General features: G+C 56.7%; 44 protein-coding genes and 1 pseudogene. 19 read left to right on the top strand and 26 right to left on the bottom strand.

Features of this window, described 5'->3' with window-relative positions; translation table 11 throughout:
• Position 1 precedes the first annotated feature (1 nt).
• From ABOC97_RS13010 to hpaG, 10 genes are all read right to left on the bottom strand, one after another.
• Positions 2 to 517: a 4-hydroxyphenylacetate 3-monooxygenase reductase subunit gene (locus ABOC97_RS13010; protein WP_349598238.1), complete on the bottom strand. Its 516-nt coding sequence runs from the start codon at positions 515 to 517 to the stop codon at positions 2 to 4.
• A 19-nt stretch (positions 518 to 536) separates the two neighbouring features.
• Positions 537 to 2099: a 4-hydroxyphenylacetate 3-monooxygenase, oxygenase component gene (gene hpaB, locus ABOC97_RS13005; RefSeq protein WP_349598235.1), complete on the bottom strand. Its 1563-nt coding sequence runs from the start codon at positions 2097 to 2099 to the stop codon at positions 537 to 539.
• A 309-nt stretch (positions 2100 to 2408) separates the two neighbouring features.
• Complete coding sequence (gene hpaA / locus ABOC97_RS13000) at positions 2409 to 3299, bottom strand: 4-hydroxyphenylacetate catabolism regulatory protein HpaA (protein WP_349598233.1); 891 nt, start codon at positions 3297 to 3299, stop codon at positions 2409 to 2411.
• A gap of 9 nt (positions 3300 to 3308) precedes the next feature.
• Positions 3309 to 4685 (bottom strand): 4-hydroxyphenylacetate permease, encoded by a 1377-nt coding sequence (hpaX, locus tag ABOC97_RS12995; protein WP_349598230.1) that lies wholly within the window; start codon positions 4683 to 4685, stop codon positions 3309 to 3311.
• A 111-nt stretch (positions 4686 to 4796) separates the two neighbouring features.
• Positions 4797 to 5585 (bottom strand): 4-hydroxy-2-oxoheptanedioate aldolase, encoded by a 789-nt coding sequence (gene hpaI, locus ABOC97_RS12990; RefSeq protein WP_349598434.1) that lies wholly within the window; start codon positions 5583 to 5585, stop codon positions 4797 to 4799.
• Between the two features lie 14 nt (positions 5586 to 5599).
• Entirely contained in the window at positions 5600 to 6403 is an 804-nt protein-coding gene (hpaH, locus tag ABOC97_RS12985) for a 2-oxo-hept-4-ene-1,7-dioate hydratase (RefSeq protein ID WP_349598227.1), read from the bottom strand.
• 581 nt (positions 6404 to 6984) lie between these two features.
• Positions 6985 to 7365: a 5-carboxymethyl-2-hydroxymuconate Delta-isomerase gene (locus ABOC97_RS12980; protein ID WP_349598224.1), complete on the bottom strand. Its 381-nt coding sequence runs from the start codon at positions 7363 to 7365 to the stop codon at positions 6985 to 6987.
• A 9-nt stretch (positions 7366 to 7374) separates the two neighbouring features.
• Positions 7375 to 8226 (bottom strand): 3,4-dihydroxyphenylacetate 2,3-dioxygenase, encoded by an 852-nt coding sequence (gene hpaD, locus ABOC97_RS12975; RefSeq protein WP_172728191.1) that lies wholly within the window; start codon positions 8224 to 8226, stop codon positions 7375 to 7377.
• A gap of 1 nt (position 8227) precedes the next feature.
• Positions 8228 to 9694, bottom strand: coding sequence for a 5-carboxymethyl-2-hydroxymuconate semialdehyde dehydrogenase (gene hpaE, locus ABOC97_RS12970; protein WP_313158798.1), 1467 nt, complete (start codon positions 9692 to 9694; stop codon positions 8228 to 8230).
• Positions 9694 to 10968: a 4-hydroxyphenylacetate degradation bifunctional isomerase/decarboxylase gene (gene hpaG, locus ABOC97_RS12965; protein WP_349598219.1), complete on the bottom strand. Its 1275-nt coding sequence runs from the start codon at positions 10966 to 10968 to the stop codon at positions 9694 to 9696. Before hpaG ends, hpaE begins: the two co-directional genes overlap by 1 nt.
• A 261-nt stretch (positions 10969 to 11229) precedes the next feature.
• Between hpaG and hpaR the strand changes: the two genes are divergently transcribed.
• Together hpaR and ABOC97_RS12955 are read left to right on the top strand one after the other, a co-directional pair.
• On the top strand, positions 11230 to 11643 hold the full coding sequence (hpaR, locus tag ABOC97_RS12960; protein WP_349598216.1) for a homoprotocatechuate degradation operon regulator HpaR: 414 nt from the start codon (positions 11230 to 11232) through the stop codon (positions 11641 to 11643).
• A 279-nt stretch (positions 11644 to 11922) separates the two neighbouring features.
• Positions 11923 to 13254 (top strand): MFS transporter, encoded by a 1332-nt coding sequence (locus tag ABOC97_RS12955; RefSeq protein WP_349598213.1) that lies wholly within the window; start codon positions 11923 to 11925, stop codon positions 13252 to 13254.
• Here ABOC97_RS12955 and ABOC97_RS12950 read toward each other — a convergent pair.
• Positions 13226 to 13918, bottom strand: a complete 693-nt coding sequence (locus ABOC97_RS12950; protein ID WP_349598211.1) for an IclR family transcriptional regulator domain-containing protein — start codon at positions 13916 to 13918, stop codon at positions 13226 to 13228. The two genes, ABOC97_RS12955 and ABOC97_RS12950, sit on opposite strands and share 29 nt — an antisense overlap.
• A gap of 62 nt (positions 13919 to 13980) precedes the next feature.
• Between ABOC97_RS12950 and ABOC97_RS12945 the strand changes: the two genes are divergently transcribed.
• Entirely contained in the window at positions 13981 to 16239 is a 2259-nt protein-coding gene (locus ABOC97_RS12945; protein ID WP_349598208.1) for an FAD-dependent oxidoreductase, read from the top strand.
• Positions 16240 to 16315: 76 nt separating this feature from the next.
• On the opposite strand, the gene ABOC97_RS12940 is transcribed toward ABOC97_RS12945, so the two are convergent.
• Complete coding sequence (locus ABOC97_RS12940; protein ID WP_349598206.1) at positions 16316 to 17050, bottom strand: SDR family oxidoreductase; 735 nt, start codon at positions 17048 to 17050, stop codon at positions 16316 to 16318.
• A 96-nt stretch (positions 17051 to 17146) separates the two neighbouring features.
• On the opposite strand from ABOC97_RS12940, the gene ABOC97_RS12935 reads away from it, so the two are divergent.
• The 15 genes and pseudogenes from ABOC97_RS12935 to ABOC97_RS12865 all read left to right on the top strand — a co-directional run bounded on the left by ABOC97_RS12935 (position 17147) and on the right by ABOC97_RS12865 (position 33394).
• On the top strand, positions 17147 to 17968 hold the full coding sequence (locus ABOC97_RS12935) for a LysR family transcriptional regulator (protein WP_349598204.1): 822 nt from the start codon (positions 17147 to 17149) through the stop codon (positions 17966 to 17968).
• Positions 17969 to 18931: 963 nt separating this feature from the next.
• Positions 18932 to 19195, top strand: coding sequence for a hypothetical protein (locus ABOC97_RS12930; RefSeq protein ID WP_349598201.1), 264 nt, complete (start codon positions 18932 to 18934; stop codon positions 19193 to 19195).
• Positions 19188 to 20594: pseudogene (locus tag ABOC97_RS12925) on the top strand (undecaprenyl-phosphate glucose phosphotransferase). Before ABOC97_RS12930 ends, ABOC97_RS12925 begins: the two are co-directional and overlap by 8 nt.
• Complete coding sequence (locus ABOC97_RS12920; RefSeq protein WP_349598198.1) at positions 20578 to 21870, top strand: outer membrane beta-barrel protein; 1293 nt, start codon at positions 20578 to 20580, stop codon at positions 21868 to 21870. The pseudogene ABOC97_RS12925 and the gene ABOC97_RS12920 overlap by 17 nt, the downstream one beginning before the upstream one ends.
• Position 21871: 1 nt before the next feature.
• Entirely contained in the window at positions 21872 to 22423 is a 552-nt protein-coding gene (locus tag ABOC97_RS12915; RefSeq protein WP_349598195.1) for a polysaccharide biosynthesis/export family protein, read from the top strand.
• Position 22424: 1 nt separating this feature from the next.
• Positions 22425 to 24548, top strand: coding sequence for a GumC family protein (locus ABOC97_RS12910; RefSeq protein WP_349598192.1), 2124 nt, complete (start codon positions 22425 to 22427; stop codon positions 24546 to 24548).
• Positions 24545 to 25759, top strand: a complete 1215-nt coding sequence (locus tag ABOC97_RS12905; RefSeq protein ID WP_349598189.1) for a lipopolysaccharide biosynthesis protein — start codon at positions 24545 to 24547, stop codon at positions 25757 to 25759. Before ABOC97_RS12910 ends, ABOC97_RS12905 begins: the two co-directional genes overlap by 4 nt.
• Complete coding sequence (locus ABOC97_RS12900) at positions 25756 to 27141, top strand: capsular biosynthesis protein (protein WP_349598186.1); 1386 nt, start codon at positions 25756 to 25758, stop codon at positions 27139 to 27141. Before ABOC97_RS12905 ends, ABOC97_RS12900 begins: the two co-directional genes overlap by 4 nt.
• Positions 27134 to 28138: a glycosyltransferase family 2 protein gene (locus tag ABOC97_RS12895; RefSeq protein ID WP_349598183.1), complete on the top strand. Its 1005-nt coding sequence runs from the start codon at positions 27134 to 27136 to the stop codon at positions 28136 to 28138. Before ABOC97_RS12900 ends, ABOC97_RS12895 begins: the two co-directional genes overlap by 8 nt.
• Positions 28135 to 29355: a glycosyltransferase family 4 protein gene (locus ABOC97_RS12890; protein ID WP_349598180.1), complete on the top strand. Its 1221-nt coding sequence runs from the start codon at positions 28135 to 28137 to the stop codon at positions 29353 to 29355. Before ABOC97_RS12895 ends, ABOC97_RS12890 begins: the two co-directional genes overlap by 4 nt.
• Positions 29348 to 30466, top strand: coding sequence for a glycosyltransferase family 4 protein (locus tag ABOC97_RS12885; RefSeq protein WP_349598178.1), 1119 nt, complete (start codon positions 29348 to 29350; stop codon positions 30464 to 30466). Before ABOC97_RS12890 ends, ABOC97_RS12885 begins: the two co-directional genes overlap by 8 nt.
• Positions 30467 to 30468: 2 nt before the next feature.
• Positions 30469 to 30879 carry a hypothetical protein gene (locus tag ABOC97_RS12880; RefSeq protein WP_349598176.1) on the top strand — a complete coding sequence of 137 codons (411 nt, stop codon included), beginning with the start codon at positions 30469 to 30471 and terminating at the stop codon, positions 30877 to 30879.
• A gap of 18 nt (positions 30880 to 30897) precedes the next feature.
• A complete protein-coding gene (locus ABOC97_RS12875) occupies positions 30898 to 32334 on the top strand; it encodes a DUF4832 domain-containing protein (protein WP_349598173.1) in 1437 nt (478 codons plus the stop codon).
• A gap of 12 nt (positions 32335 to 32346) precedes the next feature.
• The gene (locus ABOC97_RS12870) at positions 32347 to 32862 is read left to right on the top strand and encodes a serine acetyltransferase (protein WP_349598170.1); all 516 of its coding nucleotides are present in this window, start codon (positions 32347 to 32349) and stop codon (positions 32860 to 32862) included.
• Positions 32863 to 33148: 286 nt separating this feature from the next.
• Entirely contained in the window at positions 33149 to 33394 is a 246-nt protein-coding gene (locus ABOC97_RS12865) for a hypothetical protein (protein WP_349598168.1), read from the top strand.
• A gap of 325 nt (positions 33395 to 33719) precedes the next feature.
• On the opposite strand, the gene urtE is transcribed toward ABOC97_RS12865, so the two are convergent.
• From urtE to ABOC97_RS12820, 9 genes are all read right to left on the bottom strand, one after another.
• Positions 33720 to 34418 carry an urea ABC transporter ATP-binding subunit UrtE gene (urtE, locus tag ABOC97_RS12860; RefSeq protein WP_349598165.1) on the bottom strand — a complete coding sequence of 233 codons (699 nt, stop codon included), beginning with the start codon at positions 34416 to 34418 and terminating at the stop codon, positions 33720 to 33722.
• A 1-nt stretch (position 34419) separates the two neighbouring features.
• Positions 34420 to 35211, bottom strand: coding sequence for an urea ABC transporter ATP-binding protein UrtD (gene urtD, locus ABOC97_RS12855; RefSeq protein WP_349598162.1), 792 nt, complete (start codon positions 35209 to 35211; stop codon positions 34420 to 34422).
• A complete protein-coding gene (gene urtC / locus ABOC97_RS12850) occupies positions 35204 to 36280 on the bottom strand; it encodes an urea ABC transporter permease subunit UrtC (RefSeq protein ID WP_349598159.1) in 1077 nt (358 codons plus the stop codon). The genes urtD and urtC overlap by 8 nt, the downstream gene beginning before the upstream one ends.
• Positions 36280 to 37806: an urea ABC transporter permease subunit UrtB gene (gene urtB, locus ABOC97_RS12845; RefSeq protein WP_349598156.1), complete on the bottom strand. Its 1527-nt coding sequence runs from the start codon at positions 37804 to 37806 to the stop codon at positions 36280 to 36282. The genes urtC and urtB overlap by 1 nt, the downstream gene beginning before the upstream one ends.
• A 1058-nt stretch (positions 37807 to 38864) precedes the next feature.
• A complete protein-coding gene (urtA, locus tag ABOC97_RS12840; RefSeq protein WP_061284542.1) occupies positions 38865 to 40136 on the bottom strand; it encodes an urea ABC transporter substrate-binding protein in 1272 nt (423 codons plus the stop codon).
• Between the two features lie 56 nt (positions 40137 to 40192).
• A complete protein-coding gene (locus ABOC97_RS12835) occupies positions 40193 to 40891 on the bottom strand; it encodes a GntR family transcriptional regulator (protein ID WP_349598152.1) in 699 nt (232 codons plus the stop codon).
• A gap of 10 nt (positions 40892 to 40901) precedes the next feature.
• Positions 40902 to 44519: an urea carboxylase gene (gene uca, locus ABOC97_RS12830; RefSeq protein ID WP_349598149.1), complete on the bottom strand. Its 3618-nt coding sequence runs from the start codon at positions 44517 to 44519 to the stop codon at positions 40902 to 40904.
• The gene (atzF, locus tag ABOC97_RS12825; RefSeq protein ID WP_349598146.1) at positions 44512 to 46311 is read right to left on the bottom strand and encodes an allophanate hydrolase; all 1800 of its coding nucleotides are present in this window, start codon (positions 46309 to 46311) and stop codon (positions 44512 to 44514) included. Before atzF ends, uca begins: the two co-directional genes overlap by 8 nt.
• Before the next feature lie 280 nt (positions 46312 to 46591).
• Positions 46592 to 47482 carry a siderophore-interacting protein gene (locus tag ABOC97_RS12820; RefSeq protein WP_349598143.1) on the bottom strand — a complete coding sequence of 297 codons (891 nt, stop codon included), beginning with the start codon at positions 47480 to 47482 and terminating at the stop codon, positions 46592 to 46594.
• Positions 47483 to 47830: 348 nt separating this feature from the next.
• Between ABOC97_RS12820 and iutA the strand changes: the two genes are divergently transcribed.
• Entirely contained in the window at positions 47831 to 50032 is a 2202-nt protein-coding gene (gene iutA, locus ABOC97_RS12815; RefSeq protein ID WP_349598140.1) for a ferric aerobactin receptor IutA, read from the top strand.
• Positions 50033 to 50894: 862 nt separating this feature from the next.
• On the opposite strand, the gene fdnI is transcribed toward iutA, so the two are convergent.
• The 5 genes from fdnI to ABOC97_RS12790 form a co-directional block, all read right to left on the bottom strand.
• Positions 50895 to 51548 (bottom strand): formate dehydrogenase-N subunit gamma, encoded by a 654-nt coding sequence (gene fdnI / locus ABOC97_RS12810; protein ID WP_349598137.1) that lies wholly within the window; start codon positions 51546 to 51548, stop codon positions 50895 to 50897.
• Positions 51541 to 52431: a formate dehydrogenase subunit beta gene (fdxH, locus tag ABOC97_RS12805; protein ID WP_349598134.1), complete on the bottom strand. Its 891-nt coding sequence runs from the start codon at positions 52429 to 52431 to the stop codon at positions 51541 to 51543. Before fdxH ends, fdnI begins: the two co-directional genes overlap by 8 nt.
• Before the next feature lie 12 nt (positions 52432 to 52443).
• Positions 52444 to 55494: a formate dehydrogenase-N subunit alpha gene (gene fdnG / locus ABOC97_RS12800; RefSeq protein WP_349598131.1), complete on the bottom strand. Its 3051-nt coding sequence runs from the start codon at positions 55492 to 55494 to the stop codon at positions 52444 to 52446.
• A 339-nt stretch (positions 55495 to 55833) separates the two neighbouring features.
• Entirely contained in the window at positions 55834 to 56394 is a 561-nt protein-coding gene (locus ABOC97_RS12795; RefSeq protein ID WP_349598128.1) for an NUDIX hydrolase, read from the bottom strand.
• Positions 56395 to 56618: 224 nt separating this feature from the next.
• A complete protein-coding gene (locus ABOC97_RS12790) occupies positions 56619 to 57182 on the bottom strand; it encodes a DJ-1/PfpI family protein (protein ID WP_349598126.1) in 564 nt (187 codons plus the stop codon).
• Positions 57183 to 57671: the final 489 nt, after the last annotated feature.

The following is a 57671-nucleotide window of genomic DNA, read 5'->3' as shown; positions in this document are numbered from 1 at the left end:
CTTAGGCCAGCGCTTCGGCCTCGATCATAACCGGGTGAAAGCGGCGCTTGAAATAGATAAGCCCGTGTCCTTCTTCTTCACCCAGCGCAATATTCTGGATCTCCACCAGATAGACCAGATGGCTGCCGATGGTCTGTACCTGGCGAATTTCGCCTTCGAGGCTTGCCAGCGCGCCGTTCAGCACCGGCTGAGCTAGCGCCCCGCGCTGCCAGCCGCTAAGGCTAAAGCGCTCGTCCATGGCCATACCGGTCATCCCGGCGAAGTGACGTGCCATAATTTCCTGATCGTGGTTGAGCACGTTAATGCACAGCTTGCCGTTGCCCTGGAAGACCGGGTTCATGGCGCTATTGGCATTGATACACACCATCACCGACGGCGGTGAATCGGTAACCGAGCACACGGCGGTGGCGGTAATGCCGCAGCGGCCGGCTTCGCCCTCGGTGGTGACGACGTTAACCGCAGCCGACAGGCTGGCCATCGCATCGCGAAAACGCAGGCGTTGTTCATCTAATTGCATTGTGACCTCCCGCTGCGAATCACTTCAGCAGCTTATCCAACAGGTTAATATCAGCATTGTTGTGCAGGTGCGGCACCGTCCAACCGTGCTGGTCGTATTCCGACAGGCAGCGGTCGACCATCGCCATCATTTTGTCCATGTTGCCGGAGGTCTGCGCCTGGCGCAGGCACTGCAGGCGAATCTCATCCTGGCTACCGGAATAGTTAATCTCATACAGCTCGTGACGGCCGCCAAACTCGCTGCCAATCGCATCCCACATCAGTTTTAAGATCTTGATGCGCTCAACATGATCCATGCCGTTGGAGCCGCGAACGTACTTCGCCAGATACTGGTCGATCTGCGGATTGTTGAGATCGCGCGCGCTTGAAGGCAGGTAGATCAGGCCGCTGGTGACGTTACGTTCGATAATATTTTTGATCTTGGCGTAGGCCATTGGCGCCATCACGCGATAGGTTTGCAGCGCGGCGTGATCCGGCAAATAAGCCCCGTTAACCCACGGCGTCGCTTCCGAACACATCGAATCGCTGAGCGCCCAGAACATGTTGCGCCACGCCACCACTTCACCGAGATCCGCCTGCACGCCGCGGAATTCCAGGGTGCCGGTACACTCCAGCGATCTCTTCAGCAGGGCGGTAATAAAGTCGAGCTTCACCGCCAAACGCACGCACGCCTGCAGTGGGTACATACGGGCGAAACCGCCTTCCATTGTCCAGCGACGGCAGCGATCGAAATCGCGGTAGATCAGTACGTTTTCCCACGGGATCAGTACTTTATCCATCACCAGGATCGCATCGTTCTCGTCAAAGCGGCTGGAGAGCGGATAGTCATATGGCGATCCGGTAGCCCCGGCGACCAGCTCATAGGAGGCGCGGGAAATCAGCTTCACACCTTCCGCGTCCATTGGTGCAACGAACATCAGCGCGAAGTCCGGGTTTTCCCCCATCACCTGGGCCGAGCCGAAGCCAATCATGTTGTAGTGAGTCAGCGCCGAGTTGGTGGCAACGACTTTGGCACCGCTGACGATAATCCCGGCGTCGGTCTCTTTTTCCAGCTTGATGTAGACGTCTTTCACTTCGTCGGCCGGTTTATGACGGTCGATAGGCGGGTTGACGATGGCGTGGTTAAAGTACAGGCCGGTTTCCTGAATGCGTGAATACCAGTGGCGGGCGTTTTGCTCAAACTGGCCGTAGAACGCTGGGTTGGCGCCCAGTGCGCTACCGAAAGCCGCTTTATAGTCCGGAGTACGGCCCATCCAGCCGTAGGAGAGGCGTGACCATTCGGCGATGGCGTCGCGCTGCTGGCGCAGATCATCGGCACTTTTCGCCACGCGGAAGAATTTGTGGGTGTAGCCGCCGCTGCCGGTATCGGTATTCCAGCACAGCTTATCCTGCATATCCGGTTTGTGCAGCGCATCGTACAGCTGAGCCACGGATGCCGCCGCATTGCGGAATGCCGGATGGGTGGTGACGTCTTTAACGCGCTCACCGTAGATGTAGATCTCACGGCCATCCTGCAGGCTTTTCAGGTACTCTTCGCCGGTTAACGGGCGCTTGGTGTCTGCGCGGAAATCTTCAGGTTTCATAGGGTACACTCCAGTATCTTTCGGATTTGTTAAATTTATGTTTTGTTTTTGTTCTGTAATTGAAGCGTTTGAGCGGGTGTTCGTGAAGGGACGTTTGCGACAACGGCGGGTACTTTTCAGGCGAGGTTAGGTTCTGTGATCTGGGCGAGGTTTGATGGAGGATGCCCCCTCACCCCGGCCCTCTCCCCAAAGGGGCGAGGGGGAAAAACGTGCACACATTGCCCTATCTCCCCACAGAGGAAAAGACTAAAAGCGCGCACAGTTCGGTCCCCTCTCCCCGATGGGGAGAGGGTTAGGGTAAGGGGAAAACTACGACACCGGAATCTGACTGGCGCGAAACGCGCTCGGTGAGCATCCTACGAGGCGGTTAAAAAAGCGGGCGAAATAGGCCGGGTCCTTAAACCCCAGCTGCCAGGCAATCTCACTCACTGCGCTATCGGAAAACAGCAGCAGCCTTTTGGCCTCCCGCAGCTGTCGGTCAAAGATCAGTCGCTTTGGTGGCCGGTTGGCAAAACGGCGGCAAATATCCGTCAGCCGCGACTCGGTCAGATGCAGCTCGCCCGCGTAGTCCGGCACCGTCCAGTGGCGATGATAGTTATTGTCGATCATCTGGTTAAACCGCTGGAACAGCTTCAGCTCGCCGCGCACGCCGCTCCCCGCGTGGTCATCCAGCGGAGCATTACGCAGCAGTAGCGTAAACACCGCTTGCGCCAGCAGCACCAGCGTATGCTCGCGACCCGCCAGCTGCGACGTTGACTCGCGCTGAATCAGCCGCCAGTAGTGCGCCAGCGCCGCCAGCTCATCCGGTTTATCCGCCAGCGACAGGCACATACCCGGCAGGCCAAACGCCTCCCGGGTGCCGGGGTACAGCACCTCCAGCAGCGGCCAGATCAGATCCTCGCGCACCGTCAACACATGGCCGTCGCTGTCCGACTCGGTGATAAAGGCGTGCGGCACCGAGGGCGGCGTTAACACGAACAGCGGTGCCTGTACCGAATAGCGATGATCGTCGAGCTGGAGTTCAATCTGCCCGGTATCAAGAAAATGCATCTGGAAAAACTGGTCGTGACGATGCGCCTGCATATCGCGGCCAAAGAACTCAGCCATGCGGGCAAAAGACTGATAATGCACGTCTTTGCTGCCCAAGCTCTCTTCATACTCGGTGCTGATGTCGATATTGGTAATCGTCTGCTGGCACATCGTAGCCCCCTACGGTGTCGCCCGCGGGCGGGACGACTTCATCGGGATAAGCCAGACAATCACCGCCCCCACCACCAGTAACGCGGCAACAAACCACAGACCGCTGTTAAAGCTGCCGGTGACATCTTTCAGCCAGCCGATCATAAACGGACTGAGTGCCGATCCGATATTGCCGGTGGCGTTGATCACCGCAATGCCGATCGCCCGGGCACGCAGGCTGATCGACTGATCCGGAGTGGTCCAGAAAATAGCCATCGCACTGAAAGAACCGGTGGAAGCCATCACGATCCCCAGCAGTTGGATCAGGCTATGGCTGGTCGCCGAGGCCAATAGCCAGCCCGCAGCCGCAAACAGGAACGGCAGCGCCGTGTGGTGTTTACGCTCCTGATGTTTATCAGAGTGGCGGCTCCAGTAGATCATCCCGAGAATGGTGCAAATCTGCGGTATCGCCGCCAGCAGGCCAATGGTGATATTGCTGCTGCCTTCGTTGAAGCTTTTGAGGATCTGCGGCGTCCAGATGCTGATGGCGCTCAGCGTGTTGGTCAGGCAAAAATAGGCCAGGGTGTACATCATCACTATCGGCGTGAAAACCTCTCGCCACAGGCTACGCTGCTGCATCGCGTGGTGGCTGATGGCCCCTTCCGGTTGTACCAGCGTCAGATGGTCGTTATCCATCATCTCCTGCAGGCATTTTTTATCCTCGGCGGTCAGCCATTTGGCTTTCGCCGGGGAGTCATCCAGCCAGTACCAAACCATCACCCCGAGCAGCACCGCCGGGAATCCTTCCAGCAGGAACAGCCACTGCCAGCCGCGCAGGCTCAGCATGCCGTCCATTGACAAAATGTAGCCCGAGACAATCGAGCCCAGCGCGGTCGTCACCGGCATGGCAATCATAAACAGCGCATTGGCGCGGGCGCGGAAAAAGGCCGGGAACCAGTAGGTTAAATAAAGCAGGATACCGGGCAGGAACCCGGCTTCGGTGATGCCCACCAGCATGCGCAGCACGTACAGGCTTTTTGGCCCGACGGCAAACATGGTGGCGGTAGACGCAATGCCCCACAGCACCATGATGGTCGCTATCCAGCGGCGCGCGCCGACAATGCTGAGCATCATGTTGCTGGGAATGCCGAAGAGCACGTAGGTGGCGTAAAACAGCGTGGTGGCGAGGCCGAACATGGTGGCGTTGAGGCCCAGATCGGCCCCCATCGTCAGCCCGGCAAAGCCGATATTAATACGGTCTAAAAACGAGAAGATAAACAGCACAAATAAAAACAGCACCAGGCGGCGAAACAGCTTATTGATAACCGACTGCTGGCCTGCGGTCAGCTGCTTATGCTGGTCAGCAGGGTTACGCTGTTCCGGGATGGCAGATGATGTGTCGCTCATAATTCTTCCTCTAATGGGATTTTTGTAGGGTACGACAACTTTTTTGCCGGACGGCGGCGATGCCTTATCCGGCCTGAGGTTTGCTCTGGAGAAAAACGGATGAAACCGGCCTTAATAAACGCCCGGTTCGGCGGCGGATGCACCGGCGCCAAAGCGGGCCGCCAGCGCTTCCGCACCGCGCGCCAGCAAGGTGGTATCAACGCCGACGGCGACGAACAGCGCGCCCAGCTCGAGATAGCGTTTTGCCAGCTGTTCGTTGGCCATCAGGATCCCCGGCGCTTTCCCCGCCGCCCGAATCTGCACGATGGCGTTCTCAATCGCCGCCTGCACTTCCGGGTGCTGCGGATTGCCAGCAAAGCCCATGTCGGCGCTCAAATCTGCAGGGCCGATAAACACGCCATCAACGCCCTCCACATCAAGGATTTGCGCCAGGTTACGCATCGCTTCCCGGGTTTCAATCTGCACCAGCACGCACATGGCGGCGTTAGCTTCGTGAAGATAATCGGGGATCCGACTCCAGCGCGAGGCCCGCGCCAATGCGCTACCTACGCCGCGAATGCCCTGCGGCGGATAGCGGGTGGCGGCTACGGCGGCACGCGCTTCATCGGCGTTTTGCACCATCGGCACCAGCAGATTTTGTGTCCCCACGTCGAGCAGCTGTTTAATCTGCACCGCGTCATTCCACGACGGGCGCACCACCGGCTGGCTGGGATACGGCGCTATCGCCTGCAGCTGCGTCAACACGGTCTGGACGTTGTTCGGCGCGTGTTCGCCATCAATCAACAACCAGTCGAAGCCTGCTCCCGCTAACAGTTCGGCGCTATAGCTGCTGGACAGCCCCAACCACAGGCCAATCTGCGGACGCCCGGCGTTGAGCGCCTCTTTAAAACTGTTCTTAATCATTGCGTTATCTCTTATACAAACCGGCAGCTGATAGAGCCCATCTTGCCGTAGTCAACGTGGAAGGTGTCGCCCTTGCGCGCCGGAACCGGGCGGGTGAACGATCCGCCGAGAATAATCTGCCCCGCCTCTAGCTGGACGTCGTACGGCGCCAGCTTATTCGCCAACCACGCCACGCCGTTGGCCGGATGGTTGAGTACGCCTGCCGCCACGCCGGTTTCTTCAATCACGCCGTTACGGTAGAGCAGCGCGGAGATCCAGCGTAAATCCAGTTCACCGGGTTTAATCGGCCGACCGCCAAGAATGACCCCAGCGTTGGCGGCGTTGTCGGAAATCGTGTCGAATACCTTGCGCGGCCGCTGGGTTTCCGGGTCGATGTTATGGCTACGGGCGTCAATCAACTCCAGCGCCGGGATCACATAGTCGGTGGCGTTATAGACATCAAACAGCGTGCAGTTCGGGCCACGCAGCGGTTTAGCCAGCACGAACGCCAGCTCCACCTCAATGCGCGGGACGATAAAACGGTCGGTGGGGATATCGCCGCCGTCGTGGAAAAACATATCGTCGAGCAGCGCGCCGTAGTCCGGTTCGCTGATTTGCGAGCTGGCCTGCATCGCTTTCGAGGTCAGGCCGATTTTGTGGCCCTTGAGCGTGCGGCCTTCGGCCATCTTCATCGCCACCCATTCACGCTGAATGGCATAGGCGTCTTCGATGGTGATGGTCGGGTAATCCAGCGATACCGCGCGGATCTGCTCGCGCTGTTTTTCAGCCTGATCCAAGCGCTGGGCAATCAGGGTATGAGTTGGTTTGTCGAGCATAGTGATTCCTATTACCGTGTTTTCCCCCGCTCCCTAGCGTGGCGAGGGGATTGACCGCGTATGTGTTTTCCCCTTCTCCCCGTGGGAGAGGGCCGGGGTTAGGGCATCAGGCCGCTGAGATTCCCCCTCACCCTAACCCTCTCCCCAAAGGGGCGAGGGGATTGACCGAGCATATGTTTTCTCCCTCTCCCCAAAGGGGCGAGGGGATTGACCGAGCATATGTTTTCTCCCTCTCCCCAAAGGGGCGAGGGGATTGACCGCGTATGTGTTTTCCCCCTCTCCCCGTGGGAGAGGGCCGGGGTGAGGGCATCAGGCCGCTGAGATTCCCCCTCACCCTAACCCTCTCCCCAAAGGGGCGAGGGAACTGACCGTGCATGTGTTTTCCCCCTCTCCCTAGCGTGGCGAGGGGATTGACCGAGCATATGTTTTCCCCCTCTCCCCGTGGGAGAGGGCCGGGGTGAGGGCATCAAGCCGCTGAGATTCCCCCTCACCCTAACCCTCTCCCCAAAGGGGCGAGGGGACTAACCGTGCATGTATTTTTCCCCCCACCCTAAGGATCGAGGGGGCCGCCCGTGACGGGATTATTTAAATAACGCGTGAACGTTGTTTTGCTTGTAGTTCAGCGTTGGATGCAGCTCATCCAGCTCAAACGACAGTGCCAGGTAGCGGCTGTCCATCAGCGCGGCAAAGTGGTTTTTAATCAGCGCAAACAGCATCTCCCCCACCTGCTCACGGCTTTCGAGGCTGCGCCCGCTGCCGATTTTTAGCGTCATATGCACAAACGCGTAATCGTGCTGACCATCGGCCATCTGCCAGGTATCCAGCCAGTGGGCGCGGCTGCGGATACCGCCAAGTGGGAAAATCCCCGTAGCGGCCAGCGTGGCGTTCACCTTGGCAAACAGCCCCGGCAAATCGGCCTGCTCGCGAATGTTGTCGGTGCATTCAGCAATAAAGTGCGGCATGGTTCATCCTCAGGCTGGCAGCGGGAAAATAGCGTTCACCTGCCCGGTACCGGAGCTGGCAAACAGATCGGTGACAAACTCCACCTTGCCGTCGTATTTATCCCAGCCCAGCATCCCCAGCAGCATCACGGTGTCGTGCATATTGCCTTCGCCGTAGCAGTAGTCGGCATACTCCGGCAGCATGGTGCAAAACTCCTTGAACTTGCCTTCGCGCCACAGCTTGACCACGCGCTCATCCATCTGATGATCGAATTCGCGGGTGTAGCTGTTCATCCCCTCTTCCGCACGCTGGTCGTCGATAAAGCGGTGCGACAACGAACCGCTGGCAAACACCGCCACCGTACCGTCGTACTGTTCAATGGCTTTGACGATGGCTTCACCCAGCCGACGGCTGTCGGCAAAATCGTGCACCGTACAGAAGGCGGAAATTGACACCACTTTGAAATGCTTATCGCTGTTCATGTAACGCATCGGCACCAGCGTGCCATACTCCAGCTTCAGGCTCGGGATATTGTGCGCTTTAGCACGCACGCCCAGCTTCACCGCTTCATCGGCGATCAGCTGCCCAAGCTCAGGGTTGCCGTCGTAGTCGTAGGTCATGTCACGAATAAAGTGCGGCAGCTCGTTGCTGGTATAAATCCCCTTAAAGCTCTCCGCACAGTTAATGTGATAGGCGCTGTTCACCAACCAATGGGTGTCGAACACGATAATGGTATCGACGCCCATTTCCCGGCAGCGCTTGCCGATTTCGATATGCCCGTCAATCGCCGCCTGGCGGCAGCCGAAGTTTTTCCCAGGGATTTCTGAGAGATACATTGACGGTACGTGAGTAATTTTTGCCGCTAACGCTAACTTGCCCATATCACACTCCCCATTTCGGGATTGGATGGTCGCCCATAGAAATACAGACGTTTTTCATTTCCGCGAACACTTCAAAGCTGTATTCGCCGCCTTCACGCCCGGTACCGGAGGCCTTCACGCCGCCAAACGGCTGACGCAGATCGCGCACGTTCTGGGTGTTGACGAACACCATTCCAGCCTCGATACCGCGCGCCAGGCGCAGCACTTTGCTGATGTCCTGGGTCCAGATATAGGATGCCAGGCCATATTCGATGTCGTTGGCCAGACGCAGCCCTTCGGCTTCGTCTTTAAACGGCAGCAGGCAGGCCACCGGGCCGAAGATCTCTTCTTGTGCCACGCGCATGCGGTTATCGACATCCGCCAGCACCGTGGGGCGCAGGAAGTTGCCGTTGCGCAGATGCGCCGGTAAATCGGTCGGTTTCTCCGCGCCGCCCGCCAGCAGGGTCGCGCCCTCTTCAATCCCCAGACGGATATAGCCGGAGACCTTTTCCCAGTGCTGCTGGCTAATCAGCGCCCCGACCTGAGTATTCGGGTCGGTCGGGTCACCGACGCGCAGGCGGTTAGCGCGTTCGGCAAAGCGTTTAACGAATTCCGGATAAATGCTCTGCTGAATAAAGATGCGCGAACCGGCGGTGCAACGTTCGCCATTGATCGAGAAAATGGTAAACAGCGCGGCGTCCAGCGCGCGCTCGATATCAGCATCCTCAAAAATCAGCACCGGTGATTTGCCGCCCAGCTCCATGGAATACTTTTTCAGCCCGGCGTTTTTCATAATGTTGCGCCCGGTGGCGGTGCCGCCGGTAAACGACACCGCGCGCACATCGTGATGACGCACCAGCGCGTCACCGGCGCTCGCACCGTAGCCCTGCACCACGTTCAGTACCCCGGCCGGAATACCGGCTTCCAGCGCCAGTTCGCCCAACCGATCGGCGGTTAGCGGCGACAGTTCGGACATTTTGAGCACCGCCGTGTTACCCAGCGCCAGACACGGCGCAACCTTCCAGGTGGCGGTCATAAACGGTACGTTCCACGGCGACACCAGCGCGCACACGCCAACCGGCTGCACCAGCGTGTAGTTGAGCATCTTGTCGTCAACCGGGTAGGTTTTGCCGTTCATCTGCTGGCACACTTCAGCGAAAAATTCGAAGTTGTGGGATGCTCGTGGGATCAGCACGTTTTTCGTCTGGTGAATCGGCAGGCCGGTATCGGCGGTTTCCATCGCCGCAATTTCCGGCACGTTCTGGTCAATCAACTCCCCCAGACGGCGCATCAACCGCGCGCGCTCTTTCATCGGCAGATTGGCCCATTTCGGGAACGCCTCTTTCGCCGCCGCCACCGCCTGATTCACTTCGGCTTCACCGCCGGAAGCCACTTCCGCCAGCACCTCACCGGTTGCCGGGTTGGTGGTGTGGAAGTAGTCATTACCGGCGACGTTTTTACCGTTGATCCAATGGTTAATCTTTTTCATTACGCATTTCCCTCACTGACAATTCGGTTCACCAGGCGCCCTACGCCCTCCACTTCCACCACCACTTCATCACCCGGTACCACGTCAGACAGCCCTTTCGGCGTGCCGGTGGCAATCATGTCGCCCGGTTGCAGCGTCATAAACTCGCTGAGGTAGGCGATTAAAAATGGAATGCTAAAAATCAGATCGGCGGTAGTGCCCTGCTGGCGCAGTTCGCCGTTGACGAAGGTACGCAGCGCCAGATTGTGCGGGTCAGGGATGGACTCTTTTGGCACCACGTTAGAGGAGATAGGAGTCAGGCCGTCGCGGCTTTTCACCCGCAGATTCGGGCGATAGTAGTTTTCGAGATAATCGCGGATAGCGTAGTCGTTACACACCGTGTAGCCCGCCACATAGTCCATGGCTTGTGCTTCACTGACCTTACGCGCGGTTTTGCCGATGACCACCACCAGCTCCGCTTCGTAGTGCATGTATTCGACGTTGTTCGGGCGCACCGAAGTTTGTCCATCACCGGTCACCGTGTTCGGCGCTTTGATAAACACCAGCGGCTCTTCCGGCGGCTTAAACTCCAGCTCGCTGGCATGATCGGCATAGTTGAGGCCGAGGGCAAACAGCGTGCCGTGACGCTGCGGATGCGCAACGGCTGCTGTTTCACTGTCGACGATCGTCGGGTTTTCCAGCGGCGGGAAACCGTCCGCCAGCACCCGCACGCGGTCGCCAGGGTTGAGGGCTACACGGGCCTGCGGTGTCCCCAGCAAAATAACGTCACCAGGGTTTAAGGTGGCGAATTCGCTTAACGCACTCAGCAGTTCTGCGGCGCTGCGCTGGAGATCGGCGGTGCTCCAGCGGTCAACGTCGCGGCCGTTGATTTCGGTAGTAATAGTCAGGTTATCGACGTTCTCGATAGCCACCGTGCCGCCCAATGGACAAAAGCCGTCGCGGCATTTGGCCTTGATGGCCGGGCGGTAAAAGCTCTCTTCCGCCAGACTGACTTCATTAGCCAGCGCATAGCCGGCGATATAGTGCGCCGCGTTTTCAACCGCGACCTTACAAGCCGTTTTGCCTACCACCAGCGCGATGGTCGCGCCGCTGTATACCGTTTCTCCCTGCGGCAGCGGAATTGGCTCACCGCCGCCAATCACCGTGTTATGCGGTTTGATAAACCACACCGCCGTTTTGGGCGGCGTCTTGTAGGGGGCCTGCTCAAACGCCTCGCGCCAGGCATCAAGCTGGCTACGATGGTTAAGCGCCACGGCGAAAACGGTACCTTTCATGAACAGCTCCTTAGCGAAAACTTTTTCATTAACATATTAATGATCTGTTTTATGCCTCAGCTGGTCATTTAGCAAACACAAGTCAATTATTTGTGATCAAAATAACAATAATTTTACATTCTTTGTTTTTAATTCATATTTATCAATCAATTAAATAAAAACACCTCAGTTAACTGTTAGTTGCAACAAAAATAAACTGTTGGTAAAAGCAACATTGCTATATTGTTCATATATTAATGATGACGGGATTCGGGAGGCATAATGCATGATTCTTTAACCATCGCGCTGATGCAGGCGCGCGAGGTGGCGATGACCTACTTCCGCCCGATTGTGAAGCAGCACAACCTGACGGAGCAGCAGTGGCGAATTGTCCGCGTGCTGGTCGAGAACCCTTCAATGGATTTTCACGATCTGGCTGCCGCCACCTGTATTTTGCGCCCCAGCCTGACCGGCATTTTGACCCGCATGGAGCGCGACGGTCTGGTGCTGCGCTTAAAGCCGGTTAACGATCAGCGCAAGCTGTACGTGTCGTTAACCAAAGAGGGATACGCGCTGTACGAACGCGCACAGGCGAAAGTCGAAGAGGCTTATCAAAAAATTGAGCAGCGATTCACACCGGAGAAAATGCAGCAATTGACCGCGCTGCTGCACGAATTTATTAAGCTAGAAAAGTAATTATATCAATATATTAACGGCATCACTTTTATCAGTGTGGTGCCGTCATCATCTCAACGTTCCTACGATCTCCCTCGCGACCGCCGATGGTCTTTTTCGCTCCGGCGCGCATTTCTTTTGTACCCGCTGAAACCGGTTTTATCCCAGCACAAATCCAAGGGAGATCACACTTCTTTACATCTCGCTTTGCCTTTCGCTAAGTGTTTCTATAAAAGAAACACTAACAACAATGATATTACGCCTCGTACCTTTAAAACTTAAAACGATGAGAACACCTCTATGTCAGAACAACCGATAACAGGATCTGCCGCCCGTTCGACCGGACGGGTACGCTTCTTTGTGCTAGGCCTGGTGTTTATTAACATTATTATCAACTACATGGACCGAACTAACCTCTCGGTCGCCGCAACCCAAATGTCCGGCGAACTGCAGTTCACGCCGCTGCAAATGGGGCTTATCTTCTCGGCTTTCGGCTGGATCTACGCGGCCCTGCAAATCCCCGGCGGCTTTTTGATCGACCGCTTAGGCTCTCGTCTGGTGTACGGCGTGGGCCTGTTTATCTGGTCACTGATCACCGCGCTGCACGCGGTGGCCAACAGTTTTGGCGCGCTGGTGGGGCTGCGTCTGGGCGTCGGTGCCTTTGAAGCACCGGTGATGCCGTCAAACAACCGGGTGATCTCCAGCTGGTTCCCGGAACAAGAGCGCGCCACGGCAATCGGTATCTACTCCTCGGCGCAGTTTGTCGGTATGGCGTTGATGACCCCGGTGCTGTTCCACGTACAGGATCTATTCGGCTGGCGTGGGCTGTTTTTGATTACCGGCGTGGCCGGGATGCTGTGGGGCATACTGTGGTACTGCATGTATCGCGATCCGCTGGATCACAAAACTGTTTCCAAAGCCGAACTCGATCACCTGCGTAAAGGCGGGGCGGTAATGGAAAGCCGCGAGAGCGCGGCAAAACGCCCGTTCAGCTGGCAGGATCTGGGGCTGATGTTCAAAAGCCGTAAGCTGATTGGCATCTACTTCGGCCAGTTCACTATCTCCGCCACTTTCTGGTTCTTCCTGACCTGGTTCCCAACTTACCTGGTGCAGTATCGCCACATGGATTTTATTAAATCCGGCTACGTGGCTTCCGTCCCCTATCTTGCGGCATTCGTTGGTGTACTGCTGGCAGGGTTTGTTTCCGACCGTCTGATTCGTCGCGGCGTCTCGACCAGCTTTGCGCGCAAAGCCCCTGTCGTTCTCGGCATGGCGCTGACGCTGTTTATCCTTGGCGCCAACTACACCGATAACCCGACGCTTATCATCCTGTTTATGTCCATCGCCTTCTTTGGCAACGGCCTGGCCACCATTACCTGGGTGTTCGTGACCGCCCTTGCGCCTCGCCACCTGATAGGTCTTGCCGGCGGGGTATTCAACTTTACCGGCGCGCTGTCATCCATCGTGGTGCCGATTGCCATTGGCGCGCTGATCGACGGCCACAACTTCGCCCCAGCGCTTGCCTTTATTGCCGTGCTGGCCTGTTTGGGGATTTGTTCTTACCTGTTTGTGGTCGGGAAGATTGACCTCGACGACGAAAAAGCTACGCCGTCAGCAGGCCGCAAAGCGTGACAAGCTCTGCCTGGCGGGCCGCCGTTTGTTCCGGGGTGTACTGGTACATCCCGGCGAAGGCCAGCGCCGCTTTGTGCGAACCGAACTGGATCGGCTGGGCAATAGACAGTTCACCGTCGTCGTGCGGCCAGACCACTTGTCCGCGTTCACGCTGCTGCTGAAGATACGGGGCAATAGCCGTCATCTCTTCAGCGCTAAAGCGCGCGGCAAGCACGGCATCATCTTCAGCCGCCAACAGCGCAATACCGATGACCGACTGACAGGCCGGCATCATATGGAAACCCGCTAACGCCTGGCTGATATGGCTACCGGGCTGGGAGTGGAAGATATAGATAACCTGGTCCTCCCACAGCACGCCCATCGCCACCACGATGTCTTTCGGGGCGTGGGTTTCGAGCAGCGGCAGGGCTTTTGAAAACAGCGTTGAGCCGCGGATAGCCTGAGCTGCCAGCGCATGAATACCCGGTCCCGGCAGATAGCGACGCTGCTCATCCTGGGTGGTGAGACCGATTGCCGCCATGGTCATCAGCAATCGATTGACGCGGGTGGCATTGGTGCCCATCAGGCGGGCCAGTTCGCGACAACCGATAGCCCGATCGCTGGATACCAGATACTGCAAGCAGCGAATACCGTCGATAAGGCTTTGATTAGGTTGAGACGACATGGCGGGACCCCGTTTTTTTGAAGACTATTATTTTATCGCCAGAAAGGCAGGAATTACAATTTATGCAAATTTTTCAGCAAACCCACGAACGTGATTTTCCCCATCAGAACCTGACGACCGATCTGCTGGTTGCCGGCGGTGGCCTGGCCGGGTTATGCGCCGCACTCGCCGCCGCGCGCGATGGTTTGCAGGTTGTCCTCGTGCAGGATCGCCCGGTGCTCGGCGGCAACGCCTCCAGCGAAGTGCGCCTGTGGGCCAACGGTGCCACCTCGCACATGGGCAACAATAACCGCTGGTCGCGCGAAGGCGGCATCATGGGCGAAATTCTTGAAGAGAACCTGTGGCGCAATAAAGAAGGCAATCCGATGATGTTCGACCTGCTGCTGCTGGATCTGGCACAGCGCGAAAAGAACCTCACCCTGCTGCTCAACACCGCAATCTACGCGGTGAACCGCGAAGGCCAGCGCATCACCGAGGCCACCGGTTTTAACCCGGTCAACGAAACCTTCTATCACATTCAGGCCGCGCAGTTCTGCGATGCCACGGGTGACGGCGTGCTCGGCCATCTGGCCGGAGCAGAGTACCGCATCGGTGCCGAAGATGCTGAAGAGTTAGGGGAGAAAATGGCACCGGGCGACAATTTTGGCCATAAACTCGGCCACTCGATCTACTTCTATACCCGCAAAGGCAGCGATCCGGTGAAGTTTGTCCCGCCCTCTTTCGCGCTGCAGAACATTGAAGAGATCCCGCGCTATAAGCGCCTGACCTCCACTCTCAACGGCTGCGATCTGTGGTGGCTGGAATGGGGCGGCCGCCTCGATACCATTCACGACAGCGAGCAAATCAAATGGGAGCTGTGGAAAATCGTCTGGGGCGTGTGGAACTACATCAAAAATTCCGGCGAATTCCCGGATGCGGATAACCTCACTATCGAGTGGGTCGGAGCCATCCCAGGTAAGCGTGAAAGCCGCCGCTTTATCGGCGATCACCTGCTGTGTCAGCAGGACATCATGGAGCAGCGCGACCACTACGATGCGGTCGGCTACGGCGGCTGGTCCATTGATCTGCATCCGGCCGACGGCGTCTACAGCAACCACGACGGCTGCCGTCAGTTCCACAGCAAAGGCACCTACACCATTCCGTATCGCAGCCTTTACAGCCGCTCGCTGGATAACCTGTTCCTGACCGGGCGGCTGATCTCCGCCTCGCACGTCGCCTTCGGCAGCGCCCGCGTGATGTGTACCTGCGGTCTGCTCGGCGAAGTGGTCGGTCGCGCCGCCGCGCTGTGTCAGCAGCATAAACTGGATGCGCCGCAGCTGGCGGAAGGCAAACATATCGGCAAGCTGCAGCAGCATCTTCAGCATACCGGCTGCTACATTCCGCGCCAGTTCCTGCTGGATCCGGCGCGTGGTGCGCAGGTCATTGCCAGCAGTGAAATGCAGCTCACCACGCTTGCGGCCAACGGTCAGTGGATGGCGCTCAACGAGCGTATGGCTCTGCTGCTGCCGGTGAAAGCCGGTGAATCACTACCGGAAATGCGCTTTACCCTGCGATCCGCCATATCTCAACCTTTAAAAATCAGCCTGTTAGGCAGCCAAAAGGTCGCTAACTATTGCGCCGATACGCTGCTGGATGAGCGTTCATTAACGGTCGAAGAAGCCGGTGAATATCGCGTGGCGTTCGACTGGCAAAGCGATGCCGACCGCTATCTGTTCATCGCTTTTGAAAGTAACAGCAACGTGGAGATCGCCTTAACCAGCCTTGAACTGCCGGGCGTGATGACGGTATTTAACAGCCAGAATGCCCGCGTGGCGAAACATCCCCGGCAGATTGTTGACGGTGATTTTGGGGCGGAAGAGTTTGATTTTTGGGTGCCGCGCCGCCGTCCGCATCAGGTGATGCCGGCGGTCCACTTCACCACCCCGCTGCGCTGCTATGACGTGCAAAATCTGCTCAACGGCCGCCTGCGCCCGGAACAGCAGATTAACGGCTGGGTGCCGGCACTCGACGATGCCAAACCACAGTTAACGTGGCAATGGGATGCGCCGCAGACCGTCCAGTCGCTGACGCTGGTGTTTGATAATGATTTTGATAACGCCATGGAAACCGTGCAGATGGGCCACCACGCTGCGGTGACGCCGCACTGCACCACCCATTACCGACTGTGGGCCGATGATGAGCTACTTGCCGAGGTGGATGATAACCGTCACTCCGTGTGCCAGCATACGCTGGAGGCCCCGCGTAGCGTGTCAACCATCCGACTTGAGATAGTGAAAACGGCGGGCGCGCTGCCGGCGGTCTATGCGCTTAACGTGAAGTAACGAACATCGGGTATGCGGGATATCTCGCATACCCGATGAGATAGTGACGCACCACGCTGCGCCAACGCTATGGCCGTTATGCCCCCTGGCGGGTCGCGGCCAGCACAATCTCACGAATACAGACGTACTGCGGCTGGGAATAGGCGTACTCAATCGCGTGCGCCACGTCTTCCGGGCTTAACACTTTACCGCCCATATCCTGCTTCCATTCCTGATAACCGGCTTTGATATCATCGCTGGTGGTGTGGCTCAGCAGTTCGGTTTCCACGGCACCCGGTGCAATCACCACTACGCGCACGTTGTGCGGCGACAGCTCTTCACGAAGGTTTTCTGACAAACCATGGACCGCGAACTTGGTGCCAACATACACCACATGATTCGGGAAGGTTTTCCGTCCGGCGATGGAGCTGATGTTGATGATGGTGCCTGCTTTACGCGCGATCATCCCTTTAGTGACCGCGTGAACGCCGTTCAGCAGGCCTTTGACGTTGACGTCGAGCATCTGTTCCCATTCGTCCGGGTTCTGATCGTCGATGTTGCCCAGCAGCATCACGCCCGCGTTGTTGACCATCGCATCCACCGGCCCAAACTGCTGCTCGGCTTCGGCAATCGCCGCCGCAACGGCTTGTCTGTCGGTCACGTCGACGGAGCGACACAGGGTATGCGGCAGGTTCAGCGCCGTCATCCTGTCTACACGACGCGCCAGCAGCAGCAGCGCGTGACCGCGTTCAGACAGCAGTTTAGCGGTGGCAAGGCCAATACCGGAGCTGGCACCGGTTATCACGACTAAAGGTTTGGATGCAGCGTTCATAGGAATTCCTCATAAATAAAATTGATGGCGCTACTTTAATTCCGAATGGAAATGGTGAAAAATGGTTTGTTTTTTTCACAGCCATAAAAAAATTCTATGGATAAACGACAGCTCAGCGCCTTCATCTCCGTGTTTGAAGAGCGCAATATTACCCGTGCCGCGGAACAGTTAAGTCTGACACAGCCTGCTCTTTCTGCCACCGTCAAGGCGCTGGAAGAGGAGTTGGGCACCCAGCTTTTCGTGCGTAAACCACGCGGCGTCGAGGTGACGGAAGATGCCCGCGCGCTCTATCCACATGCCTGCCGGATGATCCAGGATATGGCTACGCTGACCGCGCGTTTTCGTAAACGGCAAGACAAAGCGCCGCTGACTATCGGTATCGAGCAGGATATCGCTTCGCCGTGTCTGGCCTCGTTGTTACAGCAGATTGGCGGCGAGATGCCGGACACGCTGGTGACGCTGGACCCGGGCTGTACCGGTGATATTCGCCTCGGCTGCGAAAGCCTGCGCTGCGAAGATGAGCTGTTTATGCCGCTGTACGACGAGCCTTATGTGCTGGCCTATCCGTCGGCGCATCCGGTCAGCGAACTGGCGGAGCTGAACCTGGAGTTGCTCTACGGCTATCCGTGGGTGATGTACCCTGCTCACGATTCCCATCAGCGATTTTTGCCGTTCTACGGGCCATCCGCCGGTGCGCCAAGCGCCAACGCGGGCAGCTTCACGCTGACGTTAGATCTGGTTGAAGGCGGTTTTGGTCTGGCGATTGCCCCGCAGTCGCTGGTGGAATCACGCTGCGATTTAGCCTATCGCGCGCTGCCGGGCTATCCGCTGGTGCGCCGTCTGGGTATTTGCTATGCCATTCAGGCGACGGAAAATCCTGCCGTGCGTCGGCTGCTGGATTTGCTGAATCAGGCCTGATGGTTAGGCATGAGATTCCGTTCACTTTATGTTTGGTAGCTGAGTGCAAGATTCCGTTCACTTTATGTTTGGTAGTTGAGTGCAAGATTCCGTTCACTTTATGTTTGGTAGTTGAGTGCAAGATTCCGTTCACTTTATGTTTGGCAGAAAATGAAACAACTGCACCCGTGAACGGGCTAAGGGGGGCGCCGCGCCCCCCTTTGCAATCCCCGCGGCCCCGCGGCGAAATCGGTGCTTCGCACTGCGTTCGCCTGCGAACTCCAGCCTGCGGCACGGCTCAACTCGACATCCTGTCTCGGTTCGCCTCAGTCCGCCATCCCTGGCGGACTGACCTTGTCTTCCCTTCTCCGGCTCACCGATTTCAAGCGTGGACTCATCGGTTCCAGCGACTTCGATTTTTGCTTTTAGCGAAAAGACTACAGCGGCATGGGTGGCGTCTGAATCGCCGAGGCGTTGCCTGAAGGCCGGGGCAGCCCACAGGGATGTGGGCTGAGGGCGCGTTTTACAGGGATGTTACCTCGCGCCCGACCCGAAAGCCGGAAGGCATAAGCTGAGGGCACCGCGAAGCGGCGATTCTGCCGCCAGAGCCTGGGGGTGCAGGGGGCGGCGGCGATTGGCCGCCCCCTGCGCGCTCCTTGCGCCGTTCGGTTTATAGGGCGCGAGATGAATAAGGAGCGCAACCGGCTGGAAAGCTAAACCTGATCTCGCGGAGCGTATTAAGAGACCGTGCGAGCAGGAACAGCCGCGCCCCCCCGTCAGAGCGCTCGCCGACGGATTTTATCCACCGCCCGTTTCTGCCAGTTGTCAATTTTTCGACTATGATCGTAAATCAAGACTGTCAGCTTTTCTGGAGCGCATGTGTATGAATATCGTGACATCCTATCCGGAATTTTTTAAATACTCTGAAAGACATTCACTATTTTCATTTGCTACAATGTGTAAACCGAGATTAAGGAAGTTCCCATGTCCGGACTTTCACTCTCTTTAGCTGTGGATAGATTGACAGTTGTCATCAACTGTTTAATTTCTTTTATCTGGAGAAAACCAGAAACCTTTATCTATTTCTTTCCACAACTTGATCTTCGTCATTTTAAAAATTATTTGGCCAGAGCTTTTTATTCCGCATGGGCTTTGCCCTCGCATATATATAAAAATAGCTCACCGATTAATCAAAATGACGAAAAATATATAATAATCTTATTAATGAATAAGATAAAAAATGCTTAGCCATCGTATTAGAATTAAGCGGAGAGGATATCCTATTGTTGCCAAGATCATTGATTTCTTATCAATGAATTTTTCATCAATATTATTTTTTTACTTATTTTAGCAACAAGATTTTTACAATGGCATAATCTTTAGCATTTTGTTTTCAATTGTTTTCCTGTTGATCGGCGAATACACCAGCGTTTATAGCTATCGAATTAAAAGCCTGCGCCCTCAGGAATTTGCACGCCTGGCAGGCACCTGCGTTCTGTCATTCACCTTCATGGAAGTGCTTCGCGTTTCGTTCAACTACTTCAATGACTTGCATCTAACCGGGCTGTGGGATTTTCCGCTTTTCCCGCCACCATTATTACCGTACGCCGTTCCACTTTTAACGCTATTAATTATCAGGCTAATATTACTCAAGCAATTCCGCCAGAAGAAAATGCGCGTTGCCATTGTTGGCATGACTCCGGCTGGATTAGCCGCTGAGAATGAATTGTTAAAAGAATATAGCAGCGAGAAAGTTGATCTCTCCTATTATGATGACCGAGATGAGAGTCGCTTCGGCTATCTGACCCGCGCCCCCTATCGCGGAAAAGTGGATGACCTCCTGGAACGTGCGCGCAACGGTGATCTCGACGAAATTTATATTGCTTTACCGATGGCCGCCGTTGAGCGAATTCGCCATTTTATTGCCATGTTGTCAGATACTACCGTGGATACCTTTATTGTCCCGGATCTTTATTCCTACAGCACGCACACCACTGAAGTTCGCATGATTGGTAATATGCAAGCCGTCAGTATTCTGAGCTCTCCTTTTGATGACGGCGGCGCCATCATTAAACGGGCAGAAGATTTAATTTTCGGCACCATAATAACGCTTCTCATTTCTCCGTTAATGTTGATTATCGCGATTGGGATTAAGCTCACTTCACGCGGCCCGGTTATATTCAAGCAGGACCGCTATGGTTTAAGCGGCCAGAAAATAACGGTCTATAAATTCCGCTCAATGCGGGTGATGGAAAATGCGGATGTAGTTATCCAGGCCACCAAACAGGATCCGCGCGTCACGCGCTTCGGCTCGTTCCTGCGCCGTAAATCGCTTGATGAGCTACCGCAGTTTATCAACGTGCTGCAAGGCAGAATGTCGATTGTCGGGCCGCGTCCTCACGCCATCGCCCACAACGAAGAGTACCGTAAGATTGTCGATAACTACATGATTCGCCACAAGGTCAAACCCGGCATTACCGGGCTTGCCCAGGTCAGCGGCTATCGCGGAGAGGTGGATACGTTAGATAAGATGGAAAAACGCGTCCAGTACGATATCGAATACATCCAAAACTGGTCACTGTGGCTCGATATCAAAATTATCCTTAAAACCATGACCAAAGGTTTTTCCGGTGAAAACGCCTACTAGCGCGCTGCTGATAGCCGGTCTGGCGGCTCTCCCCTCGGCATGGGCGCTCCCCGTGCCGAAGTCGCACATTGGTGTGGCCGGGATTGATTTCCAAAGCCAGGTCGCCGTTGACTACGGCCAGGTGAGCAACGTGACCTACCAACCGTGGGCGCAAAACGAAATCAGCTCTTCGTTTTACCATGTCAGCCCGCTGCTGCGGGCAATTGGCGAACGCTACGAAGACCGCTACCTGCTGATGTATTCCGGCGACTATCGCGCCTATACGCAAGACAGCGCGGACAACTACGCCAACCATTTTCTGCGCTTTAACGGCCAGTGGCGCTATGGCCAGATGCACGGGCTGAGCCTGGATCTGCAGGACACCCTCGGCCACGAAGAGCGCGGTCGCGGCATTACCGAAGGTTTTCTGCCTGAGCAGTTTAGAGAATTTGGTATCAACAAACCGTTGAAAACCCGCTTTCTGAGCAACGAACTGCGCTATAGCTACGGCGCGCCGGAAGGCCGTGGAAAAGTGGAAACCGCCCTGCTGTATAAGCAGCTGCGTTTTACGCGCCTCGATGATGTGCGGAGCGCCGACGCTGACTTCTATCACTACATTCGCGACCAGGAGTGGCATGAGCCGAGCCTGGTGGTGGAACTGTTTGATATGTACAGCAAAAAAAGCCGCTTTCGCTATAGTTTTATTACCAACCAGCGGCGCTATGAAACCAGCTCGCTGAAAGACAGTAATGAGTACTACCTGCTCTACGGCTATAAAGGGCAAATAACGGGTAAAACCAGCATCGATGCCAACGTATCATGGCTGTATAAGCAGTTTATCAATGAGCCAGATGCCCATGATTTCAAAGGGCTTAACTGGGACATCAAGATGGAGTGGAAACCGCTGCAACAGTCTGCGGTCGCCCTGCACAGCGCCCAACGCATTAAAGATCCTTCCGAAGCCGGTGGTTACATTCTGGTGACCGAAAACGGGCTGTCGTGGACACATCACTGGTGGGTCGACCGGTTCTCCACCACCGTCGATTACACCTACGTGATGGAGGATTACCAAAAGCAGGCGAACAATCGCAAAGACCGCGACGGGTTAGTGACCCTGAGCGCGAGCTATGATTTCCGCCCATCTATCAATTTCGAACTGAAATACCAGATGGATACGCTGCGTTCCAACAAGAAAACCGACTCGTTCTTAATTGGGCCAAACTACGATCGGCCAGTGGACAGAACGCTGGGTTATGACAACCAATTGATTATGTTAACGGCCAGGGTACAAATCTAACGTGAAAAATTTACTAGCGACGTTTCTTCTTCTTTCTTGCTGCCTGCTCACGGCCTGCAGTACGCCAGTGCCGTTAATGGATACCCCATCTCAGGACAACCGTTACTGGCTGGGCGAAGGCGATCATATCAATATTGCCGTCGCCGGTGAGCCGGATATGACCATGCGTTTTTTGCTCGATAGCAGCGGAACCATTAGCTTCCCGTACATTGGTCAACTGCGCCTGATCGGTAAAACGCCGGAAGACGTGAGCGCAGAGCTCACCCAGCGCCTGCGCGGCGACTATCTGCAAAACCCAATGGTGACCGTCACCATTACGCAGTTCCGCAATATCTTTATCCTCGGCGAAGTGGAAAAACCGGATGGCTACCCGTGGCAGCCCGGTATGACCGTCGAGAAAGCCCTGGCGCTAGGCGGCGGCTATACCGACCGCGCGGATAAGCACGATCTCAGCATTCGACGTTCGGGCAGTAATGAACTGCTTGAGAACGTGGACGTTCGGCATTCGCTGCGCCCTGGGGACACCGTCATCGTTGGCATGAGCTTCTTCTGATATGAAACTATCCATGGTTGAGCAAGGAAAAAAGCTGGAAAACGTGGTTGAGTTCTCCAGATACACCCAGCAGATTCGCCGCAAGATCTGGCGTCTGCTGATTGTGATGGCTGTCACCGCCGTCGTCGCGTTCCCGCTGGTTAAACTGATTCCGTCAAAATACGTGGCGACGTCAGCGGTAATGATTAAAGCGCTACAGGACGACGCCACGCCGCTGCCGCAGCTAAGTCGCTATGACGCGACCCGCAGCGATTTCTATGAAACTCAGTACGCGCTGGTGCAATCCCGCGTAGTCCTGCAAAAGGCTATCGCCTCGCTGCAGCTGGATAGCGAACCGACGTTTAACGGTGGCGTTGATGCCGCGCAGTTCACGGCGGAAAACGCCACGCAGCGTCGGGATGCCGCGCTTAAAAATATGGTCAACAACCTGTCAGTCAGCGGCGTACGTAATACGCAGTTGATTGATATCAGCTACCAGTCGCCTTCCGCCGAGATGGCCGCGCGGGTCGCCAACGGGGTGGCGCAGGCGTATATCGACTATTCGGTCGAACAAAAACGTAAAGCGACTGAAGAAGCACAGCGCTGGAACCAGCAGCAAATGGATCGCGTCCAGCAGCAGATGGTTGCTCAGAAAGCGGCGATTGATGCATTCCTGAAAAAGGAAAATATGCTGACCTTCCGCGGCGTAGACGGTTACGAAACCGAAGAGCTGGGGATCATCACCAATCGCCTGGCCGACGCCACCCAGCGCCGTATTGCCGCCCAGTCGCAGTACGACGAAGTACAAAAAGCGCTGGCCAAGCATTCGCCAGAAGACATTATCTCGCTGCCGGAATTCTCCGGTCATGCGCAAATCCAGGATCTGCGCATTGCGCTTACCCAGACGCGACGTAACCTTGCCGAACTGCGCAAACGCTACGGGCCGAAGCACGACAAAATTCTGGAAGCTCAGGCTCAGGTCGGTGCGGTAAACGCCCAGCTTGGCCTGGTGATTAGCGAACTGGCGCGCGGCGCGCGTCAGCAGTATCAGGCGGCGGTGGATGACGAAAACCGCTACCAGTCGATGCTCGACGGGCAAAAAGGCAACTTCCAGCAGCTGGCGGGTAAACGCGATCAATACAACACCATGATGACGGCGCTGAATAAAACTCAGGAGCTGTATCAGACGCTGTATCAACGCGCGCACGAGCAGGCGCTTTCCGTGTCGCTCGATCAGCCCGACGCGGTGATCTCCGACCCGGCCGTGCCGCCGGAGCGCCCGGCAAAACCCAACAAACCGATGCTGTGGATTATCGTCGTCGTACTGGTCACGCTGGTGTACCTGGTGTGGATTATCGTTGGCGCGGCGCTGAATAATGCGGTGACCCGCATGAGCCAGCTGGCAAAAAACCTCAACCTGACGGCGCTGGGCGAACTGCCCGCACTGATGGTAAGCGGCGAACGCCAGCAGATTGTGCAGCGCCTGCTGAGCGATCCGCTGCGTGCCGATTTGGTCCATGCGGTTCGCACCCAGCTACTGCTAAGCGCGCCGTCGCCGCAGGTTATCTCGGTAACTTCCAGCGAAGCCGGTGAAGGCCGAACGCTTGTCGCCGAAGCGCTGGCGGCATCGTTTGGCATCGATCAGACAACCCTGCTTATCGATATGGACTTCGTCAACGACAACGGGCTGTCGGCGGCTAACGCGCCGGGCCTTGCCGAGGTTATCCTCGGCAATAAGACGCTGGATGAAGTATTGGTAAAACAGCATGATCGACTGTCATTCCTGCCGCGCGGGCAGCTTAGCGGCTCTGCGCTGCTGATGCTCACCTCCCCGCAGCTGGCCTCACTGCTCGCCGCGCTGCGTCAACAATACCAGCGCATCATCATTGATACCTCGGCGGTAAAGCAGGCACAGGATAGTCAGTTGATTGGCCGCCAGTCGGACGGCGTGGTGCTGGTGATTCAGTCCGGTCGCCTGCAAACCAGCGAACTGCAGACGGTACTGGCGACCTTGAAGAATGAGCACAACGTTCTCTCCGGCGCCGTACTTAACCGGGTCAATGACGACTGTCTCGAAAGCAAAGAGGGCCTGCGTCTTATCCACCAGCAGGTGGGTGAGCTGATGACGTCGGTGAAATCACGATGAATTTGCTGCGCAGTATTACGACCATTGCCAGTTCGTCGGTCATCTCACAGCTGATCGGCGCGCTGTCTATCTGGTTTATCTCCCATAAATACGGCATGGCCGAAGTGGGGATTTACTCACTGATCTACAGCATTGTTTTGGTCGGCGCGCAGGTCTGTACCTTTGCGTCACAGCTGCTCATTCCCCGCCAGCCGGATGACGAACAGCTGGCGCGCAACGTGGTGTTCTGCGTGATACAAAGCGTGATCATCGCCGCCCCGTACGCCTTCCTGACCGCATGGCTGTTCCATCTGGACGTACTGTTCCTTTATCTGTTGACCCTGAGCTACGCGCTGGTGCTGGTGGCAGAAAACCTGTCGCTGCGTACCGGCAACTACCGCTTCCTGGTGTTCCAGCGCATGATGGTGTCGGTGGTGGTGATTGCCGCCCTGCTGCTCACTTCCCGAACTCAGACTTTCTACTGGCTGTGGACGGCGGCAATGCTGGTGCTGATCGTCGGCTGCATCGTACGCACATTCCGTCTTAGCACCCTGCGCTGGTCGCACTGGGGCGTGCGCAGCAACGTGGCGTTCTTTTGCGAGCACCGCCAGCATCTGAGCAAAGTGGGCACGGCGGAAGTGCTGGCGATGGTCAATAATAACCTGCCGATCATGCTGATTAACTTCTGGTTCTCGGCGCTGGTCGCCGGTTACTTCTCGGTGGTGATGCGTTTTTGCCTGTCGCCGGTCACCATCGTTGGCAACGCGGTACGCAACTCCATCTTCTCAAAATGGTCGATGGATTTTCGCAATCACACCTTCAACTATCCGGAATACAAAAAGGTGCGCAGCCTGCTGCTGGCGCTGGCGGTTATCTGTACTCTGGGCGTGCTGATCTTCTACCCGCTGGTGATGAAACTGGGCTTTAGCGCAGAGTGGATTGCCTCGGTGCCGTCCTCTCGCTACATCCTGCCGTATCTGTTCCTGGCGCTGGCGATTAGCCCGCTCACCGTTATTGAACTGATTTTTGGCTCTCATTTTTACTTCCTGCGCATTCAGATAGAGCAACTGGCAATTACGCTGCTGGCGTTCCTGGTGCTGCCCTATTTTGGCCAAAGCTATCCGATTGCCGTGCTGACCTTCTCGCTGCTAACGCTGCTGCGCTACCTGTTTATCTGGCGACAGATGAACCGCCGCGCATTTTCCCTTAGCCAACAGATGACGCAGCCATGAGTATCAACAACGCGTTCTGGATTCAGGTCTACGCCATCATCACGCTGTGCTTTTGCGGCGTGGTGCAGTACTTCACCGGCATTCTTGCCGTGCTGTGGCTGCCGGTGATTATGGCCTTTGCAACCACCGGAATGCTGTTGATACAAACCCAGCGCACGCCGCTGGCGCTCGATCTGTCGGAAATGATGGTGCTGGTTATCTATCTCTGTTTTCTGGTGCTGGCGCTTATCAGCACCTTTTTGCAGGGCGGCGTCACCGTCACCATTATCGGGATTAAAAACGAAGTCGGCATGTCGCTGGTGCTGTTCTGTCTGCTGCTGGGATTTTGCCGGGAATCGCAGATTTACCGCATCAGCCGCGTGCTGTACTGGATCTTCTACGCCCAGTTCCCGCTGGTTATTTATCAGGTGCTGATTGTGCTGCCTAAGCGCGTGGCGATGCGCGGTGAAGATGAAAAATGGGACTCGGTGGTCGGCACTTTCGGCGGCGACCCGATGGGCGGCGGCAACACGGCGGTGATGGGCATGTTTTGTCTGCTGATCATGCTGATGAAACTGTCCGAACTAAAGCACGGCGTCACCACATGGCGTTCCGCCGCGCTGCATATTGGCCTCGGCTTTGTGCTGTGCATTCTGGGCGAAGTGAAATTTATCATCCTGCTGTCGCCGTTTATGCTGGCGCTTATCTGGAGCATGCCGTCGTGGGTCAACGGCGTCAGCAAAGTCACGCTGAAAAATCTGCTGGTGATTTTCGCGGTGATGGGCGGGCTTATCTCGCTGGCCATTATGGTACTGGCGGCGGGCTACTCGTCGGCCTTTGGCGGCGACGCGGGGAAAAGCTCGCTGAGCATCTTCCTCGATTCGCTCGATTACATTTTTGACACCAACTACATCATGGCCGCCACCGGTGAACTGGGGCGTCTGACGACGATTTTCTTCTGGGCGCGGCACAGCGACATGTGGGGCATTTCCAGCATGCTGTTTGGCTATGGCCTGAATGCCACCAACAGCGGCAGCGCCGTCTCCGCAGGCTACCTGAACATTATCTTCCGTCTGGTTCTCGACTCCACCTCGCTGAGCATGCTGCTGTGGGAAGTGGGCATTGTCGGCACCACCTTGTTTATCGGTCTGCTGCTATGGATTGTGCGCATCACCTGGCCACGCCCTCTGCTGGAGCTTAGCCAGTTGGATAAAGAGGACGTGCAGCTGCTGTGCTACGGCCCGGCATTTACGGTGTTTATCATCGCCTGCCTGCTAAGCCTCCCCTACAGCCAGACATTAATGATTATCCCTTTATTACAGTTCCTGTTTTACCTGACGAGCGGCTCGGCGCTGGTTATCCGGCGCGCCGTCCATCGTTCAATCCGGAGAGAGTATGAATAACTCGCCTTTTATAACGGCCAGCATTAAGACATTTAATGAGGCCAAGGGCATTGAGAAGACTATCGACAGCATCGACCGTCAACTGGCGGCCTACCCCCACGAAATTATCGTGGCGGACAGCCTGTCGACGGATAACACCCGCGAACTGGCCTGCGCCAAAGGCGTGACGGTGGTGTCGTTGGTTCATCCGGAGGAACGCTGCTGCGGGGTTGGCCACCAGCTCGGCTATTTACACAGTCAGGGTGAGTTTCTGCTGCTAATGGACGGCGACATGGAACTGGAAGACGGCTTCATTGACGCCGCCGTGGCCTTTTTACAGGCGCATCCCGAGTACGCGGGCGTGGCCGGGCGGGTTACGATGGATGAAGGCAGCAACTACGAGTTCAAGTCGCGTAATCAGCGCCTCCACAAAATCTATCCGCTGGGCGATTGCGACCATTTGGGTGGCGGCGGGCTGTATCGTCGTAGCGCTATCGAAAAGGTTGGCTATCTGACCCATCGCGGTCTGCACGGCTATGAAGAGGCCGAACTGGGCCTGCGCCTGCACCACGCCGGTTTTAAACTGCACCGGCTCGACGTCCCCTATTTCAGCCATACCTCGCACGTGATGTCGACGCTGACCATGCTGCGCTACCGCTGGCGAAGCCGTTTTCTCAGCGGCCCGGGCGAACTGCTGCGCAGTTCGTGGGGCAAACCGTGGTTTCGCGATGCGCTGAAAATCACCCGTAACGAAGCCATTTTCACCCTTTACTGGCTCGCCGTTCTGGCCGCGCTGTTGGGCGGGCACCTTGCTGTTTTCGGGCTGTTCCTGTTGCCGCTGGTGCTGTTTGTATTGTTAAAAACCGTTAAAAACCGCTCGCTACTTGCCGGGCTACACAGCGTGCTGAATCTGAGCGCCTTTTCCGCCGGGCTGATCCGTGGCCTGCTCACGCCGCTGCCAGACCCATTAGAACCGCCAGAAAATACCGTTGTTAGTCATCAGGATATCGAAAAATGAAAGTGCTCCTCGTCAATAAGTTCTTTTTCATCAAAGGTGGCGCGGAGACCGTCTACTTTCAGGAGCGAGACCATTTAAAAGCGGCTGGCGTTCAGGTGATGGATTTCTCCATGCAGCATGAGAAAAACATCCCTTCTGCCTATGCGAAATGGTTCGTCAGTAACGTTGATTACCACGGACGCAGCGGGATTGTTGGCAAGATTAAGACCGCTATCGATTTCATTCATAATGCCGAAGCCTGCCGCAAATTTAACGACCTGCTGTTGAGCGAAAAACCGGATATCGTGCATTTCCACAATATCTATCACCAGCTGACGCCGTCGATCATTGCTATCGCTAACCGTTTCGGCTGCAAGACCGTACTGACCGCGCATGACTATAAAATCGTCTGCCCGTCCTACACCATGCTCCGCGATGGGCACGTCTGCGAAGCCTGCCTTGAAGGTTCGGTGTGGAATGCCTTCCGCTATCGCTGCCAGGAGGGTTCTGCCGGAAAAAGCCTGCTGCTGTCGCTGGAAGCAACATGGCAGGATATCGCGCGGAATTATCACAAACTGGATGCGATAATCTCACCCAGCGCATTTTTGCGCGAAAAAGTGATTCGCAAAATTATCGATGTGCCCACCGAGGTTATCGTCAACGGTATCGATGATACGAAGCCTATCGGCGATACCCGCGACGACGGCTATTTCCTGTTTATCGGCCGACTCAGCCGCGAAAAAGGGGTCGCCACGCTGGCTCAGGCGCACCAGCAAATGCAGCATCCGCTGCCGTTGAAAATAGCCGGTGACGGCCCGCTGTATGAGGATCTGCGCACCCGCTTCCCGCAGGCGGAGTTTCTCGGCTACCAGCAGCAGGGCGAAGGGCTGAACGACCTGATTCGCCATGCCCGCGCGGTGATTGTCCCGTCGGAATACTACGAGAACTGCTCAATGTCGGTACTGGAGGCCATGTCCTTCAGCAAGCCGGTGGTCGGCGGTAACATTGGCGGCATTCCCGAACAGGTGCGCGATGGCGAGGAAGGACGCCTGTTTGAACCGGGCAACGTCAGCGAACTAACGGCGATCCTCGATGAGCTGGCGCAAAACCCCGAGCTTGCCCGCGAGATGGGCCAGCGCGCCCGCCTGCGACTTGAAAGCAAATACTCCCTGCGAGTGCACATGGATGCGCTGATGGCGCTGTATCAAAAACTGTTAAATGGACCCTCACATGACTAAGCGAATCACGGTGCTCGGAACACGCGGGATCCCCGACGTCTTAGGCGGCGTGGAGACGCACTGCCAGAATCTTTATCCCGCCATCAAAGCGCAGAACGATGTCGATATTTGCGTCATTGCCCGCTCCCCTTACGTGCCCTATCGCCGCAGCAGCAGCTATAAGGGTGTGAAAACGCGGGCCATCTGGGCACCGAAGAAAAAATCGCTGGAAGCCATCGTCCATTCAACGCTTGCCGCCATTGCCTCGCGCTTTGACGGTTCTGACATCGTACATGTCCACGCCGTCGGGCCGGGGCTGGTGGTGCCGCTGCTGCGCCTGATGGGCAAAAAAGTGGTCTTTACCCATCACGGCCCGGACTACGACCGACAAAAATGGGGCGATTTTGCCCGTAAAACGCTGATGCTGGGCGAGCGCTGGGCGGTGAAATACGCCAACGAGGTAATCGTCATCTCAGAGGTTATCAATAACCTGATCAAAGAAAAGCATGGCCGCACCGACGCACATATCATTCCCAACGGCGCGAATCCGCCGGCACCGGTAGACCCGGATACGGTCGATGAGATTTTAGCGAAATACGGTTTGCGCCGCGGCGAATACGTGGTGGCGGTCAGCCGCTTTGTCGAAGAAAAAGGGCTGCACGATCTGATTGCCGGCTGGAAACAGGCCGATGTGAGCTGGCCGCTGGTGCTGGTTGGCGATGCCGATCACCCGACGCTGTACAGCGAAAAGCTCAAGCATCTGGCGCAAGAAACGCCGGGGGTGATTCTGACCGGATTTGTCAGCGGCACCACGCTACAGGCGGTGTTCTCACAGGCGCGGCTGTTTGCGATGACCTCTTATCACGAAGGTCTGCCCATCGCGCTGCTGGAGGCGATGTCCTACTCGCTGCCGGCGGTGGTCAGCGATATTCCCGCCAATCTTGAGGTCGGTCTGGAAGCCGACGCCTATTTCCCGGTGGGCGATGTCGCCGCGCTGGCGCAGAAAATTACCGCCCGTATCGACCTGCCTCGCCAGGATTACCAAAACTACCTGACCCGTTACAACTGGGATACTATTGCTAAGCACACCATGCAGGTTTATCAACAGATACTCAATAAATCAACAGGTTAACTTTGGATAACTCAGACAAACAGCAACGCGTTCTGGACAGTTTTTATCGTTCTCTGGACCAGAAGACGCTCGACTCTTTGACCGACGAACAGAAGCGCGCGGTTGAAAATGCCGTGCTGGATATCACCCTGGTCACACGACACAAGGTCGATTTCCGCCGCAGCTTTCCGCTGTTCACCCGACGCTACTATCTGGTGCTCTTATTTGGCCGCGACTTTCGTCGCCGTCCGCGCGAAGAGTCTACCCTGCGTCGCCTGCTCGTCTCCTTGCTGATTGTATTGGCTCTTATTCTCGGGCTGGGCTCGCTATTTATCACGCTGTATCTGATTAAATCCTGGCTCGGTATCGATATTTTCCAGAACTACCATCTGGGACTTTGGGACTGGCTGTTAAATCATCGTCAGTCTCTTTAACTTGATAAGGAGTGCACCATGCGCTGCCAGAAGACTCTCGGTTCAGGCAGAATCATCCCTCTTATCTTCGTGCTGGGCGCGCTGACCTTTGCCTCATCATCAGTCAACGCTCAAAGCGAAGAGAACCAAACCACCGTACAGCCTCACGCCATCAGCGGCCCGCTGACCAATCCCGGCATCGGGGTGGCGAGCTTTCACGATGGTTACGGTGAGCGCCTGCCGCATTCACGTTATCCGGATACCGGTATTGAGTATCAGCGGTTTTACTGGAGCGATCTCGAGCCGGTAGAAGGCCAATACAACTTCGCGCTGGTCGATAACGCTTTCGCCGTAGCGTCGCGCCACAGCCCGGCGATGAACGTGGGTCTGCGCGTTATGACGCTGGAAGAGCCGCAGTCCGGCTCGCGCATTCCCGCCTGGCTTATCAAAAAAGGCATCAAGGGCACCTGGACTGCGGACGGTAAAACGTTCGCCCCCGACCTCGACGACCCGGTCTTTATTGAGTATGCCCAAAAATTATTGAACGCATTGGGTAAACGCTATGACGGCAACCCTGAACTGGCCTATCTCGATATTGGCATGGTCGGTTCGTGGGGTGAGTGGCATAACAGCAACTTCCCGAATATCAAACCGCTGCTGGAACGCTACACCACAGCGCAGTTGAATCGCTATGTGGATATGCACTTTACCGCCTTCCCGCATACGCCGAAAATTATGTTGATAAGCGGCGGTGAAACGCTCGCCTACGCCGCGACAAAAGGCGCAGGCTGGCGCGCCGACTGCTGGGGCGACTGGCACAACTTCACTCCAGACTGGAGCCACATGCGCGATGATTACCCGCCGCGCCTCGCCGCCGCGCAGGCCATCGACCAGGGTTTCAACGACGCCTGGAAAAAAGCGCCGGTCAGTCTTGAGATTTGCGGCTACATGGCGGAGTGGCAGTCGATACAGCACTACACCCGCAAACAGGTCAAGGCGACGTTCAACTGGGCGCTCAAGCATCACGCCAGCACGCTGAACCTGAAATCCCGCGAAGTTCCGCCCAAATATCGCGACATTGTCGATAAGGCGCTGGAGAAAATCGGCTATCGCTTCCGCGTCACCTCATTGACCCACGATACCGTGCGTCATGCCGGACAACCGCTCACATTGACCACCCGGTGGTCCAACGAGGGCGTCGCCCCCATTTACCTGCGCTATCGCGTGGCCTGGCGACTGCAGGATGACAATGGAAAAACCGTCCAGCAATCGATGACCGACGATGATATCCGCCAGTGGCTGCCCGGCCAGCAGAGCACTCAGTTCACGCTGCCGGTACCGAAAACGCTCAAGCCGGGTCGTTATCATCTCGACGTCGCGTTTATCGATGAGTACCAGCGACCGCGCATCAAGCTCGCCAATGAAGGGCTGCGCACCGACGGCTGGTATCGCCTGTCGTTTGTCACTATTCAATAAGGAGGCCCAATAATGGCAACCAATATGCAACGCGCCTGGCGGGAAATTGCCGGGGCCGGTGCTTTAAAGTCAAAGCTGGTGATCCTGCTTTACCGCATGTCCACGCTCTGGCGTAGCCGCAACCCGCTGGCCAAACTGCTGGGACTGCCGTTTGTTATCCTCAATAAGCTGATTGCCGAATGTCTGTTTAGCGTTGAAATTCCGCACCACGCGCGTATTGGCTATGGGCTGAAGATTTTCCACCCGCACGCGGTGGTGATTGGCCGCGACGTGGTGATTGGCGAGAACTGCACGCTGCGCCAGGGGGTGACCATCGGCAATGTCACGCACCGCGACGGGCGCGTTAGCGCCAGCCCGGTATTGGGTAACGACGTGGAGTTTGGTGCCAATGCGGTGGTGATTGGCGCGGTGACCATTGGCGATGGGGCGACGATTGGCGCGGGGACCGTGGTGACGAAGGATCTGCCAGTGGGGGCGGTGGCCGTTGGCGCGGGGTTTAGGGTGCTGTCGTCACGGGGGGACGCATAGTCTCTGCGACTGGGCTCATATTTAGTTGCGGGGTGCAAGATTCCGTTCACTTGATGTTTGGTAGTTGAGTGCAAGATTCCGTTCACTTTATGTTTGGCAGAAAATGAAACAACTGCACCCGTGAACGGGCTAAGGGGGGCGCCGCGCCCCCCTTTGCAATCCCCGCGGCCCCGCGGCGAAATCGGTGCTTCGCACTGCGTTCGCCTGCGAACTCCAGCCTGCGGCACGGCTCAACTCGACGTAGTGTCTCGGTTCGCCTCAGTCCGCCATCCCTGGCGGCCTGACCTTGTCTTCCATTCTCCGGCTCACCGATTTCAAGCGGGGACTCATCGGTTCCAGCTATATTGGCGTTTTTTTAGCTGAAAAGTTGCAGCGATATTGGCGTTGGCTTTTAGCTGAAAACTTGCAGCAATATTGGCGTTGGCTTTTAGCTGAAAACTTGCAGCAATATTGGCGTTGGCTTTTAGCTGAAAAGTTGCAGCGATATTGGCGTTGGCTTTTAGCTGAAAACTTGCAGCGATATTGGCGTTAGCTTTTAGCTGAAAACTTGCAGCGACTTTAGGTGGCGTCTGAATCGCCGAGGCGTTGCCTGGAGGCCGGGGCAGCCCACAGGGATGTGGGCTGAGGGCGCGGCTTTACAGGGATGTTACCTCGCGCCCGACCCGGAAGCCGGAAGGCATAAGCTGAGGGTACCGCGAAGCGGCGATTCTGCCGCCAGAGCGCGGGGGTGCAGGGGGCGGCGGCGATTGGCCGCCCCCTGCGCGCTCCTTGCGCCATTCGGTAAATAGGGCATGTGATGAATAAGGAGCGCAACCGGCTGAAAAGTTGAACAGAATTTCACCCTCAACCGGCACCCATCAAATCGCCACCAAATGCCTAACCCCCTGCGCTTCCATCTCTTCCCCGCGCCCGCGCTGTACGATCGTGCCGCGCGACATCACCAGATATTGATCCGCCAGCTCGGCGGCAAAGTCATAAAACTGCTCGACCAGCAAAATCGCCATATCGCCGCGGTTGGCGAGGCTGCGGATCACCGCGCCGATCTCTTTGATCACCGACGGCTGGATCCCTTCGGTCGGCTCGTCGAGGATCAACAGCTGCGGTTTGCAGGCCAGCGCGCGGCCGATCGCCAGCTGCTGCTGCTGCCCGCCGGAGAGATCGCCGCCGCGCCGCTGCTTCATTTCGCGCAGCACCGGGAACAACTCATAGATTTCGTCCGGTACGCCTCTGGCCTGCGCGCCGGAAAAACGCGACAGACCCATCAACAGATTCTCCTCCACCGTCAGGCGCGGGAAAATCTCTCGCCCCTGCGGCACATAGGCAATTCCTTGCTGCACCCGCTGATGCGGCTTGCTGTTATTGATGATTTTTCCCTGCCAGTGAATGGTGCCGGACTTTGCCGGAATCAGCCCCATCAGGCACTTGAGCAGCGTGGTTTTCCCCACGCCGTTGCGCCCAAGCAGACAGGTAATTTCCCCCGGCGTGGTCTCAAATGACAGGCCGCGCAGAATATGGCTACCGCCGTAATACTGATTTAATTCATTAACCTGCAACATATTAGCGCCCCAGATAAACGTCGATAACCTGCTCGTTAGCCTGTACTTCACGCAGCGAGCCCTCGGCCAGCACCTGCCCCTGATGCAGCACGGTGACGTGGTCGGCAATGGTCTCGACAAAGCCCATGTCGTGCTCAACCACCATCAGCGAATGCTTGCCCGCCAGGGTGCGGAACAACTCGGCAATGTAGTCGGTTTCCGCATCCGTCAGCCCGGCGGCGGGTTCATCGAGCAGCAGTAAATGCGGCTCCTGTACCAGCAGCATGCCAATTTCCAGAAACTGTTTTTGTCCGTGCGAAAGCAGCCCCGACGGGCGCTGGCGATGCGCGGTCAGCCGCAGCAGCTCCAGCACTTCATCAATGCGATCCCGCTGCTCGCCGCTGAGCTTCGCCCGCAGACAGGTCCAGACGGATTTATCCATCTTCTGGGCGATTTCGAGGTTTTCGGTGACGCTGAGCGCCTCAAATACCGTCGGCTTCTGGAATTTTCGCCCAATCCCCGCCCGCGCAATCTCCACCGGAGACATCCCCATCAGGTCAATATTCTGGTCGTAGGTCACTTTGCCGTTATCAGGCCGGGTTTTGCCGGTGATGACATCCATCAGCGTGGTTTTTCCCGCGCCGTTGGGGCCAATCACGCAGCGCAATTCACCAACGCCAATCGACAACGACAAATTGGTCAGCGCCCGGAAAGAGTCAAAGGTGACGTTGATGTTTTCTAGCTGCAGCACCGGATCGGTGGTTCGGCGATAGCGATCCTGCGGCTGCGGCTGGGTGAACAGGGAATCAGTCATGCTTCCTCCGTTTGAGAAGACCAATCACGCCGCGCGGCAGGAACAGCGTGACGAGGATAAACATCAGCCCGAGGAAAAAGAGCCAGAAATCCGGGAAAGCGACGGTGAAGTAGCTTTTGGCACCGTTGACGATCCCCGCACCAAGAATCGGCCCAATCAGGGTGCCGCGCCCGCCCAACGCCACCCAGATGGCGGCTTCGATAGAGTTGGTTGGCGACATTTCGCTAGGGTTGATGATCCCCACCTGCGGCACGTACAGCGCGCCCGCCAGCCCGCACAGCACCGCCGAGAGCGTCCAGACAAACAGTTTGAAGCCTTTCGGATCGTAACCGCAAAACATCAGCCGGTTCTCCGCATCGCGCACTGCGGTCAGCACGCGGCCAAACTTGCTGCGCGTCAGCATCACGCCGATAGCCAGTGAACCAGCAAGCAGCAGCACGGTGGCCACAAACAGCGCAATTCGCGTGCCGGTAGCCGACACCGGAAAGCCCAGCAGCGTGGTGAAGCCGGTAAAGCCGTTGTTGCCGCCAAAGCCGGTTTCATTGCGGAAAAACAGCAGCATTCCGGCGTAGGTCAACGCCTGGGTCATAATCGAGAAATAGACGTCTTTAATCCGCGAGCGAAAAGCGAAGTAGCCAAACACCAGCGCCAGCAGTCCAGGCACGAGAATTATCAGGCACAGCGCCCAGGCAAAGTGCTGGGTGCCCGCCCAGAACCACGGCATGTCAGTCCATGAGAGAAAAGACATAAACGCTGGCATTCCGTCGCCTGCGGCCTGGCGCATCAGGTACATGCCCATCGCATAGCCGCCGAGCGCGAAGAACAAACCGTGCCCCAGCGACAGCAGCCCGGCATAGCCCCACACCAGATCCAGCGCTACCGCCACCACCGCGTAGCAGAGAATTTTGCCCAGCAGGGTTAGCGTGTAGGTGGAAATCGACAGCGGATTATCCGCCGGCAGCAGCGCGAAGAACGGCAGCACCAGCAGCGCCACCAGCACCAGAATAGCCAGCGAACCGGTAAGGCGCGGTGCACGACGCGCCAGAGTTAACGTAATAGGTTGGCTCATCAGTCAATTACCCGCCCTTTGAATGCGAACAGCCCCTGCGGCCGCTTCTGAATAAACAGCACGACAAACACCAGAATGGCGATCTTGCCCAGCACCGCACCGATTTGCGGTTCGAGAACTTTGTTCAGAACCCCCAGACCCAGCGCCGCCACCACGGTTCCCGCCAGTTGGCCTACGCCGCCGGTGACCACCACCAGGAAGGAGTCGATGATGTAGCCCTGTCCCAGCTCCGGTCCAACGTTGCCCAACTGCGACAGCGCCACGCCGCCCAGCCCGGCAATCCCCGAACCTAAACCAAAGGCCAGCATATCGACGCGCCCGGTCGGCACCCCGCAGCAGTCGGCCATGCGGCGGTTTTGCGTCACCGCGCGGACGTTCATCCCCAGTCGGGTTTTGTTGAGCAGCAGCCAGGTCAGCGCCAGTACGCCCACCACGAAGACAATCACCGCGATGCGGTTATACGGCAGCACCAGATTTGGCAGCACGCTCCAGCCGCCGGAGAGCCACGCCGGGTTGGCGACTTCCAGGTTTTGCGTACCGAACAGCACGCGTACCAGTTGAATCAGCATCAGGCTGATCCCCCAGGTCGCCAGCAGGGTTTCCAGCGGGCGACCATACAGGTGACGAATAATGGTGCGTTCGAGGATCATGCCTATCGCCGCGGTGATGAAGAAGGCTACCGGCAGCGCTACCAGCGGATACAGCGCCAGCCAGTCCGGGGCAAAACGTTGAAACAGGTTCTGCACCAGCCAGGTGGAGTACGCGCCGAGCATCAGCATTTCGCCGTGGGCCATATTGATAACGCCGAGCAGACCGTAGGTGATAGCCAATCCCAGCGCCGCCAGCAGCAGAATGGAACCGAGCGAAATTCCGCTAAACGCCTGTCCCAGCCAGTCACCCCACTTCAGGCGCTGCTGTACTTGTTTCAAGCTTTCCGCCGCCGCCGCACGCACCGCCGCATCGGGTTCATTTTGCGGCTGAGTCAACCGACTCAGGCTGCCCTGCACCTGCGGATCGTTAGATTCACCCAACAGCTTTACCGCGCTAAGACGCTGCTCGGCGCGAGGGTCGGAGAGCTGGAGATTAGCCAGTGCAGTTGCCAGCGCCGCCTTCACCTGCGCATCCGGTTCAGCGGCCAGACGCGCGGTCAGCATCGGTAGCTGGTCCTGCTGGGCGCCGTTTTGCAGGGTTAACGCCGCGCTCAGGCGTACTTTTTCGTCATCGCTCACCAGCTGATGCGCAGCCAGCGCGCTGGCGATAAGCCCGCGAATGCGGTTGTTCATAAAGACTTTTTTGCTGTTACCCGACGGCACAGCATTACCTTCCAGCGGCAGTAGTTTGCCGCCGCGCTCGCTAAACAATTGGCCCTGTTCATCGCTAACCACCGACTCACCGCTCAATGCTTCAAGCAGCGGCAGCCGCGAGGCCTGTGGGTCCGCCGCCCACTGCTGGAGCAATTTAGCCTGTTCGCTACGGCTGGCCTTGCCGTAATCGGCGGCAGGACCTGCCAGCGCCGAGGCGCTCATAAACAGGCTGCATAAAAGGAGAAAAGTGAAAGCGGGAAATAATACCGGCCGCTTTTTTCTCGTCATGATGTTCATCGTTGAATTCCTGTTGGTATACAAGATGGAATTCAATTAGCAAGCGCCATGCCAATAAGATAATGTGATGTTTTATAAAGAATTAATATAAAACCCTTCATTTTAAATAAATAACTGCGCACCGAAAGGGAACAGCGCCGCACGGTAATAGCGCAGCGAGCCATAGGAAAAATAAATATTAACGCGGGGAGGTAAAATAATAATTGATGATATTTGCCTGGCATTTTGTTATTCACCCATAATGACCTGCAGCGTGACATTGGGGGGGAATAATGATGGTTAGTTTTGCTCAAAATTCCGTTCACTTGATGTTTGGCAGTTGAGTGCGATATTCCGTTCACTTTATGTTTGGCAGAACATGAAACAACTGTATCCGTGAACGGGCTAAGGGGGGCGCCGCGCCCCCCTTTGCAATCCCCGCGGCCCCGCGGCGAAATCGGTGCTTCGCACTGCGTTCGCCTCCGAACTCCAGCCTGCGGCACGGCTCAACTCGACATAGTGTCTCGGTTCGCCTCAGTCCGCCATCCCTGGCGGACTGACCTTGTCTTCCATTCTCCGGCTCACCGATTTCAAGCGGGGACTCATCGGTTCCAGCAATATTGACGTTTTTTTTAGCTGAAAAGTTGCAGCGATATTGGCGTTGGCTTTTAGCTGAAAACTTGCAGCGACTTTAGGTGGCGTCTGAATCGCCGAGGCGTTGTCTGGAGGCCGGGGCAGCCCACAGGGATGTGGGCTGAGGGCGCGTTTTACAGGGATGTTACCTCGCGCCCGACCCGAAAGCCGGAAGGCATAAGCTGAGGGTACCGCGCAGCGGCGATTCTGCCGCCAGAGCGCGGGGGTGCAGGGGGCGGCGGCGATTGTCCGCCCCCTGCGTGCTCCTTGCGCCGTTCAGGTTAAATGGCAGGTGGTAAACCAGGAGCGCAACCGGCTAGCAAGCCGAACGGAGTTTCTCTCGTAGCGGGCAATGATTAACCATTGCCCAACTACTTCCCGCCCGTCTTCACCGGCGTATCCGGCTTCTTATCATTACCGGCGATATACGGGCTCCACGGCTGCGCGCGTACCGGCTTATCGGTATTCCACACCACGTTGAACTGACCGTTCTCTTCGATTTCGCCAATCATCACCGGCTTATGCAGGTGGTGGTTGGTGGCGTCCATAGTCAGCGTGAAGCCGCTCGGCGCGGCAAAGGTCTGCCCGGCCATCGCCGCGCGCACTTTGTCAACGTCGGTGGTGCCCGCTTTCTCAACCGCCTGCGCCCACATATGAATGCCAACGTAGGTCGCTTCCATCGGATCGTTAGTCACTACGGTATCAGCGTTCGGCAGCTTGTGTGCCTTAGCGTAGGCGCGGTAGTCGGCAACGAATTTGGCATTCACCGGATTGGTGACCGATTCAAAGTAGTTCCATGCCGCTAAATGCCCGACCAGCGGTTTGGTATCAATGCCGCGCAGCTCTTCTTCACCGACGGAGAACGCCACCACCGGTACGTCGGTCGCTTTGATGCCCTGGTTCGCCAGCTCTTTGTAGAACGGCACGTTGGAGTCGCCGTTGATGGTCGAGATCACCGCCGTTTTTCCACCTGCGGAGAATTTCTTAATATTGGAAACAATGGTCTGGTAATCGCTGTAGCCAAACGGCGTGTAGACCTCTTCGATATCTTTATCCTGCACGCCTTTGGAGTGCAGGAAGGCGCGCAGGATCTTGTTAGTGGTGCGCGGATAGACGTAGTCGGTGCCGAGCAGGAAGAAGCGCTTCGCGCTGCCGCCGTCTTCACTCATCATGTATTCCACCGCCGGGATCGCCTGCTGGTTCGGCGCCGCTCCGGTGTAGAAGACGTTTGGCGACATCTCTTCGCCTTCATACTGCACCGGATAGAACAGCAGGCCGTTCAGCTCTTCAAACACCGGCAGCACCGATTTACGCGATACCGATGTCCAACAGCCAAAGACCACGGCGGTTTTATCCTGCGTCAGCAGCTGGCGCGCTTTTTCGGCGAACAGCGGCCAGTTGGAGGCCGGGTCAACCACCACCGGTTCGAGCTTCTTGCCCAGCACCCCGCCCTTGGCGTTGATCTCATCAATGGTCATCAGCGCCACGTCTTTCAGCGGCGTTTCGGAAATGGCCATCGTGCCGGAAAGGGAGTGCATGATCCCCACTTTAATGGTGTCTGCTGCGTACGCCTGCAAAGAGAAGCCCATGCTCAAAAAGGTGGCCGATAGGGCAAATGCTTTCAGTAAAGAACGTCTTTTCATGACCAAAACCCCTAAATGATATTGAGTAATAACGGTTTTCCCATCATGCGATGGGCTTAAGGTGAAACGGGTTGTAAACGTGCCTGCTGCAGCCGGTGTAAGGTTATTTTTCGGACCTCGGCTTTACTCTGCGAGATATGCGCAGTGAGGATCCGCTGCGCCTCCTCGGTTTGCTGTTGTGCTATCGCCCGCAATACCTGGGCGTGTTCGCTGTAGGTGGCATCAACGCGATCCTCGCGGGTGAAGTCGAGGTGGCGAATAATGCGCATCTTCTCGGTGAGAGAGACATGCACGCGGGCCATCTCCGCGTTGCCGGTGGCGCTGACCAGCGCGGTATGAAACGCTTCATCGTGACGCGACAGCGTCTTGCCCGGCGGCATCTGCGGCGCGTCGCACCAAAAGGCAATTAGCGGCGCCAGATGATCGGCGCGTGCGGCGGACGGCATGGCGCAAAGCCGCTTCACCGCCTCCATCTCCAGCACGATGCGAAAATCGTACAGCGCTTCGAAATAGGTAAAATCGAACGGTTTCACCTGCCAGCCGCTGCGCGAATAAACCTGCACATAGCCTTCGTGCTCCAGCCAGAACAGCGCCTGGCGAACCGGGGTGCGGCTGGCCGACATGCGCTCGGAGATCTCGTTTTCGCTAAAGTGCTCGCCGGGCATCAGACGGAAATCGAAAATGTCGTTTTTCAATTCCAGATAGATGCGCTCGGCCAGCCCTACCGCGCGCTGTTTGTCGTTGCTTTGCGCCATATGCCGCTCCTTATTCCAGCCACAGCAAGGCGTCGCCTGGGCTCACCGGGCGGCCCGGCTGACAGCCAATGCGCTTCACCACGCCCGCCTGCGGCGCGCTGATTGCCAGCTCCATCTTCATCGCTTCGACGATAATCAGGGTCTGCCCGGCTTCCACCGTATCGCCGGGCTTCACCAGCACCTTCCAGATGTTGCCGTTCATATCCGCCGTCACCGCCAGCGCGTCGTCATCAACGGCCTCGCTCTGCTCCGGCACCAGGATTTCCGCGATCTCCTGCTGGTCATCAAGGTACCAACGCTCCACTTCCGCCTCAAACGCCGCGGACTGAAGCTGGCGGAACCGGGCAATTTCGTCGGCGTTAGCGTCGAGGAATTGCAGATGCGCCGGGAAGTCGAACACCGTCTCTTCGATGCGCACGGCGGCGCGGCCTTCACGGAAATCTTCACGCAGCTGGTCCAGCTCCGCTTCGCTAACCGGGTAGAAACGCACCTGGTCGAAGAAACGCAGCAGCCACGGCTCGCCGCTGTTGAACTGGTCGTTTTTAAGGAACTTATTCCAGATAGGCAGCGTGCGCCCAACCAGCTGATAGCCGCCGGGAGAGTCCATGCCGTAGATGCACATGTACATGCCGCCAATCCCTACGGTGCCTTCAGCGGTGAAGGTGCGCGCCGGGTTGTATTTAGAGCTCAGCAGACGATGGCGCGGATCAATCGGCACCGCGCACGGCGCGCCGAGGTACACATCGCCCAATCCCAGAATCAGATAGCTGGCATCAAACAGCGTCTCCATCACCGCTTCGCGGCTCGGCAGACCGTTGATGCGCTGAATGAAATCGACGTTGTTCGGCAGCCACGGCGCGCTGGCGCGTACGGTGTCGGCGTAGCGGCTGACCGCATCCAGCGTGGCGCTGTCTTCAAAAGCCATCGGCAGATGAACGATGCGCGACGGCACTTTCATCTGCGTGACGTCGCCAATTCGCGCCTCCTGCTCCAGCAGCAACGCCACCAGCGCCTGTTGGCTGATTTCGCGGCTGTCGTAGCGCACCTGCAGTGAACGCACGCCGGGTGAAAGCTCCTTAATCCCCGGATGCGCGCGCTCGCGCAGGTGTTGCATCAGCACGTGAACCCGCAGGCGCAGCGCCAGATCCAGCACGTTTTCGCCGTACTCAATCAGGATGTAGTTGTCGCCCGCCTGGCGATAAACAATTGCCGGAGTACTGAATGTCGCCGGCAGCGACACCAGACCGGCAGCAGATACCCCATCGCGGTCGGCGAGCGACGGCACGGCGAATTCAGCAAGGCTCGTGGTTTGCAGCGTCTCAACGCTGCGGTCCATTGCTTTCTCCCGCGCCACCGCATCCTCAACGCTAATCGGGAAGAAGCGAATGCGGTCGCCCGGTTTCACCTGCCCGACCTTCCACAACTCGGCTTTGGCGATAGTCACCGGGCAGACAAAACCGCCGAGGCTTGGGCCATCGCGGGTGAGGATCACCGGGAAATCGCCGGTGAAGTTGATTGCCCCAATCGCGTACTCGCAGTCGTGAACGTTGGACGGATGCAGCCCCGCTTCGCCGCCGTTCGGCCGCGTCCAGCTTGGCTTCGGCCCGACTAAACGCACGCCGAGGCGGTTGGAGTTGTAGTGCACCTGCCAGTCGCTGGCAAAGAACTCGTCGATAGACTCCTGGGTGAAGAAGTCCGGCGCGCCATGCGGCCCGTAGAGTACGCCAATGCGCCAGACTTCACCGTAGGTCGGAATCAGCGCGCGGGAGAGCGCTTTCGGTTCACTGACCGGCGCAGGCGTCGTGCAGGCCGTAAGCTCTGGCCGAGAGATCGGCAGCAGGTCGGCCACTTTCAGCGTGCGACCGGCGTGCCCGCCAAACTGCCCCAGCGCAAAGGTGGAGCGACTGCCGAGATATTCCGGCACATCGAGTCCATTACGCACCGCCAGATAAGCGCGACAGCCCGCCTGCGCGCGGCCCAGCGCCAGCGTTTGCCCGGCGCTCACCGAAACAGGCTGCCACAGGGCGACCGCTTCACCGTCAAGCGTCGCCTGACAGTCGGCCCCGGTCAGGGCAATCAGCGCATCGCTGTGAAACTGCAGCACCGGCCCCTGCAGGGTAAACTCCAGCCCGGCCGCCGATTCATGGTTGCCGACAATGCGGTTAGCCAGGCGGAAGGCAAAATCATCCATCGGCCCGGACGGCGGCACGCCGATATCCCAGTAGCCCTGACGGCCAGGATAATCCTGCACGCTGCTCCAGGTGCCCGGTTGAATGACTTCAATCACCGGCGATGTCGCAACCACGCTGTCGAGCATTCGCGTCCAGGCGGTACCGTTAACAAAAGCCTCGCTGGCGGTGATTTGCCGCAGGTAGTCGAGGTTGGTGGCGATGCCATGCAGGCGCGTGGCGGCGAGCGCGCTCTGCAATTTGGCTAGCGCGGCGTCGCGCGTTGGCGCATGCACAATCAGCTTGGCGATCATCGGGTCATAAAACGCCGACACTTCGCTGCCGGTGGTCACGCCGGTATCGATGCGCACATCGTCCGGGAAGGCCACGTCGGTTAAAACGCCGGGGCTAGGCTGGAAGTTTTTCAGCGGGCTTTCGGCGTAGATACGCACTTCAATAGCGGCCCCCTGCGGCGCCTGCGCCAGACGCGCCCAGTCGATAGGCTCATCGGCCGCCACGCGCAGCATGCACTCCACCAGATCCAGCCCGGTGACGGATTCCGTGACCGGATGCTCCACCTGCAGGCGAGTGTTGACCTCAAGGAAATAGAACGCATCAAGCGCCGCATCGTAGATAAACTCCACCGTCCCGGCACTGCGATAGTTCACCCGTTTGCCCAGTTGCACCGCCGCGGCCAGCAGCGCGGCGCGGGTGGCGGCAGGAAGATTAGGCGCAGGAGTCTCTTCGACAACCTTCTGATTGCGGCGCTGCAGCGAACAGTCACGCTCGCCGAGGGCGACCACGTTACCTTTGCCGTCGCCAAAAATCTGCACTTCGATATGACGGGCGCGATCCACACAGCGCTCGACAAACACGCCCGCGTCGCTAAAGAATTGTTCCCCCAGGCGGCGCACGCTTTCCCACGCCTGAGACAGCGTGTCGGCGTCAGCACAGCGCGTGAGGCCAATCCCGCCGCCGCCGGCGGTGCTTTTCAGCATCACCGGATAGCCAATCTCCTGCGCCGCCTTTAACGCTTCATCCAGGCTGTTAAGCAAACCGGTGCCAGGCGTCATTGGCACACCGGCTTCTGAGGCAAGCTCGCGGGCACGGTGTTTTAAGCCAAACTCGCCAATTTGCTGCGCGGTGGGGCCGATAAAGACAATTCCCGCCTGTTCACAGGCGTCGGCAAACGGCAGGCTTTCGGAGAGAAAACCGTATCCCGGCCAGATAGCCTGCGCCCCGCTTTCATGCGCGGCAGCGATAATTTTGTCGATTTTCAGGTAGCTGTCGCTGGCTTTCTCACCGCCCAGCGCCAGGGCGATATCCGCCTGTTTAACGTGTTCGGCATTTTTATCGGCGTCGGAATAAACCGCCACGCTGGTGATGCCGAGGCGCTTCAGCGTTCGAATAGCGCGGCAGGCAATTTCACCGCGGTTGGCAATCAGCACGGTATTAAACATGGCGGTTCTCCTTACGGGCAATCCAGTGGCGCCAGCCCTTAAATTCGGTAATGTCGGTGGCGTCGTTGAGCGCCGCCGGTTCACAAATAAAGCCTTTCACCCAGCGACCATCGCTGAGCTCCAGCGAGCCAATCCCCAGCGGGGCCGGGATTTCCGCGACAAACTCACCAAAGCGCGCTAGCGGGATATCCCACAGCTCTACTTCAATCGCCGCCCCTGCGGTATCGCGGGCAATGCCCGGCTTCTGCGGCTGGGTGTTGGCCAGCGCGTATAGGCGGTAGTTCGGCGCGGTGTGCGTGGCTTCGACAAACGCCGCATCGCGGGTGGTCAGCTGGAAGTTGAGCGGCATACCGCGCAGGTGTGCACCAACCACCGCCACGCGGACGTGATGAGGTGACGAGGCAAGCGTTGCATGCGCGGTAAAAGGCAGCCCGGTCGCCCCCAGCGGAAGCGCCAGCTGCTGCTGCCAGCGCAGACCAAAATCGGCCAGCGCGCGGTCGTGCCACGCCGGAGCAATCAGGGTGATGCCTGCCGGTAAACCGTCATCGCGCAGCGGTGCCGGCAGCGCCAGCGCGCTGAGATCCGCGAGATTGGTGAAGTTGGTGTAGGTGCCAAACTGCGAGTTGAAGCGAATAGGCTCCTGCTTCATCTCTTCGAGGGTGTGAATGGTCGGCGAGGTCGGAACCACCAGCGCGTCCACGTCGGCCAGCGCCTGGTTGATTTTTTGCGCCAGCTCGGCGCGCAGGTATTCGGCCTTAAAGGCATCCACCGCGCTGTAGTTCAGGCCTGCGGAGACAATGGTGTAGACGGTCGGGTCCATCTGCTCCGGGTGCTGGAGCATATCGCCCACCGCCGCCGTGCGCTCCGCCACCCACGGCCCCTGATAGAGCTGTTCTGCCAGCTGCGAGAAGGCTGAGAAATCGATAGGCCGTAGCGTCGCACCGCCGTCGCACAGCGCATCAAGCGCCTTTTCCCATGCCGCCTGCGCCTGGGTGTCACCGAAGAAATTGAGGATTTCCGGAATAGCTAACACCGGTTTTTGCGGCAGCGCGGCGGGAGCGGTTGCCGGGTTGCTGCGGGAGTAGGCATCTTCCGGATCGACTCCGCCCGCCAGCGAGGCGATGTAAAACGCGTCATCCACGGTCAAGGCAAACACCGACAGGGTGTCGTTCAGACGACAGGCAGGCACCACGCCTTTGGCCGACAGCCAGCCTTTGGTCGGCTTGAGCCCGACGATGTTGTTAAATCCGGCTGGGACGCGCCCGGAACCGGCGGTATCGGTGCCGAAGGCAAACGGCACCAGGCCGCGAGCCACCACCGAAGCCGAGCCGGAGCTGGAGCCGCCGCTGACGTAATCGGCGTTAAAAGTATTGGCAACCGCGCCGTACGGAGAACGCGTGCCAACAAGCCCGGTGGCAAACTGGTCCAGATTAGTTTTGCCAATCACAATCGCCCCGGCGGCTTTCAGCCGGGCCACGGCGGTCGCATCCTGTTTAGCAATATATTCAAATGCCGGACAGGCGGCCGTGGTCGGCCAACCGGCCACGTCGACGTTATCTTTTACCGCAAACGGAATGCCGAATAATGGCAGCGCATCGGGGTTATCCCGATAGCGCGGAATTAACGCGTCCCACTGCGCCTGCAATTGGGTCTCGCTGGCAATCATCAGCCAGGCGTTATCCTCAATAGAAAGGGTATGAATATGTTCTTTTAATAATGTCAGAACCGCGTCGCTATTTTTCGCAATCAGCTGACGCCATGCGGCCAGTGTCTTACCGGTCATTAATGCCATCGTTGAATTCCTGTTGGTATACAAGATGGAATTCAATTAGCAAGGCCCATGCCAAATAATTAATTAGTTGTTTTATAAAGATTTAGAGCAGAATTTAAAAACAATAAAAATATTTATCGCACCGTCAAAGGACATGTCCGCGCAATAATAGTGCAAACCGTCATAGGAAAAATAAATAGCTAAATAAGCGAGCCAGAATAAACCATGATGAAAATACCCGCATGAATTTAAATATTATCCATACGGGTATTTTAGGGGAAACGTCTTCCGTTATTACGCTCTAGCGCACGCGGCCTTTGGCCCAGTAGGCCATAAAGTTTATCGCGTCCTGCTCCACGCCTCGTTCGCCAATCAGGTAGCGACGTAGCCGTTTGACGACCGTTGATTCTGCCGCCACCCAGCCATAGAAATCGCCGTTCGCCGTGGTGGCTTTATCCCACAGCAGCTCCCCTTCGGCCTCTTCCTTCACGCTTCCGGCACCATCGCTTTCCGGCAGCCGGGCCAGCAGCTTCACGGCGCTGAGCAGGCATTCTCCGTGCGCGGCGGCCAGCGGTTGACGCGGCAACCAGTGCACCGTCGCAAAATCGAACGCGGTTAAATCAATGCAGTCGCCCTGCTCTGGCACTTCAAAAAACGCCTGCACCTGCGGAGGATTAGCCTGACCCGCGAGCATTTCAAGGATCCCACGCGCCGCCGGCAGCGCCGTTTCATCAGCCACGATCAGGGCGCGGCGCAAAGTCGCCGGCGGCGTCCATTCATAGCCGCCGCTGTCTTCAGCCTGCGCGGCATTAGGGGCCACAATTTGCAGCGCATCACCCGCTTTGGCGTTGATGGCCCAGGCGGAAGCAGGCCCTTCGGTGCCGTGGCGGACAAACTCCACCGTCACTTCCCGACGCGCAGGATCAACATGGCGCAGCGTGTAGGTGCGGACAATTGGCCGCTGATCTTTGGGGATCGCCAGCAGCGTTGGATACCACTCGCCCTCCACCGGCAGCGATGGCGGCGTACCGTCCTCAGCGGGAAACAGCATTTTTATCCGCTGATCCGGCGAGTCAGATTTCATCTGCGCGACATCCTCACCGCTAAAGACCAGGCTCAGCAAGGAAGGTGAGACCTCACGCTTACGCGCTAATCGCACGTTGAACAGACGATAACCTGGAACCACAGCCATAAATTTTTCCTTACGCGTGAAGGGGCAAGCTCAGCTACTCGGTGAAAACTATCCACCTGATTTTGCTGAAATACTCTGCAGCTTTAAGCCGAAAAAAACCATTGTGAATGGGACAAAGACAGCGCCAACCCGTCAACGGTCTTTAATCAACTCTCATAATTAGTATTGATAATGAGAAATATTATCGACAATATTCGCATTACCACAACTGATATAAGCCCATGAATTATTCATGGTTTATATATTCCATCCCGGCCACCGCGATGGGCATACGCGGCACAACGCTGCATCTTTAACTCACTGAGCCGCATTTTTGGGCCGATGTTTGTCGGCCCGTGCGCAGGAATAATGATGATTACCAAAAAACATACCCTCTGGGCGCTAAATCCGCTGCTGCTTGCCATGATGGCTCCCGCCGTGGCGCAGCAAACCGATGATGAATCGATGGTGATTTCCGCCAGCCGCAACAACCGCACCGTCGCCGAAATGGCGCAAACCACCTGGGTGATTGAAAACGCCGAACTGGAACAGCAGATCCAGGGCGGTAAAGAGCTCAAGGACGCGCTGGCGCAGCTGATCCCCGGCCTCGACGTCAGCAGCCAGAGCCGTACCAACTACGGCATGAACGTGCGTGGCCGCCCGCTGGTAGTGCTGATTGACGGCGTGCGCCTCAACTCTTCGCGTACCGATAGCCGCCAGTTGGACTCCATTGACCCGTTCAATATCGAGCACATCGAAGTCATCTCCGGCGCGACGTCGCTGTACGGCGGTGGCAGTACCGGAGGGCTTATCAATATCGTGACCAAAAAAGGTCAGCCGGAAACCCAGGTGGAGTTTGAAGCGGGCAGCAAAAGCGGCTTTAACAGCAGCAAAGATCACGATGAACGCATTGCCAGCGCCATCTCCGGCGGCAATGACCACATCTCCGGGCGTATGTCGGTGGCCTATCAGAAATTTGGCGGCTGGTACGATGGCAACGGCGATGCCACCCTGCTGGACAACACCCAAACCGGCTTGCAGTACTCCGATCGACTGGACATCATGGGCACCGGCACGCTGAATATTGATGAGACTCAGCAGCTCCAGCTGGTGAGCCAGTACTATAAGAGCCAGGGCGATGATGATTACGGCCTGAATCTGGGGAAAAACTTCTCGGCGCTGAGCGGAGCCACTAAGCCCTACGTCAGCGGCGGGCTGAGCTCCGACCGCATTCCCGGTACTGAACGTCATCTGATGAGTCTGCAGTACTCCAACAGCGATTTCCTCGGCCAGGAGCTGGTGGGCCAGGTTTACTATCGCGATGAGTCGCTGAAGTTCTATCCCTTCCCTTCCATGAACAAGAGTAACCAGCTCACCGCCTTCTCGTCATCCCAGCAGGAAACCAATCAGTACGGCGCGAAGCTGACCCTGAACAGCACGCCGCTGAACGGCTGGCAGCTCACCTACGGGCTGGATGCCGATCATGAGCGTTTTACCTCTAACCAGATGTTCTTCGACACAGCTAAAGCTAACGCCTCCGGTGGGCTAAACAACCAGCAGATTTACACCACCGGACGCTATCCGTCGTACGATATCAGCAACCTGGCGGCGTTCCTGCAGTCCAGCTATGACATCAACGAGATCTTCACCTTAAGCGGCGGCGTGCGTTATCAGTACACCGAGAGCAGTATTGATAACTTCATTGGCTACGCCCAGCAGCAACAGATTGCCGCAGGCACGGTAAAATCCGCCGATGCCATCCCGGGCGGTTCAACCGATTACGACAACTTCCTGTTTAACGCCGGTCTTCTGATGCACCTGACCGAACGTCAGCAGACGTGGTTTAACTTCTCGCAGGGCGTTGAGCTACCGGACCCGGGTAAATACTACGGTCGCGGCGCTTACGGTACGGCGGTCAACGGGCACTTACCGCTGACCAACAGCGTCAATGTGGACGACAGCAAGCTTGAAGGGATCAAGGTCAACTCCTATGAGCTGGGCTGGCGCTATACCGGCGACAACCTGCGCACCCAGCTGGCGGCGTACTACTCGCTGTCGGATAAAAACGTGCAGGCGAATAAAGACCTGACCATCAGCATCATTGACGATAAGCGCCGCATTTACGGCGTGGAAGGCGCTGTGGACTACTTTATTCCGGATACCGACTGGAGCACCGGCGGTAACTTCAACGTGCTGAAAACCGAGTCGAAGGTGGATGGTAGCTGGCAGAAATATGATGTGAAGATCGCCAGCCCATCGAAAGCCACCGCCTATATTGGCTGGGCGCCGGATCCGTGGAGCCTGCGCGTGCAGAGCACCACGTCATTTAAAATCCGCGATGAGGCCGGTAATCAGCTTGATGGTTACACCACCATCGACTTGTTAGGCAGCTACCAGCTTCCGGTTGGCAAGCTGAGCTTCAGCGTGGAAAACCTGTTCGACCGCGACTACACCACGGTTTGGGGACAGCGCGCACCGCTGTACTACAGCCCGGCATCCGGCCCGGCGTCGTTGTATGATTACAAAGGTCGTGGGCGGACGTTTGGGGTGAATTACTCGGTGCTGTTCTGAGTACAAAGTTTCGTTCACTGGATGTTTGGTAGAACATGAAATATCGGCACCCATGAACGGGCTAAGGGGGCGCGCGCCCCTTTGCAATCCCCGAAGTTTTTGGCAGTTGGGTGCGATATTCCGTTCACTTTATGTTTGGCAGAACATAAAACACCTGCACCTGTGAACGGGCTAAGGGGGGCGCCGCGCCCCCCTTTGCAATCCCCGCGGCCCCGCGGCGAAATCGGTGCTTCGCACTGCGTTCGCCTCCGAACTCCAGCCTGCGGCACGGCGAAACTCGACGTCGTGTCTCGGTTCGCCTCAGTCCGCCGTCCTGGCGGACTGACCTTGTCTTCCCTTCTCCGGCTCACCGATTTCAAGCGGGGACTCATCGGTTCCAGCAATATTGGAGTTTGTTTTTAGCTGAAAACTTGCAGCAATATTGGCGTTTTTTTTAGCTGAAAAATTGCAGCAATATTGGCGTTTTTTTTAGCTGAAAAATTGCAGCAATATTGGCGTTTTTTTTAGCTGAAAAGTTGCAGCGATATTGGCGTTTACTTTTAGCTGAAAACTTGCAGCGACTTTAGGTGGCGTCTGAATCGCCGAGGCGTTGTCTGGAGGCCGGGGCAGCCCACAGGGATGTGGGCTGAGGGCGCGTTTTACAGGGATGTTACCTCGCGCCCGACCCGGAAGCCGGAAGGCATAAGCTGAGGGTACCGCGCAGCGGCGATTCTGCCGCCAGAGCGCGGGGGTGCAGGGGGCGGCGGCGATTGGCCGCCCCCTGCGCGCTCCTTGCGCCATTCAGATCATATTGTGGAGACTGGAAAGGAGCGCAACCGGCTGGAAAGTTGAATGAAATATCACTTAACTGACAGCCCCCCGGCTACGACGCCTTTTCATTTTCCTTCTGCTGCTCAGCAGCTTCAACTTCACGATACCAGCGCGGATGGTGTTTCTTCGCCCAGCGGCGGCTAACTTTGCCTTCAATCATCCCCTCAATCGACCCTTTCACCCAGAACGCCATATACATATGAATCAGAATGGCGTGGATAAGCACGATGGCGGCCGTCGCATGAATCAGTAAACTCCAGCGCACCACGGCAATCGGGAAATAGTGGGTAAAGTAAGGCCGCCAGATGATAACGCCGGTAGCCAGCAGGACAAAAATCAGGCTCATGATGCTCCAGAACATCATCTTCTGACCGGCGTTATATTTGCCGACATCCGCCACTTTATGTTCGTTGCCCTTCAGTACTTCAACAATCCCTTTGATCCACGGGAGATCCTGCTTATCGGGAATGTTGTGGTGCACAAAACGGACGAACATAAACATCAGCACGACAAAAATCATCACCCCGAAGAACGGGTGCAAAATCCGCCCCATCTGCGGCGTACCGAAGGTTTCGGTCAACCATTGTAGCGTCGGGAAGAACAGCGCAATCCCCGAAAGCGACACCAGGAAGAAGCTAATCACCACCGTCCAGTGGCAGGCACGGTCGATAAATTTGGTGCGCAGAATCATCTTGCTCTTACTCATGACCGTTCTCCTCGTCTTCATCGTCATCCGTCTCTTTGTTCGGCCCCACGCCCACGTAGTGGTATATCAGCCCGGCAAAGGTGGCGATAAATCCGGCCGCGGAGAGCGGCTTGAGAATGCCTTTCCACAGATTCACCGGCGCGGCGATTTTCGGATCGTCCGGCAGATTGTGGTACAGCGAAGGCTGGTCCGCGTGGTGCAGCACGTACATCACATGAGTCCCGCCGACCCCTTGCGGGTTGTAGATTCCCGCATTGGCATAGCCGCGTTTTTTGAGCTGCATAACGCGGTTTTCGGCGACGTTGAGCATCTCCTTTTTGCTGCCAAACTGGATGGCCCCGGTCGGACAGGTTTTCACGCAGGCCGGTTCCTGGCCGACGCTGACCCGGTCAACGCACAGCGTACATTTGTAGACACGATTATCGTCAGGATTGAGGCGCGGAATGTTGAACGGACAACCGGCAATGCAGTAGCCGCAGCCAATGCAGTGCTCAGATTGAAAATCGACAATTCCGTTGGCGTACTGAATAATCGCCCCGGCGGATGGGCAAGCTTTCAGGCAGCCAGGGTCCGCGCAGTGCATACAGCCGTCTTTGCGAATTAACCATTCCAGCTTGTCATTCTGGGTGGTTTCGCTAAAACGCATCACCGTCCAGGATTTGGCGCTGAGATCGGTTGGGTTATCGTACACGCCGTGGCAGTAGCCCACCTCATCGCGAATATCGTTCCACTCGGAACAGGCCACCTGGCAGCCTTTGCAGCCGATGCAGGTGGTAACGTCGATAAGTTTTGCCACTTCGACGCGGTAATCGCGCGCATGGGGCGGCGGCGTAATGCCGTTGGTCGCCGAACGCTTGATAATATCTTGTGATTGCATAGCCATGAGTTCTCTCCCTTATGCCCGCTCAACGTTAACCAGAAACGCTTTGTATTCCGGCGTTTGTGAGTTGGCATCGCCGACCGACGGCGTCAGCGTGTTGGCAAGAAAACCTTTGCGCGTTGCCCCTTCAAAGCCCCAATGACAGGGAATGCCAATGGTATCGACCTGCTTACCGTCTATCGTCAACGTTTGCAGACGTTTGGTGACCACCGCTTTGGCTTTGATAAAACCGCGCTTCGACATCACTTTCACCGTGTCGCCTGGCGCAATGCCTTTTTTACTCGCCAGCGCTTCACCGATTTCGATGAACTGGTCGGGCTGAGCGATAGCGTTCAGCAACGCGTGCTTGGTCCAGTGACGGAACAGCTCCGTGATGGAGTAAGTGGTCGCCACGTAAGGGAAAGCACCCGCCTTGCCCATATTGGCAATGTCACCATGGTAGATACGCGCCACCGGGCTGGAGATAACCTCCGGATGCAGCGGGTTGGTTCCAATCGGCGATTCAATCGGTTCGTAATGTTCCGGGAATGGACCATCGTTCATTTTGTCGATGGAGAACAGACGCGCGACGCCTTCCTGGTTCATGATGAACGGCCCAACGTTGCTGCCCGGAGCCGCCTGACTGTAATCGGCGACGTCCATACCGGCCCATTTTTGACCGTTCCAGTGCAGCAGCGCACGTTTCGCATCCCACGGTTTTCCCGCCGGGTCTGCGGACGCACGGTTGTAGAGAATGCGGCGGTTTGCTGGCCATGACCACGCCCAGCCCGGCGTACAGCCCAAGCCGTACGGATCGCTGTTATCGCGATTGGCCATCTGGTTGCCCTGTTCCGTCCAGCTACCGCAGTACACCCAGCAGAAGCTGCTGGTCGAACCGTCATCGCGAAGCTGGGCAAAGCTGCTGAGCTGCTGGCCTTTTTTGGCGATGAGCTGCCCTTTATCATCATAAAGATCCACCAGCGCCACCCCATTTCCCTCGCGGGCAATCTCTTCAGGATGCGGATCGTATGGGTCTTTATAATCCCAGCTCATATTAAGCAGCGGTTCAGGATTGGCCCCGCCTTCCTGCTGATACAGCTCGCGCAGGCGCATGTACAGGCGACCAAGAATTTTAGCATCGTGCAGCGCTTCGCCCGGTGGCTCGGCAGCCGCCCAGTGCCACTGCAACCAACGCCCGGAGTTGGCAATCGAACCGTCTTCTTCAGCAAAACAGGATGACGGCAGGCGGAAAATTTCAGTCTGGATATCTTCCGGCTTCACGTCGTTCATTTCGCCGTGATGCTGCCAGAAGTTTGAGGACTCGGTCGCTAGCGGATCGATAACCACCATGTACTTCAGTTTTGCCAGCGCGCGCGAGGATTTGTTTTTATCCGGGAACGCCGCCAACGGGTTGAAGCCCTGCACGATGTAGCCGTTAATTTTGCCTTCCAGCATCAGCTCGGCCTGGGTCATTACGTCGTACAGACGGTCCCATTTCGGCAGCCAGTCGTAGCCCCAATTATTTTCTGCCGTGGCGTGGTCGCCCCAGAAGCTTTTCATCATGCTGACGAAGAATTTCGGCGTATTTTGCCAGTAGTTCACTTCGTTCACGCCAAGCGATGGCGGAGTGATTTGGGAAATATAGGTCTGATAGTCAGGCTGTTTTTCAGACGGCAGCGGCATGTAGCCTGGGAGATTGGTCGATAGCAGGCCAAGGTCGGTATAACCCTGAATATTCGAGTGACCGCGCAGCGCATTCACGCCGCCGCCCGCCATACCAATATTGCCCAGCAGCAGCTGGAGCATTGCGGCGGCGCGGATAATCTGTGCCCCGGCGGAGTGGTGCGTCCAGCCCAGCGCATAGAGAATGGTCGCGGTGCGGTCCGGCACGCTGGTGCTGGCGAGAATTTCGCAGATACGTTTAAAGTCCGCCACCGAGGTGCCGCACAGGCGGTTAACCATTTCCGGCGTGTAGCGTTCGACGTGGGCTTTTAACAGATTCCACACGCAGCGAGGGTGACTTAGGGTTTCATCACGCAGCGCATTGCCCTGTTCATCCAGCTGATAGAACCAGCTCGATTTATCGTACTGGCGTTTTTTCGCGTCGTAGCCGCTGAACAGGCCGTCGTTAAACTGGTAGTCATCGCGAATAATCAGGCTGGCATTGGTGTAGTGGCGCACATATTCATGCTGCACGCGGTCATTTTCCAGCAGGTAGCGAATCACGCCCAGCAGGAATGCAGTGTCGGAGCCCGCGCGAATAGGTGCGTAGAGATCGGCCACCGCGGCGCTGCGGTTGAAACGTGGATCGACCACCACCACGGTGGCGTCGTTTTTGGTCTGCGCTTCAATCACCCACTTGAAGCCAACCGGGTGCGCTTCCGCCGCGTTGCCGCCCATGATCAGCACCACGTTGGCGTTTTTGATATCCACCCAGTTGTTGGTCATTGCGCCGCGACCGAAGGTTGGCGCCAGCGCCGAGACGGTCGGCCCGTGGCACAGGCGCGCCTGGCAGTCGATGGCCACCATCCCCAGACTGCGGGTAAATTTACCGTCGAGAATCCCGGTTTCATTACTGGCGGCGGAGGAACAGAGCATGCCGGTCGTGGTCCAGCGGTTGACGGTCAGCCCCTGGGCGTTCTTCTCAATAAAGTTCGCATCACGGTCGTCTTTCATTAATCGCGCAATCCGATTAATTGCGTCGTCCCAGCTAATGCGCTGCCATTTATCCGAACCCGGCGCACGGTATTCGGGATACTGCAGACGGTTTTCGCTGTGAATATAATCCAGCACACCCGCGCCTTTCGGGCACAGCGAACCGCGACTCACCGGATGATCCGGATCGCCTTCAATATGGTAGATACTTTCTTTAACGTTTTTGGCGGTATCGCCAAGGCTGTACATCAGCATGCCGCAACCTACCGAGCAGTAGGTACAGTTATTACGCGTCTCTTTTGCTTTTAAGAGTTTGTATTGACGGGTTTCCGCGTGAACGGAAAAAGATGATAAAAATCCGAGAGATGCAACAGTGGTTCCTGCCATACCGCCCGCGCAGATTCGAAAGAACTGCCTCCGGCTGAGCTCCATGTATCCTCCAGCTTAAACTTAAGACATGAAAAGGGATGGAGATTATAAGGTTAATTCGAACAGGAGACCATTACTCTTATAGGGTTATTGATAGAGCGCAATATTTGGAATATTGCCAGCGTTGAATAAATTGATCGTGACTGAGGCTCGCGGTTAATTTAATAACGAAATAAATAATTATTAATTTAAACTATTAAATCTATAAATAATAACTCATATAAAGCAATGTATTGAAAATGCCATACGCCGATACATTAACGAGGGCATGCCCACGCGTTGAATACAAACCCAGCGCTGCAGGCATTCGCTCGCATAGCCACACTAGCGCATGTCCAGCGGTTACTGGCTGGAGGACTCATCAATCTGCTGTTTAGCGCTCGCTAACAAAAACGCGGCGACCGATGTCGCATCGCTAATTTTACCTGCCAGGATTAACGCTCTGAAATCGGCAATTTTCATTTTTTTGACCGTCAGACCGTATTCTTCTGCATCCAGCTGCTGGCCGCTAAACGTCAACTGCGTGGCGAGATAGATATGGTATCCCTGTGCAGAATAGCCCTGCGCCAGCTTCTGATATCCGACATACTCCAGCTTGCCAGCGCTGAGGCCCGTTTCTTCTTTCAACTCTCCGGCGGCAACGTCTTCAGGCGCGGCGGTGGGTGACGTTTCCCAACTCCCCTGCGGCAACTCAAGCGTTCTCACCCCCAGCGGATAACGAAACTGCTCCACCACAAAAATCTCGTCATTGTGCAGGGGAATAATGACGACAAAGTCTCCCTTTTCAACCACAGAGTAGATCCCCTCGCTGCCATCGGCTCTCTGGACGTGGTCTTCTTTGAGCGCCATCCAGCGGTTACGGTAAATCTCTTTGCTAGCCAGCGTTTTTATCTCGGCGCTCATGGGCATTATCCTTATTCGGCTAAAGGTCTGACGTCAAAATCGGCGCTCGCGTCAGATACATTCGCCCATATCATTAAAGAATAAAGTGAATCATGTCTAGCCAACGGATGTGCCTGAACGGATAAATAAGACAATGTGCAACCGAAATTCGCTTCTGAATATACCGCGGGGTTTACTGTCGCCCGGAAGCGTCGGTAAACCTTGCGGATATACCGGGTTCACATTTACTTCATTAAGACTTCAACAAATTTCGCCAGCCATTGCGGATGCGCAGGCCATGCCGGTGCGGTCACCAAGTTGCCATCGACGTGCGCCTGGTCGATGCCGATATCCGCGTACTGCCCGCCGCTGAGGCGAATTTCAGGCGCACAGGCCGGATAAGCGCTGCATGTGCGGTTAGCTAACACTCCGGCTGCCGCCAAAAGCTGGGGGCCATGGCAAACGGCAGCGATGGGTTTACCCGCCGAGTTGAAATCCTGCACCAGTTTAATGACCTCCGGGTTCAGCCTTAAATATTCCGGTGCCCGTCCACCGGGGATCAGCAGCGCATCATAATCCGCCGCCCGCGCCGCGCTAAAATTCGCATTGAGGGTAAAACGGTGGCCCGGTTTTTCACTGTAGGTCTGCGCCCCGTCGAAATCATGAATAGCGGTTTGCACATAGTCGCCTTCGCTTTTATCCGGACAAACAGCATCAACGCGGTGGCCTAACATTTTAAGCGCCTGAAAAGGCACCATGGTTTCATAATCTTCGACATAGTCGCCGACCAGCATCAGGATCTTTTTCATTAATCTGCCCCACTTATGGTGATGAAGATGAGAAGTAACGGCCATCTTTACTATAGCCAATGCGCCAGGGGCCACTTTTAAACGCGCCATCAATTCAACAGAATATTCGGTTAGATCACACTCTGTGTGATGCCAGCTCACCGCTAAACAGAGAGATAAATATAAATTATATATAAATATATAGTTGAGTAATTTTAATAAGCTGCTTAAATCCGGATGATATAAAAGGATGCCGATTGCATCTTATTATTCCTATGCTATATTCCGCCTGAAATTTAGCGCCGTATTTATTATTATATATTTAATAAATAACAGCGTTTCTTATTTATCATCTATTATTGTATTCACCGTTAATCAGGTGAATAAACATAAAAGGTTTTCCTATGTTAACAAGGGAAGGTGCGAACAAGTTCCTGATATGAGATCATCATATTCATCCGGAGCGCATCCCAGAGGGACATCATGAGCCATCAACTCACCTTCGCCGAT

The organism is Kluyvera huaxiensis, from assembly GCF_040149365.1.
GTDB lineage: Bacteria > Pseudomonadota > Gammaproteobacteria > Enterobacterales > Enterobacteriaceae > Kluyvera > Kluyvera intermedia_A.
Note: the sequence above shows the minus strand (reverse complement) of the source record. Positions and strands in the feature narration are given on the sequence as shown.

Bases quoted from the DNA above. Each gene is read 5' to 3' on its own strand.
- ABOC97_RS13010 (WP_349598238.1), bottom strand. From the start codon at position 517: ATGCAATTAGATGAACAACGCCTGCGTTTTCGCGATGCGATGGCCAGC.
- hpaB (WP_349598235.1), bottom strand. From the start codon at position 2,099: ATGAAACCTGAAGATTTCCGCGCAGACACCAAGCGCCCGTTAACCGGC.
- hpaA (WP_349598233.1), bottom strand. From the start codon at position 3,299: ATGTGCCAGCAGACGATTACCAATATCGACATCAGCACCGAGTATGAA.
- hpaX (WP_349598230.1), bottom strand. From the start codon at position 4,685: ATGAGCGACACATCATCTGCCATCCCGGAACAGCGTAACCCTGCTGAC.
- hpaH (WP_349598227.1), bottom strand. From the start codon at position 6,403: ATGCTCGACAAACCAACTCATACCCTGATTGCCCAGCGCTTGGATCAG.
- ABOC97_RS12980 (WP_349598224.1), bottom strand. From the start codon at position 7,365: ATGCCGCACTTTATTGCTGAATGCACCGACAACATTCGCGAGCAGGCC.
- hpaD (WP_172728191.1), bottom strand. From the start codon at position 8,226: ATGGGCAAGTTAGCGTTAGCGGCAAAAATTACTCACGTACCGTCAATG.
- hpaE (WP_313158798.1), bottom strand. From the start codon at position 9,694: ATGAAAAAGATTAACCATTGGATCAACGGTAAAAACGTCGCCGGTAAT.
- hpaG (WP_349598219.1), bottom strand. From the start codon at position 10,968: ATGAAAGGTACCGTTTTCGCCGTGGCGCTTAACCATCGTAGCCAGCTT.
- hpaR (WP_349598216.1), top strand. From the start codon at position 11,230: ATGCATGATTCTTTAACCATCGCGCTGATGCAGGCGCGCGAGGTGGCG.
- ABOC97_RS12955 (WP_349598213.1), top strand. From the start codon at position 11,923: ATGTCAGAACAACCGATAACAGGATCTGCCGCCCGTTCGACCGGACGG.
- ABOC97_RS12950 (WP_349598211.1), bottom strand. From the start codon at position 13,918: ATGTCGTCTCAACCTAATCAAAGCCTTATCGACGGTATTCGCTGCTTG.
- ABOC97_RS12945 (WP_349598208.1), top strand. From the start codon at position 13,981: ATGCAAATTTTTCAGCAAACCCACGAACGTGATTTTCCCCATCAGAAC.
- ABOC97_RS12940 (WP_349598206.1), bottom strand. From the start codon at position 17,050: ATGAACGCTGCATCCAAACCTTTAGTCGTGATAACCGGTGCCAGCTCC.
- ABOC97_RS12935 (WP_349598204.1), top strand. From the start codon at position 17,147: ATGGATAAACGACAGCTCAGCGCCTTCATCTCCGTGTTTGAAGAGCGC.
- ABOC97_RS12930 (WP_349598201.1), top strand. From the start codon at position 18,932: ATGTCCGGACTTTCACTCTCTTTAGCTGTGGATAGATTGACAGTTGTC.
- ABOC97_RS12910 (WP_349598192.1), top strand. From the start codon at position 22,425: ATGAAACTATCCATGGTTGAGCAAGGAAAAAAGCTGGAAAACGTGGTT.
- ABOC97_RS12905 (WP_349598189.1), top strand. From the start codon at position 24,545: ATGAATTTGCTGCGCAGTATTACGACCATTGCCAGTTCGTCGGTCATC.
- ABOC97_RS12900 (WP_349598186.1), top strand. From the start codon at position 25,756: ATGAGTATCAACAACGCGTTCTGGATTCAGGTCTACGCCATCATCACG.
- ABOC97_RS12895 (WP_349598183.1), top strand. From the start codon at position 27,134: ATGAATAACTCGCCTTTTATAACGGCCAGCATTAAGACATTTAATGAG.
- ABOC97_RS12890 (WP_349598180.1), top strand. From the start codon at position 28,135: ATGAAAGTGCTCCTCGTCAATAAGTTCTTTTTCATCAAAGGTGGCGCG.
- ABOC97_RS12885 (WP_349598178.1), top strand. From the start codon at position 29,348: ATGACTAAGCGAATCACGGTGCTCGGAACACGCGGGATCCCCGACGTC.
- ABOC97_RS12875 (WP_349598173.1), top strand. From the start codon at position 30,898: ATGCGCTGCCAGAAGACTCTCGGTTCAGGCAGAATCATCCCTCTTATC.
- ABOC97_RS12870 (WP_349598170.1), top strand. From the start codon at position 32,347: ATGGCAACCAATATGCAACGCGCCTGGCGGGAAATTGCCGGGGCCGGT.
- urtE (WP_349598165.1), bottom strand. From the start codon at position 34,418: ATGTTGCAGGTTAATGAATTAAATCAGTATTACGGCGGTAGCCATATT.
- urtD (WP_349598162.1), bottom strand. From the start codon at position 35,211: ATGACTGATTCCCTGTTCACCCAGCCGCAGCCGCAGGATCGCTATCGC.
- urtC (WP_349598159.1), bottom strand. From the start codon at position 36,280: ATGAGCCAACCTATTACGTTAACTCTGGCGCGTCGTGCACCGCGCCTT.
- urtB (WP_349598156.1), bottom strand. From the start codon at position 37,806: ATGAGCGCCTCGGCGCTGGCAGGTCCTGCCGCCGATTACGGCAAGGCC.
- urtA (WP_061284542.1), bottom strand. From the start codon at position 40,136: ATGAAAAGACGTTCTTTACTGAAAGCATTTGCCCTATCGGCCACCTTT.
- ABOC97_RS12835 (WP_349598152.1), bottom strand. From the start codon at position 40,891: ATGGCGCAAAGCAACGACAAACAGCGCGCGGTAGGGCTGGCCGAGCGC.
- uca (WP_349598149.1), bottom strand. From the start codon at position 44,519: ATGTTTAATACCGTGCTGATTGCCAACCGCGGTGAAATTGCCTGCCGC.
- atzF (WP_349598146.1), bottom strand. From the start codon at position 46,311: ATGGCATTAATGACCGGTAAGACACTGGCCGCATGGCGTCAGCTGATT.
- ABOC97_RS12820 (WP_349598143.1), bottom strand. From the start codon at position 47,482: ATGGCTGTGGTTCCAGGTTATCGTCTGTTCAACGTGCGATTAGCGCGT.
- iutA (WP_349598140.1), top strand. From the start codon at position 47,831: ATGATGATTACCAAAAAACATACCCTCTGGGCGCTAAATCCGCTGCTG.
- fdnI (WP_349598137.1), bottom strand. From the start codon at position 51,548: ATGAGTAAGAGCAAGATGATTCTGCGCACCAAATTTATCGACCGTGCC.
- fdxH (WP_349598134.1), bottom strand. From the start codon at position 52,431: ATGGCTATGCAATCACAAGATATTATCAAGCGTTCGGCGACCAACGGC.
- fdnG (WP_349598131.1), bottom strand. From the start codon at position 55,494: ATGGAGCTCAGCCGGAGGCAGTTCTTTCGAATCTGCGCGGGCGGTATG.
- ABOC97_RS12795 (WP_349598128.1), bottom strand. From the start codon at position 56,394: ATGAGCGCCGAGATAAAAACGCTGGCTAGCAAAGAGATTTACCGTAAC.
- ABOC97_RS12790 (WP_349598126.1), bottom strand. From the start codon at position 57,182: ATGAAAAAGATCCTGATGCTGGTCGGCGACTATGTCGAAGATTATGAA.